This is a genomic window from Corynebacterium sp. 51B (assembly GCF_008930785.1).
GTDB classification, from domain to species: domain Bacteria; phylum Actinomycetota; class Actinomycetes; order Mycobacteriales; family Mycobacteriaceae; genus Corynebacterium; species Corynebacterium megadyptis.
This window is the reverse complement of record NZ_PQMK01000006.1, coordinates 57,672-115,342: the sequence shown is the minus strand read 5'-3', so window position 1 is coordinate 115,342 and position 57,671 is coordinate 57,672. Positions and strand designations below refer to the sequence as shown.

The window sequence follows — 57,671 nt, the reverse complement described above, 5'->3', positions numbered from 1 at the left end:
CATTGTGCCCGTAGGGCGGGTGGCCGATGTCGTGGCAGAGCCCGGCGAGTTCGCAGAGGTCGGGGTCGAGCCCGAGGCCGCTGCCGATACCGCGCGCAATCTGCGCCACCTCTAGGGAGTGCGTCAGCCGAGTACGCGGGGTATCGCCATCGCGGGGCCCAACCACTTGGGTTTTGTCCGCGAGTCGTCGCAGTGCCGCCGAGTGGAGGACGCGCGCCCGGTCGCGCGAGAAGTCGCTGCGCTCGTCGGGGGCGGCCCCAGGGAGCTGAGCGCTTTTGGCCGCTTCGCTCAGGCGGCGTTCATAATCGCTGGCGGAGTAGACGTTCACCCTAGTGACGCTAGTAGAGTTGCTTCATTCGGGCCCGCAGACTTGGCCGATAAAATGAGCCAAGCGTGCGAAAACACCGCTCGACACGTCGCGCCCAGCGCCGACCGGCCACGGTCTCCACCACGAGCACCGCCAGCCCGCCGACCTCATGCAGCAGCCCATAGATGCGCAGCTTCGCCCGCACCCCATGCCCGGTGGCGGCATATCCTTCCCGGCGCGCCACCCACCGTGCCCGCAGCAGATGAGTCCGATCCGTCACCACGATCAGCGGTGTTCGCTTATCGACGCGTGCCCCCACCGCTTCCAAGGAGCTGCGCGTATCGTGGCCTTCCGGCACGTCGACGAGGTCGCGGCGCGGCACCCCGCGCTCCGCGAGATAGTTCGCTCCCGCTTCGGCTTCGCTGAAGCGATCCCCGGGTAAATTGCCGCCGACGATGACGATCCTCTGCACGGTGTGGTCCTGATAGAGCCGGTGGGCGGCGTCGAGGCGCGCGGCGAAGACTTGGGAGGGCACGCCATCGTACTGGGAGGTTCCCAGCACGAGCGCTGTGGGAGACGTGGTCATAGTGGTGCCGAGACTAGCACGGCCCATAGTGCACTACTCTGGCACGTATGAGCACGCGCATAGTTGGTCCCCTGTCCGCCACCATGATTGCCGCCGGTGCTATCGGCCTGCTTGCCGCTGGCCCCAGCGCCCATGCGGAAGCACCGCCAGTGACCATGGTGTCCTCCGCGGATTATCAACAGTTGAGAGACAATTATGTGGGTGATTTTGCGGGGGTGTTCTCCGCCGCGGAGACTACCGCCATTAGCGACGCGCTACGCCAGGGCTTTCAGGATCATGGGCGGCTGCTTTATCTGATTTTCGAGTCTGATTATCAAGGCACCGGCACCGAGCGGGCCGAGCAGTGGTTCCAGCAGATGTCGGGCGATAACGTGGCGATCATCTCGGTGGACGTATCCTCGCGTGCCTATGGCTACCACGGTGGTTCCGAGTGGTCGGAGTCGGAGCTCAAAGACATTGTTAATGCCGGCCTGCCCGCCCTGGGAGACAGTAACTGGGCTGCGGGGGCGCAGACCATGGCTGATACTTATGCCTCCTCTGGTTCTTTGAGCGGCGAGGAGATTGGCTGGCTCGGCGGCGGTGCCGTTGCCGTGGTGGGCGCCGGCGGCGGGCTGTGGTACGCCTCGAAGCGGCGACGCGCGAAGGAACAGCGCCAGCAGATCGAACAGGCCCGGAAGTTCCGCTCCGATGATGTGGATAGCTTCCGCAGCCTCGATACCGAGGTGCTGGCCGAGCTGGCGGAAGAAGAGCTGGTCTCGACCGATGAGTCCATTCGCCGCGCCCAGGAGGAGCTGCGTTTGGCAAAGGCCGAGTTCGGTGAGATCCGCACCCGCCAGTTCACCCAAGCTCTCGAGTCCTCGCAGCGCACCCTGCACGAGGCTTTTGCCATCAAGAGCGCCCTCGATGCCGAGAGTTTCCGCGGTGAGCGGCGCGATGGGCTGGTGCGGATCGTGACCTCCTGCGCGAGCGCCGATGATATTCTCGACGCCCGCTCCGAGGACTTCGCGCGGATGCGCAATGTCTTGCTCAATGCCCCGGAGAATTTGGATCGGCTCACCCAGCGCATCGTGGATTTGCGCACTCGCCTGCCGCGCGCCGAGGAGCAGCTGGACCAGCTGCGTTCCCGCTATAGCGCCAGCACCTTGGGATCGATCACCGACAACGTGGAGATGGCGGAGAAGCACCTCTCCCAGGCCGAGTCCACCCTCGATACCGCCCGCGAGCGCGCCCAGCTACCGGCGGGCGAGCAGTCCGATGTAGTGGATTTGATCACCGGCACCGAAAAGCTTGTGGACCAGGCCGATCAGCTGCTGGCTGGCGTGGAGCACGCCGAAACGAATATCGCCGGCGCGCGTGCCGCCCTGCCGGGGCTGATCGAGGAGGTCCGTGCAGAGCTGCGCGAGACCGAGGATCTCATGCGGCGCAGCCGCAGCACCGGCGTGCGGGTGGATGAGCAGCGTGTCAGCTCCGTTACCCAGCAGGCCGAACAGGCGGTAGCCCAGGCGCAGGAGCAGGGCGAGGCCGATCCCTTGGCCAGCCACGCCACCCTCACCGAGGCCGATGGCGAGCTCGATCTGCTGCTCGAGACCCTGCGCACCTCCTCGCGCGTCGGTGAGGAACTGCTGCGGCGTCTCGACAGCACCTTAGCGTCTGCGGATCGTCTCATTCAGTCCACAGAGGATCTGGTGGCCACCCGTGGCCGAGTTATTGGGGCGCGGCCACGCACCCTGCTGGCCGAGGCTATCCAGCTGCGCTCGCGAGCGCAGCAGCTGCGCAGCACGAATCTGCGGGGCGCGGCCGATATCGCTGTGGAGGCGCATCGCGCCGCTGATCGCGCCTACCGCGCGGTAGAAGACGAGATTTCGAAGTACAACGATCGCCACCGCTCCTCGGACAGTACCTCTGGTGCATTTGTGGCCGGCATGGTGATCAACAGCCTGCTCAGTGGAGGCGGCGGCGGCTTCAGCGGGGGCTCCTTCGGAGGGGGCCCCTTCGGCGGCGGCGGCGGTTCCTTCGGTGGCGGCGGCCGTTTCTAGTAGCGCGGCCGCCTGATCGGCGAATCCACCACCACGCAGGCCCATGTCAGCACCACGGCGTCGATAAGCGGAATCTCTGCGTGGGCTGGGCCGTTTTCTATCTCGACGCGGCCGGACACCCGCGGCCGGGTGAAGGCCGCGATGGCGCCATCGGAGGTGGTGATGGCGCGTTCTTTGCGCCAGACCGAGCAGCGATCCAGCTTGTAGCGCCGATCGCCGCATTCGGCCTCGAGAGAGGTAATGGTAAAGCCTGATTGGCGCACGCACATCATCTCCCCGTCCGCGGCGGTGGCGCGGAAGCTGAAGGAGGTGGTGCCGGGGGTGTATTCCACGAGGAGGCGCTGGCCGTCCACGTAGATCACATCGGAGCGCACGTGGGCGATGAGGAGATCATCGCGGTCGAGCAGCTCGTTTTCATCCCACACCCACACCCACGGCGATTGCCCGGGGGTGGTGGAGACTCGCTGCTCAACCATGATCGTGCGCCCTTTCTATCGGTGCTTAAAGCAGGAACACGGCCAGCGCCAAGATGGTGAGCAACACCAAGGTGGCGATGATGATGGTGGAACGCGACTCGAGACGGTTCTCCAATGCGATGCGCGCCAGCCAGGCGAGGAACACGGCTTCCTCTTGGCTGAGCAGATCATCGGAGGGAAGGTCGCTCAGATCCAGCTCGACGTCGCGAACTCCCGAGTTGAAGCCAGTGAATTGGCCCAGCTTAGTACCGTCGTGATCCTCCACCACCCAGTTATTGGCGGATTCATTGACCACACGCATGGCTCGGCCATTGGCGTCCACGGTGAACGCCTTGGCCTTGGTGAACTTGGTGCCAGCCTCTTCGGGCTTCGCGCTGTAGACGCGGCCGTCCGGGGTGGTGGCAGAGGCGCCGTCATCGGGGGCCACATGGAGGCGCCACGGCTCGCTGCCGCCCACGCTCATGCGCCCAGATACACCCTCTTGGGTGATCACGTCCACGGCCACCACATCGGTGCCTTGACGCAGCTTCATGACGGTGCCGGACTCGCCCTTTTCACGGCGCGACCACTGCAGATTCTCCATGTGTCCTACTCCTTAGCAGCCAATGAGGCGCTGGGCCAGATAGCCCTGCAGCTGGTCGATGGAGACGCGCTCCTGCTCCATGGTGTCGCGCTCACGCACGGTGACTGCGTTGTCCTCGAGCGTGTCGAAGTCCACGGTGACGCAGAAGGGGGTGCCGATCTCGTCGTGACGACGGTAGCGGCGGCCAATAGCACCGGAGACGTCATAGTCGATGGTCCAGTACTTACGCAGCTCATCCGCCACCTTCTCGGCGGTCGGGGTGAGCGTTTCCTTCTTGGACAGGGGCAGCACAGCCACCTTGATCGGAGACAGGCGCGGATCGAGCTTCAGCACGGTGCGCTTATCGACGCCACCCTTGGCATTCGGGGCCTCGTCCTCGGTGTAAGCATCGCAGAGGAAGGCCATGAGGGCGCGGGTGAGGCCGAAGGAGGGCTCGATCACGTAGGGCACATAGCGATCGCCGCTCGCCTGGTCGAAGTAGGACAGGTCCTCGCCGGAGGCGGTGATGTGGCTGGAGAGGTCGAAATCGGTGCGGTTGGCCACGCCCATGAGCTCGCCCCAGGGATTGCCGCTGAAGTCGAATTTGTACTCGAAATCGATGGTGCGATCGGAGTAGTGGGCGCGCTCGTCCTGCGGCACATCGAACTGGCGGATGTTCTCGGGGTTGATGCCCAGATCGATAAACCAGTTCCAGCAGGCATCGACCCACTCGTCGAACTTCTCCGGTGCTTCTTCCGGCTTGACGAAGTACTCGATCTCCATCTGCTCGAACTCGCGGGTACGGAAGATGAAGTTGCCCGGGGTGATCTCGTTGCGGAAGGCCTTACCGACCTGGCCGATACCGAAGGGCGGCTTGAGGCGGGCGGTCGTCATCACGTTTTTGAAGTTGATGAAGATACCCTGGGCGGTTTCGGGGCGCATGTAGTGCAGGCCCTGCTCGTTATCGACGGGGCCGAGGTAGGTCTTCATCAGACCCGAGAAGAGCTGCGGTTCGGTCCACTTGCCGTCTTGGCCGGTCTCGGGATCCTTGACGTCGGCGAGACCATTAGCCGGCGGGTGGCCGTGCTTCGCCTCATAGGCCTCGAGCAAGTGGTCGGCGCGGTAGCGCTTGTGCGTGTGCAGGGACTCCACCAGCGGGTCGGTGAAGGTCTCGACGTGGCCGGAGGCCTCCCACACCTGGCGCGGCAGGATGATCGAGGAGTCCAAGCCCACCACGTCGGCGCGGCCCTGAACGAAGGTGCGCCACCACTGCTTCTTGATGTTTTCCTTCAGTTCCACACCCAGCGGGCCGTAGTCCCAGGCCGAGCGGGTGCCGCCGTAGATCTCACCGCATGGATACACCAGACCTCGGCGTTTGCAGAGATTGACCACGGAATCGACAACAGATTGCTGTGCCACAGGAAGCTCCTCTTTTAGCGTCTACACATGTAAGTCTCAACCATACTATCGCTAGGGGCCACAGCCGCTGTCATGTCCTCGCCCGAGAGACGTCCCTTCCCTGATGTAACCGTTTTCATTTCAATTTCGATAAACCTTAAAGGAAACAGATGACAATACTGTGTCGGGCCCATTGTGGGGCTTACACTAATGCCTGATGATCCCCGTCTCGGCGCTAACAGCCCCGCCGAGTGATTGTTCCCCTGTAACTCGAAGGAGTCAGTTCGATGGCTACCCGTAACGACCCGACCATCCCCAAACTTGGCGTGCGTAGCACCAGGCAGCGTGCAGCTGTGGTGAATGTTCTCCGCGATCTGGACGCCTTCGCCTCTGCGAAAACGATCCACGAAGAGCTCACTCGCCGTAATTACCGAGTGGGCCTGACCACTGTGTACCGCACCCTGCAGTCCTTGGCCGATATTGAGGCCGTGGACGTGCTGAACATGGCCTCCGGGGAGACGCGCTACCGCCATTGCGACACGGAAGGCCATCACCACCACCTGGTCTGCACCGACTGCGGCAAGACCGAGGAAATCGAGGGTGGCCCCGTGGAGGAATGGGCCCAGCAGGCCGCCCAGGCTCATGGTTTCAAGCTCACTGCCCATACCGCCGAGGTCTTCGGCTTCTGCGCCGAGTGCGCCCCGCGCCACTCCACCCCTTAAGCACTAGAACGGGGCGGGCTCGTCCGCCTCGGACTGCACCTCGGTTCCGTAGATCGCCTCATTCTTCTCGCGCCGCACCTGGTGCTTGCGCCGCATCCGCTCCTCCAGCGTCAGCCGGCGCATATCCTTGATCACTCCCTCCGGCACGGAGGTGGCTTCTTCACCGTCCTTGGAGCGCCAGATAGTGTTGCCCTGCGGATCCATCTCGACGGTGTACTCCCCGAGGGTCTTGAGCCGGTGATGCTTGGTGCACAGTGGATGCAGATTCCACGTCGCTGTCGGGCCGCCCCGGTTATATTCCTGGAGGTGGTCCATCTGGCATTTCGATGCCGCCGTGGTACACCCAGGGAAGTTGCAGCAGCCATAGCGGGCGATCACCTCGTGCCGCTGCGACTCCGACGGTTGATAGGAATCAACCTCCGAATCAGAGAGCAACTGGAGCGCGGTCACCTGCTTGAGCAGCTCGTCTGTGGCGTATTCCGATAGCCACCCCTGCTCGGGAGTCCACGCCTGCTTCTCATACCAGTTGGCGTAGACATGAAAGACCACCTTGGTGTTGGTGTTCTGTGTCATCAGATCCACGAGCGCATCCGTCTGCGAAATCCCCCGCTGCGCGGCCACTTGGGCGATCGTTCCCATCACCTGGTGGTAGCGATGATTCTTCAGCTCGATGTCGATATAGCCGGTCTCGCCTTCGGGATTGTCCCAAAAGCTCACTGACTCCTGCTTCGCTCGGCGCGGATCTTTCTCTCCGCTGGAATCCACCCCGAGGGGATCCACCCGCACCAGGATGTCGTTGATGCGCCGGCGTAACCAGTAGCGCCCTTTGAGCTGCTGATTATTGCGCCGCGGCAGCACATCGAGCAGGAAATTCAGCTCAAAGTCCACTCTTTTCTCCGGCGCAATCCCCACTAATGCCGAGGCAAGCGTCAGCAGGTGCGAGTCATTGAAAATTGGCCTGAGACGCAACACCGCCGCGAGTAACGGGAAGTCCCGGAAAAGCTGGGAGAGCTCAAGCAGCGTCACCACGAAATTCTCGGTACACCCTAAAGGCCCAGCGAAGCGCGCCGCGGTATATTCCACCGCATCGCCCGCCCCCGCCCTCTCCGCGAGATAATCGATCAGCTCGAGGCGGCGACGATTCACCTCGAGGGCGCTATACGGTAGTGTCGCCAGCTCGTGACTATAGCGACAGTCTGTATTGTTAATGCGTTCGAACACTGCACCCCATAGCGGATGGGAGCTGTAGATAGTACGGATCTCTGCGGGTAATTGATCTTCTTCTAGCTGCGCAAACATTATTCCCCCTGCACGCTATTTTTCACCTAAACTTTTCCCCCGAGAACTATATTCTCGCATAGGTGTTCGATAGTCAATAGCTGCGCACGAGTTTTTTAGACAGGGCATCGCCCAGCCAGCAGAACAGCCAGCAGCCTAGCTAGGAGATGCTAGTACCGAAGAGCGTGCCCAATAGCCACGTCACGCCTGCCGCGCCGAGACCAATGGCCAGCTGCCGCAGCGCCCGCTTGGCCGGCGGCCCGCCGGAGAGTACGCCCACGATGCCACCGGTGAGCAGCAGGGCGATACCAACGAGCACGGTGCTGATCACCGCAGCCGTGGTGGTGGAGAGAGCAAAGAGGAAAGGCAGGATGGGGATGAGGGCACCGCCGGCAAAGAACGCAAAGCTCGACAGCGCCGCGGTTATCCCTGTACCCACGGAGCTGGTATCGGAGGACGCATCGCTCAATTCGCCCGGGGTCTGAACATCATGTGCGGTGCGGATGCGCTGCAGCACGGCCCGAGCTTTGTCTTCGGCCTCCTGCTGATCGATTCCGCGGGCACGATAGACCAAGGCGAGCTCATTGGCGTCAAAGTCGAGCTGCGGCAGGGCGCGGCGCACCTCGGGGTCGGGGGTGGATGCCTCGAGGAGCTCTTTTTGGGACTGCACCGAGACGTACTCCCCCGCCGCCATCGAGAGGGCACCGGCCAAAAGGCCGGACACACCGGTGAGCAGAATGACGTTCTGCGACACCCCGGATCCCGCGATGCCGAGCACGAGCGCGAGGTTAGAGACGAGACCATCGTTGAGCCCAAAGACCCCGGCGCGGAAGCCGCCGGACATGCGTTCCCGGGAGCGCGCCGCGAGGCCGCGGACGACCTCGGCGTGGATGCGCTCATCGGCCTGCATTTGGCTGGTGGCGTCTTGGTCCTCCTCATAGGGGCTACGCGACTCAGCGTTTTGCATGAGCGCCAGGGTAAAGACCGATCCGAAGTGGCGCGCCATAAAGGCCATAAACCGCGTGGAGAAATCCGGCCGCAGGGGCATGCCCACTTCGTCGCCGAGGAGGGTGTGCCAGTGCTGCTCGTGCCGCGACTCCGCTTGGGCGATGCGCAGCAGGATCTCGCGCTCTTCCCCCGTCTTGCCGCGGGCGAGCTCGCGGTACACGGCCGCCTCGGCGCGTTCATTGGCGAGGTATTGGCGCCAGCGCTTTACTTGCTTGGGGCTGGCAGTACTCAGCAGCCGCGCAGCCTTCTTCCCTCCCGCCTCATGGCTTCCTGCGGACGTCGCTTTGTCTGACATTTCTCTCCCAGCTCACGCTTGCGCCACGTCGCACGCTATATGTTCACGCGCCGCGGCTCATGAAGACGATACGTGGCCGATTACCACGTGATCGCCGGTATCTTAACCCCTCGTGGCGGCGCTGCCAACCGGGGTTGATCATGGGATATGAATGAAATTTTTATTTCACTCCGCCGAATCGGCGATCGCGGCGAGCATATTCTTCCACTGCGGCGAAGAGGTCCTGGGGAGTGAAATCGGGGAAGAGCTTGTCTTGGTAGACCATCTCGGCATACGCGGACTGCCAGAGCAAAAAGTTCGAGGTGCGCTTCTCTCCCGAGGGCCGCAAGAAGAGGTCCACATCGGGCATATCGGGTTCGTCGAGGAACTCGGAGAAGCGCTCTTCGGTGATAGCGCCAGGCGAGAGCGTCCCAGCGCGGGCTTGGCGGGCGATCTCGCGGGCGGCGTCGACGATCTCGGCTCGGCCGCCGTAATTGACGCACATAGCCAAGGTCATGCGGGTGTTGGCGGCGGTAAGCTGCTCGGCTTCTTCTAGTTCGCGGATGACGCTGCGCCACAGCCGCGGTCGGCGGCCTGCCCACCGCACCCGCACGCCCTTCTCGTTGAGCACATCGCGCTGTCGCCGCAGCACATCGCGGTTGAAGCCCATGAGGAAGCGCACCTCGTCCGTGCTGCGTCGCCAGTTCTCGGTGGAGAAGGCGTAGGCGGAGAGATAGTCCACACCCAATGCGAGGCAGGCATCCACCACATCCATGAGCACGGCTTCGCCGCGTTTGTGGCCTTCGGTGCGCTTGAGGCCGCGTTCCTTAGCCCAGCGCCCATTTCCGTCCATGACCAGCGCAATATGGCGCGGAATAAACTCGGCGGGAATGGTCGGCGGGGTAAGTGCAGATGAATTCACTCCCTCATTGTGCCATTAATCCGCCCGCAGGCTGAGCACACCCCGCTCGAGGTGGTATTGCACGTGATCGGTGATCAAGCGGTGCGCTGTATCCACCAGCGCCGCCCATTGCACCGGATCGGCCTGCTGGGCGCGGGCCATGGCATCGTAGCGGCCGTGCGCCATCCACCACATGAGCCGGAGTGCCTCGGTGGGCACGGTGGCGGCACCGGGTGGACGGCATTCGGCGCATACGGCCCCGCCGGAGCCGGGGTCGAAGCCGCGGTGGGGCCCCGGTTTATCGCAGTGAGCGCAGTTAAACATTTCGGGCAACCAGCCGGCGCTGCCCATCGCCTGCAAGAGGAAAATATCGAGGCTGAGCAGCGGAGTGTCATCGTGGCGCAGGGAGTCGAGGGCGGCGGCGGCGAGATCGAAGAGAGCCGCATCGGGCAGATCCACCAGGGAGAGCTTTTCGGCGGTTTCGAGCACGGCGCAGGCCGCGCTATAGCGCTGGTAGTCCTCGATGATGCCCGATGCGTAGTAGTTCACCGTGTCTGCGCCGGTGATGAGCGCCAGGTTCTTGCCTGGGTAGCACTCGACGTCGAGAAGCACGAAGCGCTGGATCCGTGAGCCGAAACGCGAGCGGGCGCGACGCACGCCCTTGGCCACGGCGCGCACCAGACCGTGCTGGCGCGTGAGCAACACGACGATGCGATCGGCTTCGCCGAAATCATAGGTGCGCACCACGAGGGCGCGGTCGCGGAAGCTGCCGCGTCGCACGCGTGAGGACCTCCTCTAAAAACCGAGTCGTCCCAAGGATTTGGGATCCTGCTGCCAGTCTTTGAGCACCTTAATACGCAGGTCGAGATAGATATTATGGCCCAGCAGCTGCATGATCTCTTGGCGGGCGTTGTGCACAATGCGCCCATAGCGGCGATCGGCCTTGCCCATGAGGATCTTCTTCTGCCCGGGCCGCTCCACATAGATCACGGCGTGCACGTTTTTCACCCCGGGGCGTTCGGGATCGTCCAGCACTTCGTCGATCTCCACGGCCACCGAGTGCGGCAATTCCTCTTTCAGCCCGCTGAGGGCGGCCTCGCGGATGAGCTCGGCCATGCGCTTCTCGGTGGAATCGTCGGTGATGTGATCGTCGGGATAGAACTTCGGCCCCTCGGGCAGCAGCCCCACAATCACGTCCATGAGCACATCGAGCTGCTCGCCCGACATGGACGAGACCGGCACGAGTTCCGCCTCAGACCCGAGCAGCTCATGGGCCTGCAGCAACCGCTCGGCGATGGTATCGCGGCTGACCTTATCCACCTTGGTGATCACGCCCAGCAGGGTGGTGTGCGGCGCTACCTTGCGCACGTTCTCCACGATCCACCGATCGCCGGGCCCGATCTTCTCATCGGCGGGAATGGTGATGCCGATGACGTCCACATCGGCGTAGGTCTCGGCCACCATTTCATTGAGGCGCTCACCCAGCAGGGTGCGCGGGCGGTGCAGCCCTGGGGTATCCACGATGACTACCTGCGCGTCCTCGCGGTGCACGAGCCCACGAATGGTGTGACGCGTGGTTTCCGGCTGATCGGCGGTAATGGCCACTTTCTCGCCCACCAGGGCGTTCATCAGCGTGGACTTGCCGGTATTGGGCCTACCCACGAAACTCACAAAGCCGGAGCGGAAACCTTCAGGTGTATCGGTGAACATGCGCTTAAGCATACGCGATCAGCGTTGCGGCTCTTCGTCCTGCTCCGCTGGCTTATCGACGCTGACCACCACGGTGACAATACGCATCCGGCCCTTGCGATCCGTGCCGCCTTCCGCGGTCAGGGTGAGCCCGTGGGTGTGAGTACTAGAGCCGGGCAGGGGCACGCGTCCCAGGCCGAAGGCCATGAGCCCGCCCACGGTGTCCACGTCGAGGTCATCGTCGAACTCGAGATCCTGCTCGAGCTCCTCGGCCACAAACTCCTCGAGCTCGTCGAGGGAGAGCTTGGCGTGCACGCGGTAGCACCGCTCGGAGATCTTCTCGATGGGGGCGATCTCATCGGAGTCGTACTCGTCGGCGATCTCGCCCACGATCTCCTCCAAGATGTCCTCGATGGAGATCAACCCGGCGATGCCGCCGTATTCGTCCACCAACATCGCGATGTGGAAGCGCTGCAGCTGCATCTCCTGCAGCAGCTCGTCGAGGGACTTCGAATCGGGCACGAAGCTGGGCTCGCGCATCAGGTCGGTGACGGCGACGCTGCGGCCGCCATCGGTGGAATAGTAGGTCTGCTGCACGAGGTCCTTGAGATAGACCACGCCCACGATATCGTCCACGTTTTCCCCGATCACGGGGATGCGGGAGTAGCCGGAGCGCACGCACAGCGAGGTGGCCTGGCCAGCATTCTTGTCCTGCTCGATCCACACCATCTCGGGCCGCGGCACCATCACTTGCCGGGCCGTGGTGGAGGTGAGGTCGAAGACGGACTGGATCATCTTGCGCTCGGAGTTTTCCACGATGCCGTTTTCGAGGGCCATGTCCACCATCTCGCGCACCTCCACCTCGGAGGCGAAGGGGCCATCGCGGAAACCATCGCCGGGGGTGAGCTTATTGCCCACCCAGATGAGAATGCGGCTGATCGGGCCCAGCACATAGCCGATGGCGGAGAGCACCACGGCGGAACGCAACGAGACCGTGTAGGGATTCTTGCGCCCCACGGTGCGGGAGAACACGCCCACCACGAGATAGTTGATGAGGCTGAAGCCGAGCACCGCGATCAGCAGCGCCCAGGCCTTACCATCGATCAGATCCACGGTAAACAGGGCGATGAGTACCGCGGCGATGGCGTCGAGAAGCGTGCGCAGCAACACCAGAAGATTGATGTTGTCGGCGCGGCGCTGCAACACTTTCAGGAGGGTTTTGGAACCCTCCTTCTCGCTTTTGACCATCTCCTCGACGCGGGCGGGTGAGATGGAATTGACGGCGGATTCGATGGTGCCGAAGGCCGCGGAGGCGATGGTGGCGACCACCGCCCCGAGGACGAAGATGAGCAATAAGGTGGGTTCCATAAGTTAGGGGCGGGGCTCCGCGATCGGCGGAATGTATCCTTCTGTATCGGTCAGGGTCTCGTCCAACTCGGCGCGATCGGCCGCGCTGGGAAAAGCAGATGCCCCCGAGGGCTTGGCGGGAAACTCGAGTTCGCGCTCGTGGATGTCATCGTACCAGTCGGCCAAAAGCTCATTTTGCAGCGCGAACATCTCCCGTTCCTGCTCGGGCTCGAGGTGATCGAAGCCCATCAGGTGCAGGCAGCCGTGCACGGTGAGCAGCGCCAGTTCGTGGGAAAGATTGTGGCCAGCCTTGGTGGCTTGGCGCTCGGCGAACTCGGGGCAGAGCACGATATCGCCCAGCATCGCCGGGCCGGGGTCGGCGGCGTCGGGGCGCCCACCGGAACCGGGGGTGAGCTCGTCCACGGGGAAGCTCATCACATCGGTGGGGCCTTCGAGATCCAGCCAGCGCACATGCAAATCGGCGATGGTGTCGAGGTCCACGATGTGGATGGATAGCTCTGCGGCTGGGTTGATGTCCATGCGTCGCAAAGCGAAACCGGCGACGTCGATGAGTGCTTCCTCATTGACTCCCGGGTATCCGGACTCATTAAAAATCTCGATGCTCACTGCTGGGCCTTCCGCTTGAGCTGGCGTTCATCATAATCGTCATAGGCGTCCACGATGGCGCCCACGAGCTGGTGGCGCACCACGTCCTCGGCGCCGAGATCGGCGAAGTAGATATCCTCTACCCCGGAGAGGATCTCGCGGATAATGCGCAACCCGGACTTCTGCCCGCCGGGCAGATCCACCTGCGTGATATCGCCGGTGACCACCATCGTGGAGCCGAAGCCGAGGCGGGTAAGAAACATCTTCATCTGCGCCGGCGTGGTGTTCTGGGCCTCGTCGAGGATCACGAACGCATCATTGAGGGTGCGGCCGCGCATATAGGCCAAGGGGGCTACCTCGATCACGCCGGCCTCCATGAGCTTGGTGATGGCCTCGGGGTCCATCATGTCGCGCAGCGCATCATAGAGCGGCCGCAAATAGGGGTCGATCTTGTCATTTAAGGTGCCGGGCAAAAAGCCCAGCTTCTCCCCCGCCTCCACGGCGGGACGGGTAAGAATGATGCGCGAGACAGCCTTGGACTGCAGGGCCTGCACGGCCTTGGCCATGGCCAAATAGGTTTTACCGGAGCCGGCCGGGCCGATACCGAAGACCACGGTGTGCTGATCGATGGCATCCACATAGTCCTGCTGGCCGCGAGTCTTGGGGCGAATCACCTTGCCGCGGCGGGCCACGATCTCCTGGGCCAGGCGGCGATTAACGCCCTCGGGGGCCTCGACGCTCACCATGGTGATGGTGTGCTTAACCGCGTCGCGGGTGATGACATGCCCCCGCCGCGCCATGGCCTGCAGCTCGTTCAGCACGCGGCGCGCCCGAGCCACCACGGGGGCGGGCCCAGTGAGGGTGACCTCGTTGCCGCGCACGAAGAAATCGCAGGCCAGCTGGTTGTCGAGGACCTTGATGTTCTCGTCATTGATCCCGCAGACCGCCTGGGCTAGCTGCGGCTCGATGCTATAGCTCAACGATGCGGTTTCGGTGCGCTCGTAGATTCCCACGTGCTCTCTTTCTTGTCCTTTCCGGAGTGTCCACTGCAGCTTAACGTAGATGCCAGCGCGGAGTGCGTGAACCAATCGCGGCCAATGCCACCAGCCCGGCGCTGGCGGTACGCAGCACCTCGGGGCCAAGCAGCACCGGCTGGGCACCCGCCGCGCGAAAGGCGGCCAGCTCCTCCTCACTGATCCCGCCCTCGGGGCCGACGATGAGCATGATCTCTGGGGCATCAACGGGGGCGGTGCCCAGCGACTCGGTGGCTTCCTCGTGTAGCACATAGGCCAGCCCGCCGGCGGCGCTGAGGGCCTCGATGCGCTGCACAATCTCGGCGGTCTGGTGCAGCTGCTCCACCTCGGGCACGACGGGGCGGCGGGACTGCTTGGCGGCCGCCACCGCGGTGCTCACCCATTTACCGTGCAACTTGGCGCGCTTCTGCGCCGGCCACTTGGCGATACACCTGCTGGCTTGCCAGGGAATGAGGGCATCGACCCCTCCCTGGGTGGCCAGATCCACGGCGAGCTCCGCCCGTTCGGTTTTGGGCAGCGCCTGGACGATGCTCACCCGCGGCCGCGGCGCGGCCACCTCCTCCACCGCGCAGACAGTCAGCTCCACGCGCTGCTTGCTGGGTGGGGCGGCGATCTCGCACCGCAGCACGAGGCCGCGGCCATTGCTCAGCCGCAGCTGCTCGCCCACGCCGAGCCGCATCACGGTGCCGGCATGGGTGGCCTCTTGGCCGCGCAGCTCCACGCGCGCGCCCACCGGCGGGGCCGCCGCGAGCTCGGGGTCCAAAAAGAGCGGAAGGGACACTGCTTTTACCTGCGGAAGCGGCTGCGGACGCGGTCGAAGAAGCCCTCGCCCTCACGGTCCTGGCTATGCACCTTGACCGACTCGGAGGACTGGGCACGCACCTTCTCCAGCAGCTCGCGGGAGGCGTCGTTGAGCTCGGTGGGCACGGTGACGTCGAGGTGCGCCACCATGTCACCGGCGCCCTCGGCGCGCAGCTTCGGCATGCCGGCGCCGTGCATGCGCACGGTCTGGCTGGGCTGGGAGCCGGGCTGGATGTCCACCGTCAGCTCCTCGCCGCGGAGATCGGTGACGGTGAGAGCGGCGCCGAGCGCCGCATCCACCATGGGCACCTTCGCGGTGAAGTGCAGGGTATCGCCATCGCGGGTGAATACCGGGTGCGGGGTAGTGCTGACCTCCACGTAGAGATCGCCAGCCGGCCCGCCACCGTGTCCGACCTCGCCCTGGCCGGCCATGCGGATGCGCATGCCGTCGGCGATGCCCTGCGGAATAGAGACCACGAGATCGCGGCGCTTGCGCACCCGTCCCTCGCCCGAGCACTCCGAGCAGGGATCCTTGATGATCTCGCCGAAGCCCTGGCAGGCGCGGCAGGGGCGGGATGTCATCACATTGCCCAAAATGCTGCGCTGCACCTCTTGGATCTCACCGCTGCCATGACACGTCCCACAGGTCTCGGGCGCGGACTTGGATTCCGAACCGGTGCCTTCGCAGCGATCGCAGAGCACGGCGGTATCGACGGTGATGTCCTTCTTGACGCCGCGGAAGGCCTCCTCCAAGGAGATCTCGGTGCGCAGCAGGGCGTCGTTGCCGGGCTGCACCCGCGAGCGCGGGCCACGGCCGCCCCCGCCGGCGCCACCGAAGAAGGCTTCGAAGATATCGCCGAAGCCGCCACCGGAGAAGCCACCGCCATAGCCGCCCTGGGCGCGCTGCTCCATCGGGTCCCCGCCCATGTCCACGATGCGGCGTTTCTCGGGATCGAGCAGGACCTCTTGGGCCACCGAGATCTCGCGGAACTTCTCCGCTGCCTCCTCGGTATCGTTGACATCTGGGTGGTACTTGCGGGCCAGCTTGCGATACGCCTTTTTAATCTGCGCATCGCTTGCCGACGAGTCCACGCCCAAGATTCCGTAGTAGTCACGAGCCACGAGTCTTAATCTTTCCCCTACGTAGTTGTGTTATTGACAGTGCTCAAACACCGATAGCATAGTCTCCTCACCTACAAGGAGAAACTTCACGGGATTATTCCCCGTGATATTCGTCCGTGAGCACCCGCGACACATAGCTGGCCACGGCCTGCACCTTGGACATGGTGCCGTAATAATCCATATAGGTCGGCCCCATCACCCCCATGCCACCCAAGCGTTCCTCGGTGCCATAGCCGGTGGCCACCAGCGAGGTGTGCTTCAGCTCCGATTCCTCGTGCTCGCCGCCGATGGAGACACGCACGGAGCCGAGATCGTGGGCATTGGAGAGCAGCTTGAGCACCACCACCTGCTCCTCCAGCGCCTCGAGTACCTCGGGGAGCCCCTGGGGAAAGTCGCCGCGGGCGCGGCTGAGATTGGAGGCGCCGGCCAGGATGAGGCGATCGGAGGGCGCCTCGACGAGAGTCTCGATGAGCACGGTGGCGCAGGTGATCACGGGAATACGGATGTCGTGCGGTGCATGGGAGGCGAGATCCGCCAGCGCCACCGAGGCATCGGAGAGGGTGTGATTGCCCAAGGCCCGGTTAAGCGCGTGGCGCAGCTGCGCCACCTGTTCCGGCTCGATCACATCCTCGAGTTCCACATTGCGCTGCTCCACCCGGCCGGTGTCGGTGATGAGCACGAGCAAGAGCCGCACGGGGCTGAGCAGCACCACCTCGCAGTGCTTGACCCGCGAGACCTGCAGCATCGGCATCTGCACCACCGCCGCCTGGCGGGTGAGTTGGGAGAGCAGCTGCACGGCGCGTCGCAGCACATCCTCCAGATCCACCCCTTCCTCTAGGAAGGAGAGGATGGCACGCCGTTCGGGCAGCGAGAGTGGTTTGACGTCATGAATGGAGTCCACGAAGCTGCGATAGGCCTTCTCCGTGGGCACGCGCCCCGAGGAGGCGTGGGGTTGGGTGATAAAACCCTCCGATTCCAGCACCGCCATGTCATTGCGGATGGTGGCCGAGGACACCCCGAGGTTATAGCGCTCCACCAGCGACTTCGACCCCACGGGCTCCTGAGAGCTGATGTAATCGGCAACAATCGCGCGCAGCACACGGACACGCCGCGCATCAGTGGCTGTGGACATGCATCTACCTCCCTCTTAACGCACCAGCCTAGTGCTCCTCCTCCGCGAGCAACAGATCGGCGATAATCCCATCGGCCAAGAGGCGCCCCTGATCACTCAGTCTGAGCCGATGCTTATCGACGCTCAGTAGCTGGCGATCGACGTAACGGTCGATCGTCTCCGCAGCAGCCGGGTCCAGCGCGCTCCGCGCTATCCCCTCGCGCATGCGCAGGCCCAGCATAATCTGCTCGGTGTGGCGGTCGCTAGCACTGAGCTGCTCCGTCTCCTGAATCGGCAACTCGCCGCGGCCGAGCCGCTCATAGTAGCGCCGCGGATGCTTGACGTTATAGAAGCGCTGGTCGCCGATATGCGAGTGCGCCCCAGGCCCGGCACCCCACCAGTCGGCATCGCTCCAGTAGCCAATATTGTGCCGGCACTCCCCGCCCGGGCGAGCCCAATTGGACACCTCATACCAGTCGAGCCCGGCCACTTCGAGGCTGTGGGAGATGAGCTCATAGCGGCGGGCCATCACATCATCGTCGGGTGCCGGCAGCTGCCCGGTGCGCACCAGCCGCCCCATTTTGGTGTTGGGTTCCACGATCAGCGCATAGGCCGAAACATGATCCACCCCAGCGCCCAGGATCGTCTCCAGCGTGAGGCACACATCATCATCCGTTTCGCCCGGGGTGCCGTAGATCATGTCGAGGTTCACATGCTCGAAGCCGGCGGCGTGCGCCTGCTCCGCTGCCGTGGCGGCACGTCCTGGGGTGTGGGTGCGATCGAGGGTCGCCAGCACCGATTCGCTGGCGGATTGCATCCCCAAAGACACGCGGGTGAAACCGCCCGCGCGCAGCTGCTCGAAATAGCGGGCCGAGGTGGATTCCGGATTGGACTCGGTGGTGATCTCCGCATCGGGGGCGAGATCATAGTGCTGGCGGATCATGCCCAGAATGGAAACGAGCTTCTCCGCGCCGAGCAGCGAGGGCGTGCCCCCACCGATAAAGACCGTGTCCACCACACGATGGCTGGTGGCGGCGGCCGAGAGCTCCAGCTCGATGGCGAGGGCCTGGAGATAGGACTCCGGAGAGGAGGCGCTACCAAGCTCGCCCGGGGTGTAGGTATTGAAATCGCAATATCCACAGCGCGTGGCGCAAAAGGGCACGTGAATATACACGCCAAAGGTGCTCATGGCTGCTCTCATGCACCCCGGTCGCTGGCGTGCATGCGACGACGCACCGAGGCCACCACGCCGTCGATCCATGCCCGCTCGGCGAGAAACTCGGGCGGGTGGGAGCCGCGGGCCGCCGCGGCATAGGAGGGGTGGGCGCGGGCGACGGTCTCCAACCAGCCCTCGGCGCAGGCGTGCACCAGCCGGCGGGTGCGGGTGAACATGGTGGCTAGGCTCACGCTCTCAAGGTCTGCGGCGGCGCAGGCAGTCTGGTCCAGCTCCCATTCCACAATTGCGGCGAGCTGCTGGGTGGCCAGTTCGGTGCGCCCCTGCATGGCGTCGCTCAGAGCCGGCACCGACATCGGACTCGATAGCGCGAAAGAGGTGGAGAGCAGGTGGGCGTCGACAAGCTGCGGGCGCGCATAGCGCTCCGTGCGCTTGCTAGATTCCCACACGCCCATGGACCCGGCGCGCAGCCCGCTGATGAGGGCCTGGCGGATGCCGTAGAGCTCCGAGACCACCACGCGGGCGTCGTTGATGGCTTCCACCGCGATCTCGTCGAATTCGAGGAGGCATTCCTCCACGAGCTCGGCGTCCCAGTCGGTGATGGCTTCGGCGATGTGCTCGATGTATTCGGCCACTTCATCGCCGATGTTGTACATCTCTTGAGTGAGCTCTTTGAGGCGCAGCTTGGCGTCAAGTAGCTCCACGTGCTGCTCCTTTACTCGCTGGGACGGGCGGGTTGTCTTCTGCGCGTACGACTTTAAGCCAGTTCTAAGAAAAAAGGGGGATGCCTCGCCGGGTGTGGCCCGATGGAGACATCCGCCCTGGGTAGTCCTGTGGCTAGTTCGTGCGGTAGAGCACGTCGATCTCTTCCGAGAAGCGCCGCACCACCACGTTGCGCTTGACCTTCAAGGTCGGAGTGAGCTCGTTTTCCTCTTCCTTGAGGTCCCGGTCTAGGATGTAGAACTTCTTGATCGCCTCGGCGTGCGAGACCATCATATTGGCGGAGTTGATCGCGTCCTGGATTTCGGCGCGGAGCATGGGATCAAGGGCCACATCCTTCACGGACTTGGAGAGCGGGATATTGCGCTGCGCCTTGAAGTGCTCGAAGGCCTCCGGCTCCAGGGTGATGAGCACGCCGACGAAGGGCTTGCCATCGCCCACCACCAGCGCCTGGGAGATCAGCGGGTGGGAGCGCAGCTGATCCTCCAGCGGGCCGGGCGAGATATTCTTGCCGCCGGCGGTGACAATGAGGTCCTTCTTGCGCCCGGTGATCTCGATGTGGCCGGATTCGTAAATCTCGCCGAGGTCGCCGGTGTTGAACCAGCCATCCTCGTCAAAGGACTCGCGATTGGCCTCCTCATTATTCCAGTAGCCGCGGAAGAGGGTCTGCCCCTTGAACATCACCTCGCCCTCCGAGGACAGCCGTGCGGACACACCGCCGACAGGGCGGCCGACGGTACCGATGATGTTGTCATCAAAGTTCACCGCGGCGGCGGCGGTGAGCTCGGTGAGGCCATAGCCCTCGTACACCGTGACGCCGATGCCGCGGTAGAAGTGCAAGAGATCCCGGTCCATGGCGGCGCCACCGGAGATGCAATAGCGCACCGAATTACCCAGCGCGGCGCGGAGCTTGGAATAGACCAGCTTGTCGTAGGTGGCGTGCCGCCACTGCAGGGTCTTGCTGGGGCCTTCCTCGGTATCGAGGGCCTTGGAGTATTCGCGGGCGGTCTTTTCCGCCTTCTCAAAGATCGCATCCTTGATCGGGCCGGCCTGCTTGGCGTTGAGCGCGGCGCCGTTGCGCACCTTCTCGAACACGCGCGGCACACCCAAGATGAGATGCGGGCGGGAGCGCTGGAACTCCACCGACAAGGTGGAGAAATCGGACCAGTGGCTCTGGGTGGCACCCGAGATGACCACGCCCAAAGACACGGCGCGGGAGAACACGTGGGCCAGCGGCAGGAAGGTGAGCACCCGATTGCCCGGGGTGGCCACCTGGCCGATGGGGTGAGTAAGCAAGGCATAGGCTTCGGCCAGCCAGTTGTGGTGCGTCAGCATGCAGCCCTTGGGGCGGCCGGTGGTGCCGGAGGTATAGACCAAGGAGGCGAGATCCTCGGAGCGGGTATCGGCGATACGCTTCTCCACCTCGGCGTCGTCTACCTCGCGGCCTTCAAACATGATGGTGTCCACGGCGGAGGCATTAATTTCGAGGATGCGGCGCAGCTTCGAGGCCGAGCCGGACAGCCGCGGCACACCATTCTCATCCACCAGCAGGTTACGCATGAGCGCAGTGTGTTCTTGGGATTCGGTAAACGCGAAGACCGCGCCGGAATCCTCAATAATCCACTGCACTTGGCTGAGCGAGGAGGAGCCATAAATCGGCACCGACACGGCCCCGGCCGCCCAAATAGCGAAATCGATGAGCGTCCACTCATAGCGGGTCTCGCAGAGCAGGGCCACGCGATCGCCCTTCTGCACTCCATTGGCAATTAAGCCCTTGGCCACCGCATAGACTTCCTCCGCAAATTCCTGGCCGGTGACATTAACCCATTCAAAGTTCTGCGGCCGGGTAAACATAATGCCGTAAGGGCGCGAGCGGGCGATCTCCAGCATGGCGGTCAGGCATGTGTCGTGCTCGCCGATGCTGTACTTCGCGGGGGTGGAGTACTCATTCACCATGCTTATTGTGGACCTTTCTTTCAACTGGGCGGCAACGCCCCTGCCTATTTTGAAGAAACCTTCATGTTGTAAGCTACCCGCCCCCACTAGCCGAGCGCACATAGCTCGCCAACGATAGCGGGCAATTATTGCACGATCCTCAGCGGTCAATGGCACTATGGTTCCTGTGAGCTCTAGAGACGAACTTCGTAATTTAGCCAGTACCCTGAGTGTTGCGACGCACTACACCGCTAATGACGGTTCCGTGGTGGAGGTCAGCGAGGACACCCTCGTCTCCATCATTGGGGCCTTAGGTTATGAGCTGTCCGCCGACTCCTCTGAGCAGGAGTTAGCGCAGTTACGCGCCCGCGTGGAGGATGCGGAAGCCACGCGCCCCCTGCCGCGCTGCGTGGTGGCCCGGGAAGGGGATCGCCACTTCTTTAATGTGCATGTGCACGATGGCGCCGCAGCCGATGTGCGGATCCTGCTCGAAGAGGGCGGCGAGGTGCGCCCCCGCCAGGAGGATAACTGGACTCCCCCGCGCATCGTCGACGGCTGCGCTTGGGGCGAGGCTACCTTCTCTACCCCCGATGATCTCCCCCTGGGCTGGCATACGCTGCAGCTGCGCTCCGAGGATATCGAGGAAGAGTGCCAGCTGGTGGTCACCCCCACCATGTTGAGCACCACCGCCTCGTTGCGCGAGCAGCCCTGCAGCGGCGTGATGGCGCAGCTCTATTCGGTGCGTTCCGCCGACTCGTGGGGAATCGGCGATTTCCATGATCTGGGCACCCTCGCCGAGGTGCTCGCGGCGCATGCCGACGCCGACTATGTGTTGGTCAATCCGCTGCACGCGGCCGAGCCTTTCCCGCCGGTGGAGGATTCCCCCTATCTGCCCACCACCCGGCGCTTCATGAACCCGATCTATCTGCATATCGAGTCCATTCCTGAGTATCAGGCCCTCGATGCCGAGACCCAGGCCGATATCCAGCAGCTGGCCGCGCCGCTGAAGGAGCTCAACCACTCGGGCGGGCTCATTGATCGCAATCCGATCTACGCCACCAAGCTGCAGGTGCTGCGCGAGCTTTATAACACTCCGCGCTCCCCCGAGCGCGAGCAACAGTTCCGCGAGTATGTGGAGATGGAGGGCCAGGGCCTCATTGACTTCTCCCTGTGGTGCGCCGAACAGGATCTCGCCGCCGAGGCAGAGCATGCCGCACAGAATGGCAACCACGCTCTGAACGAGGAGCCGATGGAGGTGGCCGCCTTCTATGCCTGGGTGCAATGGCTCTGCGATGCCCAGATGCGTCAGGCGCATCGACGCGCCCTCGATGCCGGCATGAGCATCGGCATCATGGCGGATCTCGCCGTCGGGGTGCACCCCGGTGGCGCCGATGCCCACACCCTCGCCGAGGTGCTGGCCCCGCAGGCGTCGGTGGGCGCCCCACCGGACGCCTATAACCAGCAGGGGCAGGACTGGTCCCAGCCGCCGTGGGATCCCTTCAAGTTGGCGGAGTCCGGCTATGCGGCCTGGCGCGATATGCTGCGCACGATTTTGCGCCACAGCGGCGGCATCCGCATCGATCACATTCTGGGCCTATTCCGCCTATGGTGGATCCCCCGCATGCAGGCGCCCACCCAGGGCACCTATGTGCGCTTCGACTACAACGCCTTAGTCGGCATCTTGGTTCTTGAGGCCGAGCGCGCCGGGGCCGTAGTAATCGGCGAGGATCTCGGCACCTTCGAATCCTGGGTACAGGATGTGCTCGCCGAGCGCGGCATCATGGGCACCTCTATTTTGTGGTTCGAGTCCGAGCCCGAAGGCGGCGGCCCGCGCCTGCCCGAGCACTACCGCGAGCTGTGTCTGACCTCGGTCACCACCCACGACCTGCCTCCCACCGCCGGCTATTTGTCCGGCACCCACGTGGAGCTGCGGGATCAGCTGGGATTGTTCAGCCGTTCCAAGGAAGAGGAAAACGCCGAGGATCTGGCGTGGCAAAACGAGGTGCTAGAGCGCGTCCGCGAGCGGGGCTACTTCCGCGGGCACAGCCCCGTCGAGACCTTCCTGGGCGCCGAGCGCGGCGAGCGTGGACCGCTGGTGGATTTGGTGGCCGCCCTGCACCGCTATGTGGCCGCCACCCCCTCGCTTCTCACCTGCACCGCGCTGGTGGACTTGGTAGGCGATAAGGCGGTGCAGAACCAGCCGGGCACCACGAAGGAGCACTACCCCAACTGGTGTGTGCCGCTGCGGAATGCCGCCGGCGAGCCGGTGGTTATCGAGGATCTGGCGGATGCGGAGTTCTTCCGCACCATCGCCGCGGCAGCGTCCCGTTAGATATGGCCGAGTAGCGCCATCACCACGACGAATAGCAGCAGCGCGATGAGTGCGAGCGTGACCCGCGACTTGCCATAGGTACTGCGCGGGCGGCGGCGACGGGGCTTATTCTTCATTCGGTGGTGGGCTCTTTCCAGGCGACGGGTTCTTGGTTCATCACGATCTTAGTACCCCGCGCCGCCGGGCCCGGCCGGACGACCGCGGCGCTGCTGCTGCGGGTAGTGTCCTCGGCGTGCACGCGGGCGTGGATGCGCGAGCCCGCAAGGTCGATCACGCGCAAGAGCACCACCGCCCCGATCCCGCAGAGAACGAGCGTGACGGTGGTGACCACGGGCGCCTGCAGCCACACGGGCAAGGAGACGATCCACTGGCCGAGCTCATTGGTGATCTCAACGTAGATCTCTCGCAGCGCATCCATGGCTATGTAGTTTAGCGGGTCGCTCCCGCCAGGCCGCGCCGCTGCAGGAGCGGCTGGATATCCTTCTCGCGGCCGCGCAGCGTGGTGAAGGCCTCAGTGAAATCGCGGGAGGCGCCGCGCGAGAGCACCAGCTCCCTAAAACGCTGCCCCGCCGCGCGCACCGAGGCGGCATCGACGCCGCTGGGGCTATCTTCGCTGCGCTCGGCATCGACGGCGCCCCCCACCTCCTTGAACCATTCGAAGCCATCGGCGTCGAGCGCCTCCGCCCAAAGGTAGGAGTAGTAGCCCGCCGAGTAGCCACCGGCGAAGATGTGGTTGAAATAGCGGGTCTGATAGCGCGGGGCGAGGTGCTCCACCTCTAGCCCGGCGTCGCTCAGCGCGGCGCGCTCGAACTCGGCGACGGCCTCCGGGGTGGCGGCGATCTTTTCGGCCGCGGCGGCGCTGAGGCTGTGCCAGGCGTAATCGATAATCGCGGCGCCCAGGTATTCGCTGGTGGCGAAGCCCTGGCCGAAGGTGCGGGAGGCGTGGATCGCGGAGACGAGTTCTGCGGGAATGACCTCGCCGGTGACGTGGTGGCGGGCGTAATTATCCAGCACCACCGGCTCCAGCGCCCAGTTCTCGTTGATCTGGGAGGGGAACTCCACATAGTCGCGGGGTACGCTCGTGCCGGAGAAGCTGGGATAGCGCACCTGAGAGAGCAGCCCGTGCAGGCCGTGGCCAAACTCGTGGAAGAGGGTGGTCACTTCGTCCATGCTGAGCAGCGCCTCCGAGCCATCGGCCGGCTTGGTGATGTTCAAGACGTTAATCACCACTGGCTTGGTGCCGAGCAGCTCCGATTGCTCGACGAAGCCGGACATCCACGCCCCGCCGCGCTTGGAGGGGCGGGCATAGTAGTCGGTGAGCAGCAGGCCGATGCCGGTGCCGTCGCTATCGCGCACCTCCCACACCTGCACATCCTCGTGATAGCCGCGCAGGTCCTCGCGCGGGTGCACGGTGATGCCATAGAGGCGCTCGGCGGCGAAGAACACGCCCTTTTCCACCACGCTGCGCAGCGGGAAGTACTCGCGCAGCTGGGACTCGTCGAGGGCGTAGTCCTGCTCGCGCAGCTTATTTTCCCAATAGGGCCAATCGGCGGCGGTGATCTCCTCGCCGCCGGCCACATCCTGGATGCGCTTGTACTCGCCATACGCGTTGGCCGCAGCCGCGGGGGCGAGATCCCGCAGCAGGGTCCACACCGCAGCGGTATCGGGGGCGGTTTCTTCTTCCACCACCAGCTCGGCGTGGCTGCTATAGCCGAGCAGCTCGGCCTTGCGTGCCCGCAGCTGGGCCATGCGCACCGCCACGGGGGTGGTGGATTCCACGCCGCGGGCCAGCGAGGCCTCGTAGACGCGGCGGCGCGACTCCGGTCGCTCGAGCTGCGCCTGCACAGACTGCACGCTCGGCAGGTTCAGGTGCAGCACATAGCTGCCATCCTCTTCGCGCGCCGAGGCAATCGCCGAGGCCGAAAGCCCGGCGAGCTCCTCCTCGGAGTCGAAGCTGACGGCGAGCTTCTGGGTATCGCTGAGCAGTTGCGAGCCGAAACGCTCCGAGAGCGAGGACAGCTCGCGGTTGAGCTCGGCCAGCTCCGCCTTCTTCTCCGCATCGAGGGTGGCGCCGGAGCGGGCAAAAAGCCGCAGATAGTACTCGTGCAGCCGACGAGACTCCTCATCCTCCGGCACCTCGGCGTCGCGTACCAGCTGGTAGAGCTCGGTGTTCTGGATGATGGCGTCGCGGTGGGCTGCCAACTCTGGGGCGAGCTCCGCGGCTAGCTCCAGCATCTCCTCCGTGGAATCGGTATTGCACAGGTTGAAAAAGACCGACTCCACGCGGGCGAGATCGCGCCCCGAGGCCTCGAGCCGCTCTACCACGTCCTCCCAGCCCTCGCTGCGGAGAATCTCGCGGATCTCCTCCTCGTGCCGGCGCATGGCCTCAGTAAACGCGGGGCGAAAGTGCTCGAAACGGATGGCGGCGAAATCGGGCAGCTGATAGTCCAGAGTGGAGGGGGACAGCAGCGGGTTGTGCTCAGTGGTAGATGTCATAGCCGCCAATACTAACGAAGACTATCAATAAGGAGCACGCCGGCGAGGCGGCGTCGATAAGCGACCGCCACTGCTTTTCTTGGGGAAAAGACTCGCCCCTGCGATAGCATGGACAGCCATGAGTGAGAACACGATCACCGTATCGACTCCCGCGGGATCGATACGCGGGCGAGTCTACGAGGACGGGGTGGCCGAATTCTGCGGCATTCCCCACGTGCACTACGAGCAGCCCTTTGACTTCCCCGAGCGGGCCGACGCCGCCACTGAGGTCATCGATGCCACCACCCCACGCCAGCGACCGGTGGGGCTGAGCGTGATCGCCCCCGTGTCCGCGGTGCCGCGAGCGGACCATGGGGTGCCCGCCGATCTCCCAGTGATCGCCTATGTGCACGGCGGGCGCTATGAATCCGACCACTATGACGGCTCGTGGTATCGCTCCCACGCCTTCGCCCACTCGGGGGCCATCGTGGTCTCTATCGGCTATCGCATGCGACTCGAGGGCTTCGCCCAATTCCGCGCCGATGAGAGCTTTGTCTACCGCGGGGTCAGTGATGTGCAGCTGGGGCTCGACTGGATCCAGCGTTGCATCGAATCCTTCGGTGGCGACCCCACCAATGTCACCCTGGTGGGCCAATCCGCCGGCGCCGGCATCGCGCTGTGGCTGGCCCGGCGCGACCACTACACCGGCACCTTTCGCCGGCTGGTGGCGATGTCGCCCGGTTATCCGCCGCAGGATTTCTTCGCCCGCCGCGGCTGGCTGCGCAGCGCCGTCGGCGCCCCGATCACCCAGACCTCGCTGAATAACCTGGCGGCGCGCAAGCCCGGAAAGCTGGCGAAGGGCTATGCCTCGCTGCGGCGGCGCTATTTTTATGGCCCCGCGGTGGGACCCTATCCCTTCATCCCTGGCGAGCTGGCAGATGTGGATATTCTGCTCACCTACACCGAGCACGAGATGTATCTCGAGCCCAGCGCCGTCTGGATGGATGAGCACGCGCCCTGGCTGGCGAAGCTCGGGATACGGCTGCTGGCCGGGCAATTCCTGCTGCATAGCGCCCGCAGCTATCTGCACTGGGCGGATACGCACTACCCGAAGCAGGTGGCGCGCCGCTTCGCCTCCGATTCCTCTATTACCCGCTGGGTGCAGGCCGCGACAGAGCGCGAGTCCGGCTCCACGTGGCTGCTGCAGTTTGCCGGCGATGCCGAGAACGGGACACCGGCGCTGCACTGTGTGGATCTGCTTCTCGCCTTCGACATGCTGGAGCATTCCTCCCCCATGGTCTCCACCTTCGCCGCGGGCGATCCGCAGCGGCTGGCCCCGCGGGCCGGCCAGGTGCACCAGCTGCTGGTGGATTTCGCCCACGGCCAGCGCCCCTCCTGGCCCTGCCATGAGCCCGGCCGTGGCAACCGGGCGGCGCTGTCGCTGTCCTTAAGCGATCCTGACGCGCCGCCGCAGGTGGTCCGCGATCCGCTCTACGGGGTGCGCGTGCACTTCCGGCTGCCGGTGCAGCAGCGCAGAGCGGCCCGGCGCGAGGCCTGGGAATAACCGCGGTGGCCTGCGGATACTAGCCCGCGGGCGGCGGCAGGCTGTGGATAGAAAAACCCCTTATGCACAGCCCTGCCCGCATCCTGGCCTGCGGGCGCCCACGACGGGGCCCGGGCATTTAGTCTGCGGATACATCACTCATCCGCTTTCTAGATACACCCACTTCAGGAGATATCCCATGGCCAGCTCACTCGACACCATCAAAGACAAAATCCAGAAAATCCTCAGCCAGGCCCGCGATCGCGCCGGCACCGAGGAAGGCGATATCTACTTCGCCAAAGCCTTCGAGCTCATGGCGCGCTACGAGCTCGACGAGCGCGACCTCGACACCGAGGATCCCAGCGATACCGTCAGCCATATGCATATCGAGTTCGGCGGCTCCTATACAGATATGCAAAGCACACTCCTCATGGCGATCGCCCGCTCCCTGCATTGCGAGGGCTTCGTCTACTCCACCTACCGCTCGGTGAAAGTCGGCGAGGCTGTGGTCTTTGGCCGCCTCCGGCACCTCGAGCGGGTGTCTACCCTCTACACCCTCATCAACCCGATCATGCTGGTGCGGGCCAGCACCCTCCGCCACGATGCCCACAGCGGCGGCTATTCCTCCACGGTGACGCTGCGCCGCAGTTTCATGCGCGGCTTCATCACCATGATCTCCAGCCGGCTCGCCGAGGCCGAGGAGCAGGCCGCTGAGTCCTCCAGCAGCTATGAGCTGGCGCTTATCGACGACGCCTCCCTGGCACGCGCCGCCCGTGCCGAATTTATCGGCGATGCCTCCTTAAGCACCCGCAGCGCCGAGGGCCGGACCTTCGATCCCCATGCCTACTCCCGCGGCATGGACGAAGCGACGGCCACCGACATCGGCCAGCACCGCATTCGCCGGCGGGCCGCCCTCGAAGCCTAAAGGGGATCCGCTGCCGCGCGCGCCGGGAGTTTTCTCTAATCTGGTCTGTATGGCTGAAGACCCTTTGAAACTCGCACACCAGGAGCCCGCCGCTGAAACGGAAGTGGATGCGGAAGGCTATGTCGTAGAACCCTCCTCCGAGGACTATGCCACCCCGAAAATGGCCGAGAATAGCCTCGAGCCGGGATGGTACAAAGAGGCCGTCTTCTACGAGGTGCTCGTCCGCGCCTTTCATGACTCCACGAATTCCGGCTCCGGTGACCTCCAGGGTCTGATCTCCAAGCTGGATTATTTGGAGTGGCTGGGCGTGGACTGCCTCTGGCTTCCGCCCTTCTATGACTCCCCGCTGCGCGATGGCGGCTACGATATCCGCAACTTCCGCGAGGTGCTGCCCGAGTTCGGCACGGTGGATGATTTCGTGGAGCTGGTGGATAAGGCCCACAAGCGCGGCATCCGCATCATTACTGATTTGGTGATGAACCACACCTCGGACCAGCACCCGTGGTTTGTGGAATCCCGCAAGGACCCAGAAGGGCCCTATGGGGATTTCTATGTGTGGAGCGATTCCGACAAGAAATACGCCGATGCCCGCATCATCTTCGTCGATACCGAGACCTCCAACTGGAGCTGGGATCCGGAGCGCGAGCAGTATTATTGGCACCGCTTCTTCTCCCACCAGCCGGATCTCAACTACGAAAACCCCGAGGTCCAGGAAGCCATGCTGGATGTGCTGCGCTTCTGGCTCGACCTCGGCTTGGACGGATTCCGCCTCGATGCGGTGCCCTATCTCTTCGAGGAAGAGGGCACCAATTGCGAGAACCTGCCCAAAACCCACGACTTCCTCAAGCGCTGCCGCGAGGTCATCGACGAGGAGTATCCGGGCCGGGTGCTGCTCGCGGAGGCCAATCAATGGCCGGCCGATGTGGTGGAGTACTTCGGCGAGCCCGTCGAGGGCGATGAGTGCCATATGGCCTTCCACTTCCCCCTCATGCCGCGCATCTTCATGGCGGTGCGACGCGAGTCTCGTCGCCCCATCTCCGAGATCCTCCAGGACACCCCCTCCATTCCGTCCTCGGCGCAGTGGGGTATCTTCCTGCGCAACCACGACGAGCTGACGCTCGAGATGGTGACGGACGAGGAACGCGCCTTCATGTACGAGCAATTCGCCAAGGAGCCGCGCATGAAGGCGAATGTAGGTATTCGCCGCCGCCTCGCCCCGCTACTCGAGGGCGATCGCAACCAGCTGGAACTCTTCACCGGCCTGCTGCTCTCCCTACCCGGATCCCCAGTGCTCTACTACGGTGATGAGATCGGCATGGGCGATAACATCTGGCTCGGCGACCGCGATGGCGTGCGCACCCCCATGCAGTGGAGCAGCGACCGCAATGGTGGTTTCTCCAAGGCCGATCCGGAGCGGCTCTATCTGCCAGTCATCCAGAACTCCCAATACGGCTACGATGCCCTCAACGTGGAGGCCCAGATGGCCGGGGAGAACTCGCTGCTGCACTGGACCCGCAATCTGATTCAGACCCGCAAGCAGCACTCCGCCTTCGGCTTCGGCGAGTTCACCGAGGTGCCCGCCAAGAACTTCGCCATCCTCAGCTATCTGCTGCGCGATGAGAAGGAAACCTTGCTGTGCGTGAACAATATGTCGCGCCGCCCGCAGGCCGTCTCCCTCGACCTCTCCGAGTTCGCCGGCCGCGTGCCGGTGGAGCTCAGCGGTGGCGAGCACTTCCCCGAGATCACCGAGCAGCCTTGGGTGGTCACCCTGGCCCCGCACGGATTCTTCTGGTTCGAACTCACCGATCCCGACGCTTAGGAGCTGATCATGGATTCCGCACTCGCAACCATGCTGGCCGCCCAGCGCTTCTATGGCGCAAAATCTGAGGCCATCAACGATATTGAGGTGGTGCATACCGCCCCGCTCACCGGCAGCGACGGGGTCAGATGGGTGGTGGCACGGGTGCACCGAGCGAGCGGCTCCGATCTATATCAGTTGCTTCTCGACGAGAACAACGCCGATGTGCTCGCCCAGCCGGCCTATGCGGCCCGCATGGGTGAGCTCATCACCAGCGACTCCCTGCCCGGCGGCGGCGCGGTCCACGCCGTGCCTGGCGCCACCCAGCCGCTGCTGCCGGCTGGGGCACTCGGCCGCGTAATCGAGGGCGAGCAGTCCAATACCTCTATCATCTTCGGCGAGACGGTGATCGTGAAGTTCTTCCGCAAGCTCGCCGGCGGCATCAACCCCGATGTCGAGCTCTTGGCTGGGCTCTCGGAGCATCACTGCGGACATATCGCCCCGCTGCGGGGATATCTCACCCACGAGATCGAGGGCGAGACGATGATCACCGGCATGGTGCAGGACTTTGTGCACCACGCCACCGATGGCTGGGTCGATGCCCTCGCCGCAGTCCGCGAGGGCGCGGACTTCTCTGACTCCGCCCGCAACCTCGGTGTGGCCACCTCCGAGGTGCACCAGCTGCTGGCCCGTCATTTCGGCACGGAGACCATGCCCGGCTCCCAGGTGGCACAGGCCCTCAGTAACCGTTTGGAGGATATGCTGGCTCAGGTGCCCGATCTGGCGCCCTTCGCTGAGAAGGCGCGTGCGGTGTATCAGCGCCTGCAGGATCTCGAGGTGCCAGTGCAGCGGGTCCACGGCGATCTCCACCTGGGACAAACCCTGAAACAGGACGAGAAATATATTCTCATTGACTTCGAGGGCGAGCCCGCCCGGCCGCTGGCGGAACGTCGGCGCATGGACAGCCCGCTGCGGGATCTCGCGGGGCTGATCCGCTCTCTCGACTACGCCGCCAATTTCGAACACGCCGGCACCGCAGAGAGCCGGCAGCTGTGGTCTGATACCGCCACCGCTTCCCTGCTGGATGGCTATCACTTCGATCCGAGCAACCAAGATAACTTCGATATCCTGGATGCTTTCGTGCTCGATAAGGCGCTCTACGAGGTGGCCTATGAGGCCAATAACCGCCCCGACTGGATGTGGCTGCCGCTGGGTGCGGTCCGTTCTATCGCCGGCTAGCTCCGGCCTCTATCAGGGACAGCCCAGTGCCTCGCGGAGCGCGCGGTGGCTGAGCTGGTCCACCATCCAGGGGCTGAAGGCAAAGCCGGTGGCATCCACCGCGGCTGCCAGCTCGGCCGGGGTGGCCCAGCCATAAGAATCGACCTCGGAAGGGACGGGCTGCAGCTGGGAGGTGGCGTCGATACGCGCAATGTAGACGGGGCAGAACTCGTGCTCCACGATGCCGCTGGAATCCACCGCGCGATAAGAATAGGTGGGTAGTACCTGCTCGATCCCGTGCAGCCCCTCAATCCCGAGCTCATAGCGGGCTCGGCGCGCGATCGCCGCCACAGCCTCCTCACCGGGGGCGGGATGCCCACAAAAACTATTGGTCCACACCCCCGGCCACGTGGCCTTGCTCAGCGCCCGGCGGGTGAGCAACACCCTGCCCTGTGCATCCTGGACATAGCAGGAAAAGGCCAGATGATAGGGGGTGTCCGTGCTGTGCACCTCGGACTTCAGTGCGGTGCCGATGGGCTGATTGTGGCTATCAAGCACAACCACGAGTTCGGGGGCGTTCATACTCACCCACCATAGCGGCTAGGCATAGGCGGTCGGGCACATGCACAATAGAGGCCATGGTTTGTCACTTCCTCGATAACGACACGCTGCGCCGGCGAGGCACCCGCAAGTGGAATACCTATGACCCGGCGCTGCTGCCGCTGTGGATCGCCGAATCTGACTTCTCCACCCACCCCGATGTGATCACTGCGCTGCGGCAGGCGGTGGAGCGCGAAGCCTTCGGCTATCCCGTGCAGGTTGAGGGCGTGAAAGAAGGGATGAGCGCCTTCTATCGCCAGCGCTATGGCTGGGCGCCCGAGCCCGACCAAGTGGAAGTCACCGCCGACGTAGTGCGCTCGGTGCAGCTGGCCATTGAGCTGCTCAGCTCACCCGAGGACGCCATCATCGTGCCCGTACCGGCCTATATGCCCTTCCTTGAGCTGCCGCGGATCACCGGCCGCGAGATGCTGTGTATCGACGCAGACCCCCAGCCCAGCCTGGAGCAGATCCGCCAGGCCCACGCCCGCGGCGGCCGGGTACTCATTCTCTGCTCCCCGCATAATCCCCTGGGCGTGATCTATGAACGCGAGTATCTGGTGCAGCTCACCGATCTCGCGGCGGAGCTGGGCATGCTCGTGATCGTGGACGAAATCCACGCCCCCATCTGCTACGAGCGCCCCTATGTGCCGGTGGCCTCGGTGAGCGAGAACGCCCGCCGGGTGTGCGTGACCGCCACCGCCACCTCGAAGGCATGGAATATCGCCGGACTGAAATGCGCCCAAATGTACTTCACCAACCCAGACCACCAGGCAGCCTTTCAGGCGGCCGGGCCGCTGGTCACCGACGGCTATTCCACCCTTGGCCTCGTCGGCGCTGCGGCCGCCTATACCGCCTCCACCGATTATCTCGATGAGCAGCTAGAACTGCTGCGCCGCAACCGCGACTACCTGCTCCACGCCCTACCCGAGGCCCTCCCCGGAATTAAGGCCAGCGCCCCCGAGGCCACCTACCTGATGTGGCTCGACTTCGGCGATACCGCCCTCGCCGCGGGCGAGGAGACGGCCGCCGAGTATCTCGAACACCACTGCCGCGTGGTGCTCAACGATGGCGCCACCTTCGCCCCCGCGGGGCGCTATGCGCACTGCGCCCGATTGAACTTCGCGACCCCACCGGAGAACCTCGAGACCTTCGTGGAACTGCTGCGTCGAGCGCAGTGACGTTGAGCACGCAGCGCATACCGAAGAACGAGTGGTAGGACCAGTACTGCTAGGCTGCTGAGTCGATAGCTCACATTCTGTCTAGAAAGCTCTCTTCCGATGTCTGACTCCGCTCGCTCGGCTGTGCAATCCACGGCAGTGTTCGCCACCCTCACCACGGCGACACTCATGCTGTTCTCGATGTTCTTTGGTGCGGGCAACCTCATTTTCCCGCCTATTCTCGGCGCCCAAGCCGGCACCCACTTCGCCCCCGCCATCCTTGGCTTCCTCGCCGCCGGGGTGGCCCTGCCCGTGGTGTCGATGATCGCGGTGGTGATCTCTGGCGAGGATGTGCTGGACTTATCGCGCCAGGCGGGTCGGTTCTTCGGCGTGATCTTCCCCGTGCTCATCTATCTCTCCATCGGCGCGTTCTACGCCGTGCCCCGCACCGCGGTGGTGAGCTACTCCACCGCCTTCTCCCCCGTATTCGGCGTGGACTCCCGCGCCGCCACCGTGGTCTTTTCCGCGGTGTACTTCGTGGTGGTCTGGCTCATGTGCTACCGCGAGACCGGCCTGATTGATCGCATCGGCAAGTGGCTCACCCCCGTGCTCCTCATTCTGCTGGTGCTCATGGTGGTCATGGCTCTGCGCCAGCTCGAGCCCACTGGAGTGCCTGCCGCCGAGAAGTTCGCCGAGCACCCCGGCCCCACCGGGCTGATCGAAGGCTATCTGACCATGGACTCGGTGGCCGCCCTCGCCTTCGGCATCGTGGTGATCTCTGCGCTGCGCGAAAAGGGCCTGGGCTCCCCCGATGGCATGGGCCTGAAGCGGGGCGCCATCATCGCCGCCGTCGGCGCCGGGGTGCTGCTCGGCGCGGTCTATATCGCCCTTGGCATGGTGGGCCGCGTGGTGCCCAACCCCGAGCAGTACGAGGACGGTGCCGCGATCCTCACCGATATCGCCTATGTGACCATGGGCCAGCCCGGGCGTGTGCTCTTCGGCATGGTGGTGCTGCTGGCATGCATCGGTACCGCCGCCGGACTTATCGGTTCCACCTCCGGGTTCTTCCACCGCCTGCTGCCGGCCGTGAGCTATCAGCAGTGGGTGCTGGTCTTCACCCTCATCTCCTTCGCCGTGTCCACGGTGGGCCTGCAGTCCGTATTGGCGATCGCCGGCCCCATCATCGGCTTCCTCTACCCGCCCGCGATCACCTTGGTGGCCATCACACTGCTGGCGCCGCTGTGGAAGAGCCGCCGGCTGTTCTACACCTTCCGTCTCGGCGTGTGGGGCGCGGTGGTGTGGTCGCTGCTGGCTTCCCTGTCCTCGGTCGGCGTGGCCAGCGAGAGCATTGAGCGTCTCCTCGGCTGGGCACCGATGCATGAGCAACAGCTCGGCTGGGTGCTGCCGGTCCTCGCCCTCATCATCGTGGGGCTCATCCTCGATAGCGTCCTCCCGCCGCGTCGCCCCCTGCCCGCTCCGGTCCGCGAGACAGCGGTACCGGCCTAGGCGATCTTGCCGATCTTATTCACCTCGAGCTGCGGATTATTCTCGCGGAGGCTATCCGCCAGCTCATAGGCGGTGGGCCGGCTGCCGCGGGGCAGGCGCACGCAATAATCACGCAGAATCGCGGGCACCTCATGGGCCAGCTGGTGCGCATCCACCCGCTGCTCGATATGCGCCGGCACCAGCGTCATGTAGGTGGTGATCGCCCCGTCGCGATTCTCCGACCAAATGTCTACGCGGCGCAGCTGATCGCGGTGAAAACTCACCCCCGAGGCGGGGATCGTGATCATGCGTCCCACGATCACTCGCCGCCGGCGGGCGTGAAAAACGAAGCGAATAAACTGCAGCTGCGTGATGACCACCCCCACGATCGGTAGGGCCGCCGCCACCCCATAGAGGGTGCGGAGAGTCTCGTGGGTTTCCGAGGCCCACGCCCCCAGCAGCGCCGCCCCGATCAGTCCAAGAACAAGCACAAACACCACGCACAGCGCGGTGGTTTTCGAGCGCAGGATCGCCCCGCCACTCATCCGCACCGCAATGATGTCTCGGTCTGTGCCGCGTCGTGCCGCTGGTTGTCCTGCCTCAGTCATGGGGCTCATTCTAGGCAGGCGACCACCTGTAGCCGCGCTTCAACCCGCGCCTACACCGATCCCCCGCATTCCTGGGAACGCCGCTCAGCCGACTAGCCTGTGCAAGTATGAATCTCCCCTCTCGCCGCTCGCGGCGCGACCGCACGGGCTTAAGGACCGCCGCGCTCGCCACGGCACTCGCCGTGGGAGTCAGCGGCTGCAGCGCCGGCTCCACCGCAGTGCAGGTGGGCCGCGTGGCTGGGACACACGACATTGTGGTGGCTGCCTCGGCTTCCCCAGTCTCCCTCGACTTCACCACCAACTCCGGCGCGGCCATTCCCGGCGCGCTGATGAGCAACGTGTATGAAACCTTGGTGCGCATCGACGATGACGGCCAGATTGTGCCCTGGCTGGCCACCTCCTGGGAGGTCTCGGAGGATGGGCGCCGCTACACCTTCACCCTGCGCGATGATGTCACCTTTTCCAATGGCGATGCCTTCACCGCCGAGACGGTGAAGTTTTCCATCGACCGCGTCCGCTCCGAGGCGTGGAGCAATGGGTTGAAGAAGAAGATGGACATCGTCGAGTCCGTCGAGGTGCTCAGCCCCACCGACGTCTCGGTGCAGCTGGCGGCGTCGTCGAATCAATGGCTGTGGGATATGGCCACCCTCGTGGGGGCGATGATGACGCCCTCGGCCATGGACACCCTCGCCAGCGCCCCCGTGGGCACGGGCCCCTATGAGGTGGAGAACTTTGCTATCGGCCACTCCATTTCTTTTCGGGCCCGGGATGACTATTGGGGCCCGGCCCCGCAGAACCAGGGCGCCGCGATCCGCTATTTCGCCGATGCGGTGGCGGCCATGAACGCGCTGCGCTCCGGAGACGTGGATGTGGTGTATTCCATGCAATCGCCCGAGCTGCTCCACACCTTCGACCCCACCCGCTATACGGTCGAGGTGGGCACCACCAATGGCGAGGTGCTGTTGTCGATGAACAACAACCGCGCCCCCTTCGATGATGTCCGCGTGCGCCAAGCGGTGATGTATGGCATCGACCGCCAGGCCGTGATCGACACCGCATGGGACGGGCACGGTATCGACACCGGCGGTGCCCCAGTGCCGCCCACGGATCCCTGGTATGAAGCCTCCACCCGCTATCCCTTCGACCCGGAGCGCGCGCGGCAGCTCCTCGCCGAGGCAGGGATCAATGAGAGCAATAACCACGTGGTCTTCTCCGTGCCCTCGCTGCCCTATGCGGTGGCGGCGAGCGAGATCGTGGTCTCACAACTGCGCGATATTGGATTGGATGTGAGCATTCGCTCCACCGAGTTCCCAGCGGTGTGGCTGAACGAGGTGCTCAAGCAGCAGGATTATGACATGTCGCTGGTGATGCACATCGAGCCGCGCGATATTCCGCAGCTTTTTGGCAATCCCGAGTACTATTTGGGCTTTGATTCGCCCGAGGTGCGCGCCCTGCTGGAGAAGGCCGATCGCGGCACTGCCCAGGAGCAAGTGCGCTATATGAAAAAGGCGGTCGATCAGATCATGGCCGAAGCCGGCGCCGATACCCTCTTTAATTTCCCCAATATTGTGGTTACCGACCGCTCGGTCAGCGGCGTGCGCGCCGATCAGATCACCGAGGGCCTCGAGCTGGCCACGATGCACCGCGCCCCTGATGATGGGGAGTCTGGGAAGGAGCGCAGCTAATGTTTCGACTGCTCCTGCGCGCCGGCCTGCGCTTCGTGCTCACCGCGTTCGTGGCCTCCGTGGTGATTTTCGCGCTGCTGCGACTGATCCCCGGCGATCCGGCCGCCATTGCCCTCGGCGTCAATGCCACTGATGAGCTCATTCTCCAGAAGCAGGCGGAGCTCGGCACCGACCGCCCGCTGCTGCTGCAGTATCTGACCTGGATTGGTGGGTTTTTCACCGGCCACTGGGGAGTGTCCATGCAATCGGGTGAGGACATCACCCCCATCGTGTGGGACCGGCTGCAGGTGAGCCTGATCCTCATGGGCTGCTCGATGACGCTGGCGCTCATTATCGCCGTGCCGCTGGGAATGTGGGCCGCTATTCGACGCCACCGCGCGGACGGAGTAGCCATCACCGCACTGAGTCAGGTGGGGGTGGCCGTGCCGAGCTTCCTCGCCGGCATCCTCTTGGTCACGATCGTCTCGGTGCGCTGGGGGCTGCTGCCCGCTAATGGGTGGGTGCCGCCCAATGCCGATCCGGCGGGGTTCATTGCTCGGCTCATCCTGCCCACTATGGCGCTGGCCAGCGTGCAGGCAGCCATCATGACCCGCTATGTGCGCTCCGCCGTGCTCGATGTGCTGCACCAGGATTTCATGCGCACCGCCCTTGCCAAGGGCATGACCGTCTGGCAGGCGATGCGCGCCCATGGGCTGCGCAATGCCGCCCTGCCGGTGGTGACGGTCACCGGGATGCAGATGGCGGCGCTGATCGTGGGCGCGGTCGTGATCGAGCGCGTCTTCGTGCTGCCCGGGGTGGGGAGCTATCTCCTCGACGCGGTCAGCGGCCGAGATCTCACCGCGGTGCAATCCGTGGTGATGGTGCTCGTACTCATCACCCTGCTCACTACCTTTATCGTCGACCTGTCCTATAGCCTTCTCGATCCGCGCATCCGCGCCGGTCGCTAACACCGGGAGGGAAAGAAGAGATGCACACAGAATCTCCGGATGCGGGCGGCGTCCGCACGCGGCAGCGCAAGCGCCCGCCGGCCAGTCTGCTCATCGGCGGCGGCATCGTGGCTGCGGTAGTGCTCACCGCGCTCATCGCGCTGGTGTGGACCCCCTTCGATCCGATCCACGCGGTGCCCGAGGAGCGGCTGCTCGGCCCCAGCGCGCAGCACTGGCTGGGTACTGATCGCTATGGCCGAGACGTGGCGGCACAGCTGATGGCTGGGGCGCATATCACCCTCGCCGTGGGCGTGGTGGCGGTGGGCATCGGCATGCTCTGTGGAGTACCGCTGGGCATTATCGCCGGCATGCGCGGCGGGACGATGGATGCACTGGTGATGCGCGGCGCCGATCTCCTTCTCGCCTTCCCCGCGCTGCTCTTGGCCATCGTGCTCGGCGCGGTCTTTGGCACCTCCACGTGGTCGGCCATGGCGGCCATCGGTATCGCCGCCATCCCTGGTTTTGCCCGCGTCGCCCGCGCCGGAACCCTCAGCGTGCTCTCTCTCGACTTCATCGCCGCCGCCCAGATGTCCCAGGCATCGGGGCGGGCGATCGCGCTGCGGCATGTGCTGCCGAATATCCTCAGCCTCGTGATCGTGCAGGCCTCGGTGGCCTTTGCGCTGGCCATTCTCGCCGAGGCGGCCTTGAGCTTCCTTGGCCTCGGCACCCCACCGCCGGAGCCATCCTGGGGCCGGATGCTGCAATCGGCGCAGGCCTCGCTCTATACCGCGCCGCAGCTCGCGCTGTGGCCAGGGTTGGCGATCGCGCTGACGGTGCTGGGCTTCAACCTGCTCGGCGATGGGCTGCGGGATCTCCTCGATCCCAGGCTGCACTCGACACGAAAGGCCGGCCAATGAGTGACACAGTGCTGGACGTAGACGATCTTCAGGTGCGCACCCGCGATGGGCACCAGCTGCTGCGCGGGGTGAGCTTCAGCATCGCGGCTGGGGAGAAAGTGGGAATCATCGGCGAATCCGGTTCGGGTAAATCGCTGACCGCGTTGAGCATCATGGGGCTGCACTCCCACACGCTGCACACCAGCGGCAGGATCACGCTGCGCGGCGAGCCAGGCAACCTAGTGGACTACTCCCCCGCCCGCTACGCCAGCCTGCGGGGCCGCCGGATATCCATGGTGTTTCAGGAGCCCATGACGGCACTGAATCCGCTCATGAAGATCGGCCCCCAAGTACGCGAGGCCGTGCAGCTGCACCAGCAGGATCTCGATTCCGCCGCCCTGAAGCGGCGCGCCCTGGCGCTGCTGGAGGAGGTGCGCTTGCCCGATCCCGAGGCCCTCTACGAGCGCTATCCGCACCAGCTTTCGGGCGGGCAGCGCCAGCGCGTGCTCATCGCCATCGCCTTGGCGAATGATCCCGAGCTCATCGTCTGCGATGAGCCCACCACCGCGCTCGACGCCACGGTGCAAGCCTCCATTCTGGCCACCCTCAACCGCCTCACTGAGCAGCGCGGTACAGCCGTGTTGTTCATCACCCACGATCTCGGCGTGATGGCGCAGATCTGCGAGCGGGTGCTGGTGATGCGCGAGGGCGAGATCGTGGAACGCGGCACGACCCAGCAGGTATTGCGCGAGCCCGGCGACTACACCCGCGGGCTGGTGGCAGCCTCGGATCTGGCGGCACGCGATTCCCGCGGGCACCTGTACACGGTGGGCAGCGCCGATGAGAGTTATCGCCCGGGCCACGCCTATGCCCAGCCGGAGTTTCCCACCCCGGGCCCGGTGGTGCTGGAGGCACAGCAGATCTCCCAAAGCTATCGCTCCCGCGGCTGGCGCGCCCGCCAGCGCCGCACCACCCAGGCCTTGGAGCCGCTATCGCTGAGCCTGCGCGCCGGCCAGCGCCTCGGGGTGGTGGGCGAATCCGGCTCGGGCAAGTCCACGCTCTTGAAGCTGCTGGCGGGGCTCGAGTCGAGCCGCAGCGGCGAGATCCTCGTCGATGGGCGTGCCGCCACAGCGCGCACGCTGCAGCAGGTGGCGCAGATCGTGTTCCAGGACCCGGCTGCGTCCTTAGATCCGCGGATGCGCGTCGGCGAGAGCATTGCCGAACCGCTGCGGGCCGCGCGCCTCGGTGCGGCGGAGCGGGCCGCGCGGGTGCAGGAGGTGCTGGCCGATGTCGGCCTCGACGCCGAGGTGGCGCGGCGTTATCCTCACGAGTTTTCCGGCGGGCAGCGCCAGCGCATCTCTTTGGCGCGCGCCCTCGCCCCGCGGCCGCGGGTATTGCTGGCCGATGAGCCCGTCTCCGCCCTCGATGTCTCCGCCCGGGCCCAGGTGATCAACCTGCTCACCGAGGTGGTGCGCGAGTATCAGCTGGCGTTGGTGTTCGTCTCCCACGACCTCGGCGTGGTGCAGGCCCTGTGCTCGGAGGTAATGGTGCTCAAACAGGGGCAGCTGATCGAGGAGGGCGCGACCGCCGAGCTTTTCGCCCAGCCCCAGCAGAGCTATACCCGCGCGCTTATCGACGCCGTGCCGCGGCTGAGCCCCTAAGCGCCCAGGAGTTGGCCGGCGAGGGCATAGGCGTGATTGGGCCAGTACTCCCGTGGCCGCGGCCGCGGTGAGGTCTCGTTCTGGTGGAAGCAATCGATCACATCCACCCAGCGCGAGGGCCAGGCGTGCATGCCATCGACCGCGCCCAGTAGCGCGCCGGTGATGGCCGCGTTGGTGTCGGTGTCTCCTCCCCTGCCCACGGTGCGCACCAGCGACTCCTCGGCGCGTAGGACCGAGGCCAGCTCGTGGACCGCGTTACCGAAGGCGATGGTCACCCACCCTTCATGCTCGAGGTACTCGGCCGGCGGGACGTCACGATGCGCCTCCACCAGCGCCGCTACCTCTGGGTAGGATGCGGCCTCGGCCTGCAGAATCTTTAGGGCCTCGGCCCGGTCCGCGCCGGTGGCTATGATGCGGGCGATGGTGAGCACGTACACGCTCTGAATATCCATGCACAGCGGGTTGATGTGGGTGAGCGAACATTCTTGACGCGCCCACTCGGCCAGCCGCTCCGCGCCCTGCGGGTCCTCCTCCAGCACCCGAGCGCCGAAGATCCCGAGCGGGCTGACACGCATAAGGGCGCCATTGGCTTGGGACTCGGGATTCTTGTGGCCGCGGATGAGCGCCGAGGAGCACGTAATGCCGATATCGAAAGGCTCGGATAGTGCCCAGCGTCGATAAGCCGCGGCCACGTCCTCGAGCACGAAGGTGCCGTGCCGCACCAAGGAGGCGGCAAGGGACAAGGCCATCTCGGAATCATCAGTGGGCTGGCCGGCGCTGAGCCCATAGGTGCCCCCATCGGCGAGCTGGCGCACCCCCTTCGGGTAGTGCGCCTGGATCGACTCCGCGGAACGGAACTCGACCAAACTACCGAGAGAATCTCCAATTAATTGCCCATAGAGTGCACCGCGAGCGCGCTCGAGTCGATGTGTTCTCACCATGGCTATAGACCCACCTTCCTCGCACAATCCTTGACTCTTCGCATTCTAGACAGCACCCAGACCCCAGCCCTGTCCTGCTTCGCCCGCGGCATCGACTGCGCAGGTATCGGCTAAAATCTGGGGCATGAGCATCGCTGTCGTAGGTTCTATCAATGCCGATCTCACCGTGCGCGTGACCCGGCACCCCGCCCCTGGAGAAACGCTTCTCGGGCACAGCAGTACGGTCGCCCCAGGCGGCAAAGGCGCCAATCAGGCGGTGGCCGCGGCCCGGATGGGGGCGCAGGTCCATATGATCGGCGCGGTGGGCACGGATTCCTATGCGGAACCGGCCTGTGCCATCATGCGCGAAAGCGGCATGAGTGAGGAGGGCATCACGAGTGTGGACGAGCCCACGGGCCTGGCGGTGATTACTGTCGCCGCGGATGGGGAGAACAGCATCGTGGTGGTGCCGGGGGCGAATGCGGCGATGAGCCCAGAGCTGGTGGATGCCCACGAGGAGCTTATTGCCGCGGCCTCCATCCTGCTGGTGCAGGGCGAGATTCCGGCCGCCGCCATCGAACGGGCCATCGCGGTGGCCACCCGCCATGGAGTGCGGGTGGTGGTGAACCTGGCGCCCGTGATCGAGATGGATCCCGCGGCGCTGCTGCACGCCGATCCGCTCATCGCCAATGAACACGAGGCGGGGCTGATCGCGCAGCTCTATAAGAAACAGGGCCAAGGCAGCCCCGAGGAGCTGGCAACGCAGCTGCGCGAAGCAGGCTTCGCCAGCGTCATCATCACGTTGGGGGCCGCGGGCGCGCTGGTGGCCACGGCGGAAGGAATCCAGCAGGTGCCCTCCCCGCGGGTCGAGGCCGTGGATACCACCGGCTGCGGGGATGCCTGCGCGGGCGCGCTCGTCGCGGCGCTGAATGAGGGCGCGGACCTGATCGAGGCCACGGCCCTCGGCTGCCGTGTCGGTGCCTTCGCCGCGACCCGCGCCGGGGCCCAAACCTCGTATCCGAGCGCCGCGGAGGAGCTGCCCTCCTAGCGCTCTAAAGCGCGGGAGTCGAGCTCCCCGTGCCGGGAGCAGTGCGCCACCCAGCCCATTGGCATGATCTGGACGACCATGCGGCGCCCGCAAATCTGGCAGAAGCGCGGCGGCTCGAGCCCGATCTTGGCGCCGCGGCTCAGCTCCGCGAGGCCCTTCTTATTACGCTCGGCGTTCTCATCCAGCGGCTGCCCCGTATTGGGGTGATAGATCGGTTCCTCGCCGGTGAGAACCGCCATGAGCAGCTCGTCCGAATCAGATCGTCTCATTGAGGGCTCGGATCGGGAGACGCAGCTTGCCCAGCATGTCGAGGTCGGTTTCGGCGGGGCGGCCGAGGGTGGTGAGGTAGTTGCCCACGATCACCGCGTTGATACCGCCCAGCAGGCCCTGCTCGGCGCCGAGATCACCCAGGGTGAGCTCGCGGCCGCCGGCGAAGCGCAGCGTGGTCTTCGGCAGGGCGAGACGGAAGGCACCGATGGCACGCAGGGCCTCATTGGCCTCCATGGGCTCCTTGTCGGCGAAGGGGGTGCCGGGGCGCGGGTCGAGGAAGTTCATGGGCACCTCGGTGGGATCCACCGAGGCCAGGTTCTGGGCGAACTCGGCGCGCTGCTCGCGGGACTCACCAAGGCCCAAGATGCCGCCGGTGCAGACCTCCATGCCCACCTGGCGCACGTTCTTCAGGGTGTCGATGCGCTCATCAAAGGTGTGGGTGGTCACCACCTGCGGGAAGTAGGACTCGCTGGTCTCGAGGTTGTGGTTGTAGCGGTGCACGCCGGCGTCCTTGAGGCGCTGCGCCTGCTCGAGGGTGACCATGCCCACCGAGGCGGCGATCTCGATATCCACCTCGTCCTTGATGGCGTGGGTGGCGTCGATGAGGTCATTCATCAGCCGCTCGTCCGGGCCACGCACCGCGGCAACGATGCAGAATTCGCTAGCGCCGGTCTTGCGGGTCTGCTTGGCGGACTCGATCAGTTCGGGAATATCAATGCGGGCGGCACGAACCGGGCTATTGAACATGGCCGACTGGGAACAGAAGTGGCAATCCTCGGGGCAGCCGCCGGTCTTCAGCGACACAATGCCCTCGACCTCAACTTCGTCGCCGCACCACTTCAGGCGCACCTGGTGGGCCAACTCGAGGAGTTCTTCGATCTTCTCATCTGGCAGATTCAGTACTGCGAGGGTCTCCTCATAGTTCAGTCCCTCGCCGCGCTCGAGCACCTTGGTGCGTGCGTGCTCGAGAATAGTGCTCTCATCAAGGGCGCTACCCTGGGCGTCCTGCGTAGCCGTGGTCATAGCTGTACTCCTGTGTCGTGGGCAATAGTTGTTGCATGAGATGAACATCGTTTAGCAACAGATGTGTCAACGATAACACAAGCACTCGAACACTGTTCACCGCTCCGTGGCGTCGATAAGCCATGCGCACGGGGGTGAGTTCGTGGCCCCGCAGCTAGGTTCACTTCTTAGCAGGCTTTAAGGTAAAAGGCGCATAATTCGCCCTTTCCAGCTTCTTTTCTGAGACAAGGAGAGACGCCACCCGTGGCCACTTCCACCTCCACCGCCGTGCAGCGCACCCATCCTGTCCATCACGTTCCCGCCCCCGGCAAGCTCGCGGCCCTTGGCCTGCAGCACGTGCTGGCCTTCTACGCAGGCGCGGTGATCGTGCCGCTGTTGATCGCCAGCTCGCTGAATCTGGACGCGGAAACCACCATTCACCTCATCAACGCCGATCTGCTCACCTGCGGTATCGCCACCTTGATTCAGGTGGTGGGCATCGGCAAGCACGTCGGTGTGCGCCTGCCTCTGGTGCAGGGCGTGACCACCACCGCGGTGGCGCCGATTATCGCGATCGGCCTCGGCGTCACCGATGGCGAGGGCGGAGTGGAGTCCCTGCCCACCATCTATGGCGCGGTGATCGCCGCCGGCCTCTTCACCTTCTTTGTGGCCCCGCTCTTCGGGCGGCTGCTGCGCTTCTTCCCGCCGGTGGTCACCGGCACCGTGCTGCTGGTGATGGGCACCTCCCTGCTGGCGGTGTCTGCCAATGACTTCACCAACTATGCCGAGGGCACGCCCGATCCTCGCGATCTGAGCTATGCCTTCGCCACCCTGGCCGTGATCGTGCTGGTGCAGCGCTTCTTCTGCGGCTTCTTGGGTACGCTCTCGGTACTCTTCGGTCTGGTGCTGGGCACTGCCGCGGCGCTGCTGCTCGGCGACGCCGATCTATCCAAGGTGAACGACGCCGCCCCGCTGGGCATCACCACCCCCTTCTATTTCGGTATCCCCGAGTTCAATGCCGCCGCGATTGTGTCGCTGCTCATCGTCATGGTGATTACCATGGTGGAAACCACCGGCGATGTCTTCGCCACCGGCGAGATCGTGCGCAAGCGCATCGGCAAACCGGACGTGGAGCGCGCTATCCGCGCCGATGGCCTCTCCACCCTGCTCGGCGGTGTGCTCAACTCCTTCCCCTATACCTGCTTCGCCCAAAATGTCGGCCTGGTGCGCATCACGGGCGTGAAATCACGCTGGGTGGCAGCGTCTGCAGCGGGCTTTATGATTCTGCTGGGCCTGCTGCCCAAGGCTGGGGCGATTGTGGCCTCCATTCCCGCCCCCGTGCTCGGCGGCGCCTCCCTGGCGCTCTTCGCCAATGTGGCCTGGGTGGGCATGCAGACCATCGGCAAGGCCGATTGGAAAGATGACCGCAATGCCGTGATCGTCACCACCGCTCTCGGTTTGGCCATGTTGGTGACCTTCAAACCCGATATTGCCGAGGCCCTGCCCGAGTGGGCGCGTATCTTCGTTTCCTCCGGCATGACCATCGGTGCGATCACCGCCATCGTGCTCAATATCGTGTTCTTCCACCTCGGCGCACAGTCCGGCTCGGATGTGGCCCGCCACGAGGGCCGCCAGGTCTCGCTGGAGACCATCAACGCCATGGAGCGCGAGGAGTTCGTCGCCACCCTGGCCCCGCTCTTCAACGAGGAGCAGTGGCCGCTGCACCGCGCCTGGGAGGCCCGCCCCTTCGAGGATGTGCAGGCCCTGCGCGAGGCCGTGCAGGTGGCGGTGCTCATGGCCGAGCCCGCGGAGCGCAGCCGCTTGATCGCCGACTACCCCGACATGGCCACTCTAGTGCTCAGCAGTACCGACTCTGAGGACGAACGCCTGAACCAGGCCCGCGGCTCGGTGGGGCTTGGCGAAGCCGATGACGTGGAGACCGAACAGCTACAGGTGCTGGCCGAGACCTATCGCGACAAGTTTGGCATGCCCTGGGTGGCGTGCCTGCGCACCGATGACAGCATCGACACCATCATCGCCGATGGCGTGCGCCGACTGGAAAATTCCGAGGCGCAGGAGCTGCGCCGTACCCTCAGCGAAATCGTCGAAATCGCCAATGACCGCTTTGACATGGTGCTTGCCGACGCTAATCCCACGCGTTCCGCTTGGGATCGAAAGTTCACCGACATCGACTAAACCGGCGCATCCCTAGCATGGATACTGACCCTCAGTAGAAGGAGAAGCCCCATGAGCCCGTCTACCCCCGCGCCGCTGACCCCCATCAGCGTCGACCCCGCCGTTCTCACCCCGCGCCCCCACTATCGCGTGCTGCTCAGCGGCAACCCTTCCCCGCACGAGGTGCGCGAGCACCTGCACGAGATCTTTGCTGATCGGCTGCAGACCCGCCTCGAGGAGCATACCGGGCTGGTGTGCGTGCTGGACGGGCAGGTGGAGTACGTACTGAGCGCCCAGAGCGCCGAGGATCCCGCGCCCCACTCCCACGCGGTGCTTGGGCCCCGGACGCCGCTGTCCAGCGCCAGCACCCAGCTCGAGGTGCGGGTGCATTCGGATGTGCAGCCGCTGGTGCGCGCCCGCGAGTCCCTGCGGGAGCTGAACTATATGCACGCCGAACTTGCCGCCGCCCTGGCCGTGCGGGAGGACGCGGTGGCGGTGTGCCACGTGTTTCGCGGCGCCAGCCGCCCCTTCGCGATAGATCCGCAGGTGTTTAGCGAGGCAGTGCGTCACGACGTTGTTTCCGCCTACGTCGTGGATCTGATAGTCACCCGCACCGACGAGGGCGCCCAGGGCATGAGTATCGGCATGGTGGAAGCGGGCCACCCGGAGCTGCAGCTGCACTCGAGCGCTCACCCCAGCGAGGTGTATAACCAGCTGGCCGATGTGTGCCAGTGGGCGCTGGCCCATCAGACCATCGCCGCCGGCGATAGCGTGACGGTGGACGGCCAGTGCTACCGCGCCGTGGACGCCGAGTGGGCGGCGGGGCATCGACCAGCGCTGGAGCTACATCTCGAGTAGCCCAAAAACGGGGGACGTGGCCCTAAACGCGGCTACAGCCCGAGTACAGTGTGATCTATGTCAAACTCCTATTTCACCCGCACGAGTGCCACCGAGTTCGTCGCCACGGAACTCACCGCCGGCGCGTGGAATCCCCAAGAGATTCACATAGCGCCCGCCCTGGGGCTACTCACCCACATCCTGCAGGAGGATTTCGCCGCCCGCCGCCCCGGCGAGACCCTGGATCTCTCCCGCATCAGCTTTGACATTCTTGGCACCGCCCCCATCGGCGAGGTGCGGGTGGATACCGAGGTGATCCGCCCCGGCCGCACCATCGAGTTGGTGCAGGCGCGGCTGATCATCGCCGAGCGTCCCGTGGTGATCGCCCGCGGCTGGTTCTCCGCTGCCTTCGATACCGGCAGCATCGAATCCGCCACAGTAGAGCGCATGCCCTCCCGCTACGCCATCCCCAGCTGGAACTTCCTCGAGGCCTGGGAAGGGGCCTTTGTCGATAGCGTGGACGCCCACCGCGCGGTGCTCAGCCCCGGCCACGCCCAGGGCTGGCTCTCCTCCCGCACTCCCCTGCTGGAGGGAGTGGAGGTCTCGCCGCTGGTAAAGCTGATGACGGTGATGGACATCGTCAACGGTCTTGTGCTCAAGCACAACCCGAAAGAGGTGGCCTATCCCAATATTGATCTCAGCGTCCACCTCTTCCGCGCCCCGGAGGGGCACTGGTTTGGGGCGGACACCACCATGAGCATCGGGCCTGCTGGGCACGGACTCACCCACACCCATTTGCATGATGAAAAAGGTCCGATTGGGGTGTTGTCACAGACGCTGACAGTGCGGCCTTAAAATGCTTGGCTATGACTTCATCTACGACGCCCGCATCTGGGCAGGCGGCGGAGACAACAGCCTCCGCCGCCGCTACTCACTCCGGTGGCCCCATGCCACAACGCTCGCTGTTTCCCATCTTCGGTGCCGTGTTCGTCGCGGTATTCCTGCTCTCTAATATCACCGCCACCAAGGGCGTGACCATCGGCCCGCTGGTGACCGACGGCGCCTTCTTCCTCTTCCCCCTCGCATATGTAATTGGCGATGTACTCACCGAGTGCTACGGCTTTAAAAACGCCCGCCGGATGATCTTCACCGGCTTCGGCACCGCCGTGCTGGCCATTGTCACCTTCTACATCGCCATCTGGCTGCCGGCGGCCGACTTCTACGACAACGACGAGGCCTTCGCCACGGTTCTGGGATTGGTACCGCAGATTGTTGTCGCCTCCCTTGCCGGCTATCTCGTGGGCCAGCTGCTCAACTCCTATGTGCTGGCCACCATGAAAAAGCACAGCGGGCAGAAGCGGCTCTGGTCGCGCCTGCTCGGCTCCACCGTGGTGGGCGAGCTGGCCGATACCATCATTTTCTGCGCCATCGCCGCCTCCGTCATTGGCATCACCACCTGGGGCGATGCCCTCAACTACACCATTGTCGGCTTCCTGTGGAAGACCGCCATCGAGATCGTGGTCATGCCCATCACCTATGCCGTGATCGCTTGGGTCCGCAAAACCGACCCCACCAGCTGGTAGCCAGCATCCCACCGCGAAAAAACTAAGGGTGCGGGGACAGAGCCTCTGCTCTGGCCTCGCACCCTTCGACGTCGCTAGGGGGACGCTACTTTCCCTCGTCGGTGGACAGCGCCGCCACGAAGGCCTCCTGCGGCACCGACACCGAACCGATATTCTTCATGCGCTTCTTACCGGCCTTCTGCTTCTCCAGCAGCTTGCGCTTACGCGAAATATCGCCGCCATAGCACTTCGAGAGCACGTCCTTGCGCAGCGCCCGAATATTTTCACGCGCAATCACCTTCGAGCCGATCGCCGCCTGCACCGGCACCTCGAACTGCTGGCGCGGGATCAGCTCCTTGAGCTTCACCGTCATCTTATTGCCATAGGTGCGGGCGTGATCGCGGTGCACGATGGCACTGAAGGCATCCACTGGCTCACCCTGGAGCAGAATATCCACCTTCACCAGATCTGCTTCTTGCTCGCCGGCTTCCTCATAGTTGAGGGAGGCATAGCCCTTGGTGCGGGACTTGAGGGTATCGAAGAAATCGAAGATGATCTCACCCAGCGGCATCGTATAGCGCAGCTCGACGCGGTCCTCGGAAAGATAGTCCATCCCGCCGAGCTGGCCGCGCTTGGACTGGCACAACTCCATGGTGGGGCCGACGAAATCGGCGGGGATGATAATCGTGGTTTTCACGATCGGCTCCCACACCTCCCGCAGCTTGCCCGAAGGCCAATCCGAGGGGTTGTAGACGATGGATTCCTCCCCTGCCTCATCGACCACGCGATAGTTCACGCTCGGCGCGGTGGAAATCAAGTCCAGGTCGAATTCGCGCTCGAGGCGATCGCGGGTGATCTCCATGTGCAGCAGGCCGAGGAAGCCGCAGCGGAAGCCGAAGCCCAGCGCCACCGAAGTCTCCGGCTCATAGGTCAACGAGGCGTCGTTGAGCTGCAACTTCTCTAGGGCATCGCGCAGGTCCGGGTATTGCTCCTGCGAGATCGGGAACAGGCCGGAATACACCATCGGCTTGGGCTCTTGGTAGCCCCGCAGCGGCTTCTCAGCACCCCCAGTGGCCCAGGTGACGGTATCACCCACCTTGGATTGACGCACATCCTTCACGCCCGTGATCAGATAGCCCACCTCGCCCGGGCCGAGGCCCTGGCACTTCTTCGCCGTCGGGCTCATCACGCCGATCTCGAGGGTTTCGTGGGTGGCGCCAGTAGACATCATCTTCAGCTTCTGTCGTGGCTCGAGGCGGCCATCAAAGACACGAATATAGGTGACCACACCGCGGTAGGTGTCATAGACCGAATCGAAAATCATGGCGCGCGCCGGCGCGGAATCCGGCATCTCGCTGGCGGGGGCGGGCACTAGCTCGCACACCCTATCCAGCAGGGCCTCGACGCCCTCGCCGGTCTTGCCGGAGACCCGCAGTACCTCCTCGGGTTCGCAACCAATGATGTGGGCGATTTCGAAGGCATACTTTTCCGGGTCGGCGGCGGGAAGGTCGATCTTGTTGAGCACAGGGATGATCTCAAGATCGTTTTCCATCGCCAGATAGAGATTCGCCAAGGTTTGGGCTTCGATGCCCTGGGCGGCGTCGACAAGCAAAATAGCGCCCTCACAGGCCTCCAGGGCGCGGGAAACCTCATAGGTGAAGTCCACGTGGCCCGGGGTGTCGATCATCTGCAGCACAATATTCTCGCCGGCATGCGCGCCGGAGCGCGGCACCCACGGCAAGCGCACGTTCTGCGCCTTGATGGTGATACCGCGCTCGCGCTCAATATCCATATTGTCGAGGTACTGATCACGCATATCGCGCGCATCCACCACGCCCGTCAGCTGCAGAATACGATCCGCCAGCGTGGACTTACCGTGGTCAATGTGCGCGATGATGCAGAAATTACGGATCTGCGCCGGATCCGTAAACGTAGTTTCCGCACAATTGATAGCCATATCTCAACCTTCCCTGTTTTAGCCCCTCATACCCTACCCGAGCCGTATCGACGCCCACGGCAACGGCGTATAAACTGGGCAAGCATGGGTGACAGACTCGGCGCCATCGCCTCCTCGCTGCGGGATTCGGTGTGCTATGTCGCGGAACAATTCCAGCCCCCTAGCGATGAAGACCTCGACGATACCCTCGCCACGGTACGGGAACGCCTCGGAATATCCGGCACCGAAACCAACGAAGATCTGCGCCGCCTGCGCGCCGCCACCTCCGTACTGGTGCACGACAGCCGCGTGCTCTCCCGCAATATCTACTACGCAGCAGACATGGACGGCCAAGCCGAGCCGGGCGAAGTGGTGTGGGTGTGGCTGCGCACCGAACCCACCTCTGAGCCAGAAGACCGCGCCCTCGTGGTGGTGGGACGCACCCGACAAACCATTTTAGGGCTCCTCATCTCCTCCAACCCCGAACACCAAAACGATCCCTCGTGGCTCGATATCGGCTCGGGCAACTGGGATCTCGCCGGCGAGCAGTCTTGGGTGCGCATCGACCGCGTCATCGAAGCCTCCGAGCTCGGAATCCGGCGCCAAGGGGCGATTCTGCCGCGGCGGCGCTTCGGAAAAATCGCCCACCGCCTGCGCTCCGAGTTCGGCTGGAGTTAGCAACTGTTTGGTCGGGCCTTCATCGCCCTGCTAGAGTGTGTCGAGTTGTTCATTTTCGCGCGCGCGGTGCCAGCAGGCAGTATGCCCCGTGGCCGCCGCCGAGCCAGAGTGGCGCATTAGGTGTTCAGTACCTTGAGTTCACCTCCCTGCCCCACGCGCCCGCCCAGAATGGTGCGGGCACGGCTTATACCAGCGCGAACGTGGCTGACAGTGACCATACCGTTTCCGCCAACGATAAAGAGGTTCTAGACCATGGCAAACATCAAGTCTCAGAAGAAGCGCATCCTGACCAACGAGAAGGCTCGTCTGCGCAACAAGTCCGTGCGCTCCGCCGTGCGCACCGAGATCCGCAAGTTCCGCGCCGCCGTCGAGTCCGGCGACAAGGCTGCCGCTGAGGCCCAGCTGCGCGCTGCTTCCCGCAAGCTGGACAAGGCCGTGTCCAAGGGCGTATTCCACCGCAACAACGCTGCGAACAAGAAGTCCAATATGGCTCGCGCCTTCAACAAGATGGAGGGCTAAGTAGTCTTCTGCCTTACCGCGCCACCAGCACTCGCTGGCCCGGCGCGGTTTTTTCATGCCCGCCCACTTTTTGGTCTTGGGGGTGCTGAGCGTGGAGGGGTCCTAGCGGGCCAATTCTGCGATGCGACGCACCGCGAATTCCACGGCGTAATTGGGCTCGAGGCCTTGGCCCTTGACCGCGGCATCGAGCTCGGCCACCACGATGACGGCCTCGCTGACATTGCGGCTGCTCCAGCGGCGGGCAGCCGCGGCCACCTTTTCCACCTTCCACGGCGGCAGGCCCACCACGCGGGCCAGTTCATTGCCGTTGATGCGCCCCCGCACCGAGTACAGCCGAGCGATAGCGCCCACCGAGTTGGCCAATGCCGCGGAGATCAGCACCGGCGACACGCCCAGCTGCAGGGCACGGCGAGTAGAAGCCACCGCCCGCTCCACGCGGCCAGCGCAGGCCAAATCCGCGATATCGAAGCCCGAGACTTCCGCCACCCCGGAGTAGAAGGCGCGCACCGCTTGTAGGGTGACATCGCCATTGGTGTCAGAGACCAACTGGCTCACGGCGCTGGCAAGCTCGCGAAGATCCGAGCCCACGCCCTCCAACACGGCTGTAACCACATCTGGGGTGGGACGCACCCCATGCGAGCGGAACTCTTTGTTGACGAAGCTCGGCAGCTCATTGCGCTTGACCTTATGGGCCTCGTGCACGGTGGCGATCTTCGCCAGCTTGGTGGCCATCTTTTTCTGCCGTCCACCGCCAGAATGCACAACGATCAGCGTGATGCCCTCCGCCGGGTCCACGGCCGCCTCGAGCAGCAGCTTGGCGGCCTCCTCCCCTGCCTCATGGGCATGGGTGAATACCACCACCCGCTCTTCAGCGAAGAGGGAGGGACTGAGCAGCTCAATGAGCTCGCTCGTCGTCACCTCACCCGCGCGCAGCTTGGTCACCGGCACTGGGTGGCCGGCCTGCTCAGACACGGCGTGGGTAACCGCGCGCTGGGCGCGCTCGGCGAGGAACTCCTCCTCGCCCAGAACGAGGTGCAGGGCTGGTACAGACACGCCCTCCATCATGCCACGCGCCGCCGCGCGGGCAGCAACACGAGAAACCAACAACAGGCGAGAACCACCCCCACCATGAAAATCACTACCTACATAGCCACAAACCTGAAGTAATCGCGGCAAACCACGTCCACGCGCATACGAGCTAAGTGGCCACGCATACTGCGGGTATCGATTGGAAATGAACGTTGCAATCTCCGATGTAGCCGCACAGAACAAAGCACACGCAGGCATGGGATCAACCAGAGAAGCTCCGAACACCGGTACGTAGAGAAGGCGTATGGTCGCGGTGATTGACTCGCGTGAACATGGACACGTCCTAAGGCGGGCCGTAGCCAGCAGATAGAGCCTAGTGAATAATCAGCTCGTCACGGTTAAGAGTGTCGAGGTTTTTCCTCGGCGGATAGAGCCGCATCTATGTCTTCTACCGCCCATTCGAGTACTTCTGAAAACGGCACCCGCCGCACTCAAGGCTGAAGCGCAAACGAAGTATCACTACGACCACGGACTCGTTAACGCAGGAGCGGTCAAGTTTCCACCTAAGACGCTCTGGAAAAACTACTCAACTGGATCGGGACATCGCTAGATAAGTGGTATTCAGATCTAGGTCGGTAATTGATGGCGCCCATATGCATCCCGACCACAGTAAGAAAGAGTCTTCAGTGCCCAGCAACCGATTCCTGTCACAGGCGCACAAGCTACAGCGGACAAATCAGCACCGCTGCCAAGGCACAACCGCTTCAGGAAACGATGCTTCATGCATGCTTTCAACGAGGTGACAGCTGATCACAATCGTGACAGATGGACACATAGCGCTGCGATGCCCCTCACGCTCCACAATGGGTCACATTTTTTGGTGACCTCGGCAAACTCGACTGGATTGCTAGGTAAACACAGGAGCTTGCATCCACTCCCGCGCGTGCGGGAAAAACATCTTCGGCCTGCTGGACCTTTTTCGATAGTTCGGTCCACTCCCGCGCGTGCGGGAAAAACTATGCGGTCGAATCGCAGGCCGTCGCCGCACAAGGTCCACTCCCGCGCGTGCGGGAAAAACCCAATAGAGGGTTTGCATCCGCTGCGAGCAACGGGTCCACTCCCGCGCGTGCGGGAAAAACTTCTTCTGAAAGTCATCTTTGTTCAGGTCAGACGGTCCACTCCCGCGCGTGCGGGAAAAACTCGACGTGGACGGCGCCCCAGAGGGTATCCACAGGTCCACTCCCGCGCGTGCGGGAAAAACGTGTCCTTTTTCGGCGAGGCTTGTGGCGAGTAGGGTCCACTCCCGCGCGTGCGGGAAAACGTACCGCGTACTCGTAGCTCATGCTGGCGATGGGGTCCACTCCCGCGCGTGCGGGAAAAACCGCGATATACCTGCGCCATCGTTCACCACTTCCGGTCCACTCCCGCGCGTGCGGGAAAAACCTGAGCTGTCCGGAAAACTGGTCGTACACCTGAGGTCCACTCCCGCGCGTGCGGGAAAAACGGCGAAGAGACCGGTATTCCCGGCAATCCGGGCGGTCCACTCCCGCGCGTGCGGGAAAAACGCGCGGATGGTGCGGCGCAGATGGCTAAGGCTGGGTCCACTCCCGCGCGTGCGGGAAAAACGCCTTCAAGGGGACAAAAGAGCAGCTCAGGGACGGTCCACTCCCGCGCGTGCGGGAAAAACGTCGAGGAAAACGCCGACGCGGTCTATGGCGCATGGTCCACTCCCGCGCGTGCGGGAAAAACTCGACACGGCGGCGGAACGCGTCCATGTCGAAAGGTCCACTCCCGCGCGTGCGGGAAAAACCAGGAAGCCGTATTCGTATTCCTCATAGTCGAGGGTCCACTCCCGCGCGTGCGGGAAAAACTAGCTGGGAAAATAGCACACATTGCATGCCCAGGGTCCACTCCCGCGCGTGCGGGAAAAACCCGGCCATCTTGCACCCTCAAGATGGCTCGGGAGGTCCACTCCCGCGCGTGCGGGAAAAACGCATCATCCCCGCCCCCTAGCCGGTGCTCCACAGGTCCACTCCCGCGCGTGCGGGAAAAACCCCCACTGATCTACGGCCGTCGCTATCGGGCAGGGTCCACTCCCGCGCGTGCGGGAAAAACAAAAACACGCGCTTGAATCTCTTGGGCTTGCTCGGTCCACTCCCGCGCGTGCGGGAAAAACACACCGCAGGTATTCCTATCGACGATCTAGCTAGGTCCACTCCCGCGCGTGCGGGAAAAACTTCCTTGGAGGCCCATCTATCTCAAGCGTAAGCGGTCCACTCCCGCGCGTGCGGGAAAAACTCCGCATCGGGCTTCACGCCCAGCCGCTCACGGGGTCCACTCCCGCGCGTGCGGGAAAAACATATCGTCCGGACCGATCGCGCCTCTATCCCACGGTCCACTCCCGCGCGTGCGGGAAAAACAAGGCATCGCCCTCTACGCCTATCGCATGAATGGGTCCACTCCCGCGCGTGCGGGAAAAACCCAGTACGAGCCGGTCCCCACGGCCTCGATCGCGGTCCACTCCCGCGCGTGCGGGAAAAACCACACTACGGGCCGGATGGCGCGCCCTCTAGCCGGTCCACTCCCGCGCGTGCGGGAAAAACTCCCTCCCGCGTGTGTGTGGGAGGGGCAGCATCGGTCCACTCCCGCGCGTGCGGGAAAAACATGAAGCGCCCTCTTGAAGATGAAGAGCGTGAGGGTCCACTCCCGCGCGTGCGGGAAAAACCTATCTGGCGATACCGTATACCTCGATGAGGCAGGTCCACTCCCGCGCGTGCGGGAAAAACACGGGGGCTACGGTGAATCCGAAATTGCCCGGAGGTCCACTCCCGCGCGTGCGGGAAAAACGCAGCGGCGTGACGTTTCAAGACAACGGGACAAGGTCCACTCCCGCGCGTGCGGGAAAAACTGGAAACTACGTAATCCACCAGTTCATCGACAGGGTCCACTCCCGCGCGTGCGGGAAAAACACTCTGCGAACAGCAGGTTTAGCGAGCAAACACGGCGTATAGATTCAACTTCTATTCGCCTTGAACGAACTAAACTACGATCGGTGGAGCAACAGTCTTAAATTTCCCGCGCGTCACCTCCTCCGCCAACAGACCAGAACCACGGTGTCTCCTCGATAGAACCTCTAGAGTCCATAAACTTACTGGATATGTCGGGCGCGGAAGAAACCTCTTTCGGCCTTTGAGATGCGCCACTCCGTGTTGGGCCAAGGGACGCCCTGACACGGCTATGCCCACGGCAATAGGTAAGTATTCTTCTACTCTTACCGTGTCGGGCGCTGTATCCGAGAGCCGGTCGAGAATATGGTCAGATGCTCCAAGCTCTGGGGAGGTCTGCCATCCTTTACTAGCGTGAAGCATCATCTCAACGCTGACAGGCGGGGCGTCCTGGATACGTTTGAATACGATGCCATTGGCGGCAAGCCACCCTCCAGATAGCTCTGTCTTACCGCCATCTAAAAGCGGCATGTTCGCTGAAAACAGATGCTTACTTACCTTGCTCAAAACCCGGTTTCCCTTGGCTGCGTTGTGGGCACATCTAACTCCATTCCTCAGGTCTGGGATGATGCACCGATGGTTTTTGGTAGTAAGCAGTCCGCTAGTCGCCGAGCAGATGTTCTCTTCCCACCGTTCAAGATCTGGCACAAAAGCCTCGGTGAACCAAGCTGCAATTGCGGGTAGGTCGGATTCTGAAACCCCGTGCAAACGAGGAGCGGCTAGGCCTTCGGGCCAGCTCAATGAGACTTGGCGTCCAGTCACTTCTTCCGCCGCGCAGGCGATTCCGACCGTCGCGTACCATGCGCCAACGCGACTACCTCCGAGTCCGGTTAGGTCAACGAAGGGCTGGGCAGGATCGTCAATATCGTGGGAGGCCTTGTCCAGCAGCGCATCGTCTATCGTCACCGGCCCCAGAGCATGGGGATCCGGTTCCGCAGATGCTTTCCAGTCCGCCAACCGGACCATTGTCTCGGCCCAGGCTAGGAACCACGGATTGTCGCCGCACAAGTCGAGGTAATCGGCCGTTCCACGGTAGCCGTGATGGGACTCAACAAGGTGCGCCACTAGGGGGTTCTCTGGACAGTAGGCGGCGACAATGCGAGCACCATGGGCAGCATGATCGACTGGGTTAGCGATGTCGCGGGGAAGAGGATTCCGACCGGTGGATTTTGCTAATGGACAATCCCCTGATTGTGCCCCTAGGTATGCCTGAAATGAGGGGTGAGCCTTTCCGAGGTCATGCAGCCCCGCGGCTTGGACGACTGTTTCCTTCAGCTGCGAGGACTCCGCTTTCGAGGGCGCAATGAACTGCTCGGCCAGCCCCGATGTCTGACGGCAATGATCGACGAGTGTCAGAATCCCCGATGAGGTTTCGCGCCGTTTTTGTTGTTCGCGCGGCCGAGAGACCACAAACTTATCGCTAACGCAGACTACCCAACGGTCCAAATATCGTCCAATCTGCTGCGGCGTCATCTCCGCGCATTCTTCGGGAAGTGGAATGATCTCAACCTCCCCAGTGGATGCATGAACATCCTCGACTTGGGCATCACTGACCCACACTCCCCTATCTGAGAGATATCCCCCTAGGCTGGTATGCAAAACGACCGTTGATCCAGGAGCTATATCCCATAAGGACTGGGGTATGCACCATCCCTCCGCCTTCCGGATCCGTATCTTCTCCAGTCGCTCACGTGTCGTGGTGGTGGGCTCACGCTTGGCTCGCTTGTAGCCGTTGTCAGCATCATCAGTATCGGCCATCTCTCCGTTCCAATGGCCTGCGGCAAGTCCTCGGGCGAGGTGAATCGAAAGTTCAAGCTGCTCACCGCGTGTCGGAGGAGCTGCCTCTAGGATTTCTTCATCAAGTACATCTCTCCACAACACAGCAACAGGAGCTGTCTCCTCCTCTTGGTCTAGGCCACGCAGCCAAAGAGACGTGGCGTGCGGAGCGGGAGCGACGAGCATCAGGGCTGCGTACTCTGCGTCCATCTGTCCCATACGTACTGGCTCCGGCCAAGCGGAGTTGTCACCCAGAACAGCTTCCTTCAAGGAAGGGATACCGCCTAAGGAGAAGTCGGCGCCATTAGGTAGCGCCCGCAAGCCACTACAGACGTTGGCTAAGATTTCCTCACCGTAGACCGCTTGGCTTCCTTTGTCTGGGTTATTCTTCGGCACTACAAGGATCCCCTGCGGGTGGGCTGAACCTCCATAACGGTTGAGTCGACCCATGCGCTGCACGAGCGAGGGCCACGCAGACACCTGGGTGACAAGTAGATCAACCTCAAAATCAACACCCG

Annotated in this window: 49 protein-coding genes and 1 CRISPR repeat array (2 of these 50 cut by a window edge); of the genes, 20 read left to right on the top strand and 29 right to left on the bottom strand. The window is 63.9% G+C overall.

Annotated elements, in window-relative coordinates; all coding sequences use genetic code 11:
- Window positions 1-328 carry the 5' portion of a deoxyguanosinetriphosphate triphosphohydrolase gene (locus GBB14_RS08230; protein WP_151529177.1) on the bottom strand. Its footprint begins 935 nt before the window's first position, so only the first 328 of its 1,263 coding nucleotides appear in the window; the start codon lies at window positions 326-328; its stop codon lies beyond the left edge, outside the window.
- 10 nt (window positions 329-338) lie between these two features.
- Window positions 339-893, bottom strand: a complete 555-nt coding sequence (locus tag GBB14_RS08225) for a YdcF family protein (RefSeq protein ID WP_192796120.1) — start codon at window positions 891-893, stop codon at window positions 339-341.
- Between the two features lie 47 nt (window positions 894-940).
- On the opposite strand from GBB14_RS08225, the gene GBB14_RS08220 reads away from it, so the two are divergent.
- Window positions 941-2,929 (top strand): TPM domain-containing protein, encoded by a 1,989-nt coding sequence (locus GBB14_RS08220; protein WP_151529175.1) that lies wholly within the window; start codon window positions 941-943, stop codon window positions 2,927-2,929.
- On the opposite strand, the gene GBB14_RS08215 is transcribed toward GBB14_RS08220, so the two are convergent.
- Genes GBB14_RS08215 through GBB14_RS08205 form a run of 3 tightly spaced genes read right to left on the bottom strand, consistent with a single transcriptional unit; the run spans window position 2,926 to window position 5,386 of the window.
- A complete protein-coding gene (locus GBB14_RS08215) occupies window positions 2,926-3,405 on the bottom strand; it encodes a hypothetical protein (protein ID WP_151529174.1) in 480 nt (159 codons plus the stop codon). The two genes, GBB14_RS08220 and GBB14_RS08215, sit on opposite strands and share 4 nt — an antisense overlap.
- A 25-nt stretch (window positions 3,406-3,430) precedes the next feature.
- Window positions 3,431-3,988 carry a hypothetical protein gene (locus GBB14_RS08210; RefSeq protein WP_151529173.1) on the bottom strand — a complete coding sequence of 186 codons (558 nt, stop codon included), beginning with the start codon at window positions 3,986-3,988 and terminating at the stop codon, window positions 3,431-3,433.
- 12 nt (window positions 3,989-4,000) lie between these two features.
- Window positions 4,001-5,386 carry a glycine--tRNA ligase gene (locus GBB14_RS08205; RefSeq protein ID WP_151529172.1) on the bottom strand — a complete coding sequence of 462 codons (1,386 nt, stop codon included), beginning with the start codon at window positions 5,384-5,386 and terminating at the stop codon, window positions 4,001-4,003.
- 266 nt (window positions 5,387-5,652) lie between these two features.
- Between GBB14_RS08205 and GBB14_RS08200 the strand changes: the two genes are divergently transcribed.
- Window positions 5,653-6,087 carry a Fur family transcriptional regulator gene (locus GBB14_RS08200; protein ID WP_151529171.1) on the top strand — a complete coding sequence of 145 codons (435 nt, stop codon included), beginning with the start codon at window positions 5,653-5,655 and terminating at the stop codon, window positions 6,085-6,087.
- Window positions 6,088-6,090: 3 nt separating this feature from the next.
- Here GBB14_RS08200 and GBB14_RS08195 read toward each other — a convergent pair whose 3' ends face one another.
- From GBB14_RS08195 to GBB14_RS08130, 14 genes are all read right to left on the bottom strand, one after another.
- Entirely contained in the window at window positions 6,091-7,386 is a 1,296-nt protein-coding gene (locus GBB14_RS08195) for an HNH endonuclease signature motif containing protein (RefSeq protein ID WP_151529170.1), read from the bottom strand.
- Between the two features lie 139 nt (window positions 7,387-7,525).
- A complete protein-coding gene (locus GBB14_RS08190) occupies window positions 7,526-8,605 on the bottom strand; it encodes a VIT1/CCC1 transporter family protein (protein ID WP_225976654.1) in 1,080 nt (359 codons plus the stop codon).
- A 223-nt stretch (window positions 8,606-8,828) separates the two neighbouring features.
- On the bottom strand, window positions 8,829-9,569 hold the full coding sequence (locus tag GBB14_RS08185; protein WP_151529168.1) for an isoprenyl transferase: 741 nt from the start codon (window positions 9,567-9,569) through the stop codon (window positions 8,829-8,831).
- Between the two features lie 15 nt (window positions 9,570-9,584).
- Window positions 9,585-10,328, bottom strand: coding sequence for a DNA repair protein RecO (recO, locus tag GBB14_RS08180; RefSeq protein ID WP_151529167.1), 744 nt, complete (start codon window positions 10,326-10,328; stop codon window positions 9,585-9,587).
- A gap of 15 nt (window positions 10,329-10,343) precedes the next feature.
- A complete protein-coding gene (gene era / locus GBB14_RS08175) occupies window positions 10,344-11,258 on the bottom strand; it encodes a GTPase Era (RefSeq protein ID WP_151529261.1) in 915 nt (304 codons plus the stop codon).
- An 18-nt stretch (window positions 11,259-11,276) separates the two neighbouring features.
- Complete coding sequence (locus tag GBB14_RS08170) at window positions 11,277-12,605, bottom strand: hemolysin family protein (RefSeq protein ID WP_151529166.1); 1,329 nt, start codon at window positions 12,603-12,605, stop codon at window positions 11,277-11,279.
- A gap of 3 nt (window positions 12,606-12,608) precedes the next feature.
- Window positions 12,609-13,211, bottom strand: a complete 603-nt coding sequence (ybeY, locus tag GBB14_RS08165; RefSeq protein WP_151529165.1) for an rRNA maturation RNase YbeY — start codon at window positions 13,209-13,211, stop codon at window positions 12,609-12,611.
- On the bottom strand, window positions 13,208-14,203 hold the full coding sequence (locus tag GBB14_RS08160; RefSeq protein ID WP_151529164.1) for a PhoH family protein: 996 nt from the start codon (window positions 14,201-14,203) through the stop codon (window positions 13,208-13,210). The genes ybeY and GBB14_RS08160 overlap by 4 nt, the downstream gene beginning before the upstream one ends.
- 40 nt (window positions 14,204-14,243) lie before the next feature.
- On the bottom strand, window positions 14,244-15,005 hold the full coding sequence (locus tag GBB14_RS08155; RefSeq protein WP_151529163.1) for a 16S rRNA (uracil(1498)-N(3))-methyltransferase: 762 nt from the start codon (window positions 15,003-15,005) through the stop codon (window positions 14,244-14,246).
- A 5-nt stretch (window positions 15,006-15,010) separates the two neighbouring features.
- Window positions 15,011-16,147, bottom strand: coding sequence for a molecular chaperone DnaJ (dnaJ, locus tag GBB14_RS08150; protein ID WP_151529162.1), 1,137 nt, complete (start codon window positions 16,145-16,147; stop codon window positions 15,011-15,013).
- 94 nt (window positions 16,148-16,241) lie between these two features.
- A complete protein-coding gene (gene hrcA / locus GBB14_RS08145) occupies window positions 16,242-17,279 on the bottom strand; it encodes a heat-inducible transcriptional repressor HrcA (protein ID WP_151529161.1) in 1,038 nt (345 codons plus the stop codon).
- A gap of 28 nt (window positions 17,280-17,307) precedes the next feature.
- Window positions 17,308-18,447, bottom strand: a complete 1,140-nt coding sequence (hemW, locus tag GBB14_RS08140) for a radical SAM family heme chaperone HemW (protein ID WP_225976651.1) — start codon at window positions 18,445-18,447, stop codon at window positions 17,308-17,310.
- Window positions 18,448-18,455: 8 nt separating this feature from the next.
- Window positions 18,456-19,136 carry a hypothetical protein gene (locus tag GBB14_RS08135; RefSeq protein WP_151529159.1) on the bottom strand — a complete coding sequence of 227 codons (681 nt, stop codon included), beginning with the start codon at window positions 19,134-19,136 and terminating at the stop codon, window positions 18,456-18,458.
- Window positions 19,137-19,269: 133 nt separating this feature from the next.
- Window positions 19,270-21,108, bottom strand: coding sequence for a long-chain fatty acid--CoA ligase (locus GBB14_RS08130; RefSeq protein ID WP_151529158.1), 1,839 nt, complete (start codon window positions 21,106-21,108; stop codon window positions 19,270-19,272).
- A 166-nt stretch (window positions 21,109-21,274) separates the two neighbouring features.
- Here GBB14_RS08130 and malQ point away from each other — a divergent pair, with 166 nt between their 5' ends.
- Window positions 21,275-23,419, top strand: a complete 2,145-nt coding sequence (gene malQ, locus GBB14_RS08125) for a 4-alpha-glucanotransferase (protein WP_151529157.1) — start codon at window positions 21,275-21,277, stop codon at window positions 23,417-23,419.
- Window positions 23,420-23,531: 112 nt separating this feature from the next.
- Here malQ and GBB14_RS08120 read toward each other — a convergent pair whose 3' ends face one another.
- Both GBB14_RS08120 and GBB14_RS08115 read right to left on the bottom strand, forming a co-directional pair.
- Entirely contained in the window at window positions 23,532-23,837 is a 306-nt protein-coding gene (locus GBB14_RS08120; protein WP_151529156.1) for a hypothetical protein, read from the bottom strand.
- Between the two features lie 11 nt (window positions 23,838-23,848).
- Entirely contained in the window at window positions 23,849-25,915 is a 2,067-nt protein-coding gene (locus GBB14_RS08115) for a M3 family metallopeptidase (RefSeq protein ID WP_151529155.1), read from the bottom strand.
- Between the two features lie 118 nt (window positions 25,916-26,033).
- On the opposite strand from GBB14_RS08115, the gene GBB14_RS08110 reads away from it, so the two are divergent.
- From GBB14_RS08110 to GBB14_RS08095, 4 genes are all read left to right on the top strand, one after another.
- A complete protein-coding gene (locus GBB14_RS08110; RefSeq protein ID WP_151529154.1) occupies window positions 26,034-27,458 on the top strand; it encodes a carboxylesterase family protein in 1,425 nt (474 codons plus the stop codon).
- A 178-nt stretch (window positions 27,459-27,636) separates the two neighbouring features.
- Window positions 27,637-28,362, top strand: coding sequence for a DUF2786 domain-containing protein (locus GBB14_RS08105; protein ID WP_151529153.1), 726 nt, complete (start codon window positions 27,637-27,639; stop codon window positions 28,360-28,362).
- Window positions 28,363-28,411: 49 nt separating this feature from the next.
- Window positions 28,412-30,181 (top strand): maltose alpha-D-glucosyltransferase, encoded by a 1,770-nt coding sequence (gene treS, locus GBB14_RS08100; RefSeq protein ID WP_151529152.1) that lies wholly within the window; start codon window positions 28,412-28,414, stop codon window positions 30,179-30,181.
- A gap of 9 nt (window positions 30,182-30,190) precedes the next feature.
- The gene (locus GBB14_RS08095; protein ID WP_151529151.1) at window positions 30,191-31,399 is read left to right on the top strand and encodes a phosphotransferase; all 1,209 of its coding nucleotides are present in this window, start codon (window positions 30,191-30,193) and stop codon (window positions 31,397-31,399) included.
- Window positions 31,400-31,411: 12 nt separating this feature from the next.
- Here the strand turns inward: GBB14_RS08095 and idi are convergent, their stop codons facing one another.
- Complete coding sequence (gene idi, locus GBB14_RS08090) at window positions 31,412-31,960, bottom strand: isopentenyl-diphosphate Delta-isomerase (RefSeq protein WP_151529150.1); 549 nt, start codon at window positions 31,958-31,960, stop codon at window positions 31,412-31,414.
- Between the two features lie 56 nt (window positions 31,961-32,016).
- On the opposite strand from idi, the gene GBB14_RS08085 reads away from it, so the two are divergent.
- A complete protein-coding gene (locus GBB14_RS08085) occupies window positions 32,017-33,156 on the top strand; it encodes a MalY/PatB family protein (protein ID WP_151529149.1) in 1,140 nt (379 codons plus the stop codon).
- 99 nt (window positions 33,157-33,255) lie between these two features.
- Entirely contained in the window at window positions 33,256-34,641 is a 1,386-nt protein-coding gene (brnQ, locus tag GBB14_RS08080; protein WP_225976652.1) for a branched-chain amino acid transport system II carrier protein, read from the top strand.
- Here brnQ and GBB14_RS08075 read toward each other — a convergent pair.
- The gene (locus tag GBB14_RS08075; RefSeq protein WP_151529148.1) at window positions 34,638-35,228 is read right to left on the bottom strand and encodes a hypothetical protein; all 591 of its coding nucleotides are present in this window, start codon (window positions 35,226-35,228) and stop codon (window positions 34,638-34,640) included. The genes brnQ and GBB14_RS08075 overlap by 4 nt on opposite strands.
- 107 nt (window positions 35,229-35,335) lie before the next feature.
- Here GBB14_RS08075 and GBB14_RS08070 point away from each other — a divergent pair, with 107 nt between their 5' ends.
- From GBB14_RS08070 to GBB14_RS08055, 4 genes are read left to right on the top strand one after another with little or no spacing between them, the layout of a single operon-like run.
- On the top strand, window positions 35,336-36,913 hold the full coding sequence (locus GBB14_RS08070; RefSeq protein ID WP_151529147.1) for an ABC transporter substrate-binding protein: 1,578 nt from the start codon (window positions 35,336-35,338) through the stop codon (window positions 36,911-36,913).
- The gene (locus GBB14_RS08065) at window positions 36,913-37,860 is read left to right on the top strand and encodes an ABC transporter permease (protein WP_151529146.1); all 948 of its coding nucleotides are present in this window, start codon (window positions 36,913-36,915) and stop codon (window positions 37,858-37,860) included. Before GBB14_RS08070 ends, GBB14_RS08065 begins: the two co-directional genes overlap by 1 nt.
- A gap of 20 nt (window positions 37,861-37,880) precedes the next feature.
- Window positions 37,881-38,756, top strand: coding sequence for an ABC transporter permease (locus GBB14_RS08060; RefSeq protein WP_151529145.1), 876 nt, complete (start codon window positions 37,881-37,883; stop codon window positions 38,754-38,756).
- A complete protein-coding gene (locus tag GBB14_RS08055) occupies window positions 38,753-40,396 on the top strand; it encodes an ABC transporter ATP-binding protein (RefSeq protein ID WP_151529144.1) in 1,644 nt (547 codons plus the stop codon). Before GBB14_RS08060 ends, GBB14_RS08055 begins: the two co-directional genes overlap by 4 nt.
- Here the strand turns inward: GBB14_RS08055 and GBB14_RS08050 are convergent.
- Window positions 40,393-41,337, bottom strand: coding sequence for an ADP-ribosylglycohydrolase family protein (locus tag GBB14_RS08050; protein WP_151529143.1), 945 nt, complete (start codon window positions 41,335-41,337; stop codon window positions 40,393-40,395). The two genes, GBB14_RS08055 and GBB14_RS08050, sit on opposite strands and share 4 nt — an antisense overlap.
- A gap of 124 nt (window positions 41,338-41,461) precedes the next feature.
- Here GBB14_RS08050 and GBB14_RS08045 point away from each other — a divergent pair, with 124 nt between their 5' ends.
- Window positions 41,462-42,364 (top strand): ribokinase, encoded by a 903-nt coding sequence (locus tag GBB14_RS08045; RefSeq protein WP_151529142.1) that lies wholly within the window; start codon window positions 41,462-41,464, stop codon window positions 42,362-42,364.
- Here the strand turns inward: GBB14_RS08045 and GBB14_RS08040 are convergent.
- Both GBB14_RS08040 and bioB read right to left on the bottom strand, forming a co-directional pair.
- Complete coding sequence (locus tag GBB14_RS08040) at window positions 42,361-42,633, bottom strand: hypothetical protein (RefSeq protein WP_151529141.1); 273 nt, start codon at window positions 42,631-42,633, stop codon at window positions 42,361-42,363. The two genes, GBB14_RS08045 and GBB14_RS08040, sit on opposite strands and share 4 nt — an antisense overlap.
- Window positions 42,620-43,657, bottom strand: a complete 1,038-nt coding sequence (bioB, locus tag GBB14_RS08035) for a biotin synthase BioB (RefSeq protein ID WP_151529140.1) — start codon at window positions 43,655-43,657, stop codon at window positions 42,620-42,622. Before bioB ends, GBB14_RS08040 begins: the two co-directional genes overlap by 14 nt.
- A gap of 243 nt (window positions 43,658-43,900) precedes the next feature.
- Here bioB and GBB14_RS08030 point away from each other — a divergent pair, with 243 nt between their 5' ends.
- From GBB14_RS08030 to GBB14_RS08015, 4 genes are read left to right on the top strand one after another with little or no spacing between them, the layout of a single operon-like run.
- Window positions 43,901-45,832, top strand: coding sequence for a solute carrier family 23 protein (locus tag GBB14_RS08030; protein WP_151529139.1), 1,932 nt, complete (start codon window positions 43,901-43,903; stop codon window positions 45,830-45,832).
- A 51-nt stretch (window positions 45,833-45,883) separates the two neighbouring features.
- Complete coding sequence (locus GBB14_RS08025; RefSeq protein WP_151529138.1) at window positions 45,884-46,669, top strand: hypothetical protein; 786 nt, start codon at window positions 45,884-45,886, stop codon at window positions 46,667-46,669.
- A gap of 57 nt (window positions 46,670-46,726) precedes the next feature.
- Window positions 46,727-47,503 carry a thioesterase family protein gene (locus tag GBB14_RS08020; RefSeq protein WP_151529137.1) on the top strand — a complete coding sequence of 259 codons (777 nt, stop codon included), beginning with the start codon at window positions 46,727-46,729 and terminating at the stop codon, window positions 47,501-47,503.
- 11 nt (window positions 47,504-47,514) lie between these two features.
- Window positions 47,515-48,231 (top strand): queuosine precursor transporter, encoded by a 717-nt coding sequence (locus GBB14_RS08015; protein ID WP_151529136.1) that lies wholly within the window; start codon window positions 47,515-47,517, stop codon window positions 48,229-48,231.
- A gap of 85 nt (window positions 48,232-48,316) precedes the next feature.
- Here the strand turns inward: GBB14_RS08015 and lepA are convergent, their stop codons facing one another.
- Window positions 48,317-50,167, bottom strand: a complete 1,851-nt coding sequence (gene lepA / locus GBB14_RS08010; RefSeq protein ID WP_151529135.1) for a translation elongation factor 4 — start codon at window positions 50,165-50,167, stop codon at window positions 48,317-48,319.
- A gap of 84 nt (window positions 50,168-50,251) precedes the next feature.
- On the opposite strand from lepA, the gene GBB14_RS08005 reads away from it, so the two are divergent.
- Window positions 50,252-50,824, top strand: coding sequence for a type II toxin-antitoxin system PemK/MazF family toxin (locus GBB14_RS08005; RefSeq protein WP_151529134.1), 573 nt, complete (start codon window positions 50,252-50,254; stop codon window positions 50,822-50,824).
- A gap of 252 nt (window positions 50,825-51,076) precedes the next feature.
- Window positions 51,077-51,343 carry a 30S ribosomal protein S20 gene (gene rpsT, locus GBB14_RS08000; RefSeq protein ID WP_077940495.1) on the top strand — a complete coding sequence of 89 codons (267 nt, stop codon included), beginning with the start codon at window positions 51,077-51,079 and terminating at the stop codon, window positions 51,341-51,343.
- A gap of 102 nt (window positions 51,344-51,445) precedes the next feature.
- Here rpsT and holA read toward each other — a convergent pair whose 3' ends face one another.
- Window positions 51,446-52,405 carry a DNA polymerase III subunit delta gene (gene holA, locus GBB14_RS07995; protein WP_255441649.1) on the bottom strand — a complete coding sequence of 320 codons (960 nt, stop codon included), beginning with the start codon at window positions 52,403-52,405 and terminating at the stop codon, window positions 51,446-51,448.
- Window positions 52,406-53,300: 895 nt separating this feature from the next.
- A CRISPR array of direct repeats spans window positions 53,301-55,341; the repeat unit is 28 nt; unit sequence GGTCCACTCCCGCGCGTGCGGGAAAAAC.
- Window positions 55,342-55,410: 69 nt separating this feature from the next.
- Window positions 55,411-57,671, bottom strand: the 3' portion of a protein-coding gene (locus GBB14_RS07990; RefSeq protein WP_192796119.1) for an HD domain-containing protein. Its footprint extends 913 nt past the window's final position; the window shows 2,261 of its 3,174 coding nt (coding positions 914-3,174); the start codon falls outside the window, past its right edge; it ends in the stop codon at window positions 55,411-55,413.

Coding starts and splice junctions, on each gene's coding strand:
- GBB14_RS08055 (WP_151529144.1), top strand. CDS start 38,753: ATGAGTGACACAGTGCTGGACGTAGACGATCTTCAGGTGCGCACCCGC.
- idi (WP_151529150.1), bottom strand. CDS start 31,960: ATGAACGCCCCCGAACTCGTGGTTGTGCTTGATAGCCACAATCAGCCC.
- lepA (WP_151529135.1), bottom strand. CDS start 50,167: ATGGCTATCAATTGTGCGGAAACTACGTTTACGGATCCGGCGCAGATC.
- GBB14_RS08075 (WP_151529148.1), bottom strand. CDS start 35,228: ATGACTGAGGCAGGACAACCAGCGGCACGACGCGGCACAGACCGAGAC.
- GBB14_RS08225 (WP_192796120.1), bottom strand. CDS start 893: ATGACCACGTCTCCCACAGCGCTCGTGCTGGGAACCTCCCAGTACGAT.
- GBB14_RS08070 (WP_151529147.1), top strand. CDS start 35,336: ATGAATCTCCCCTCTCGCCGCTCGCGGCGCGACCGCACGGGCTTAAGG.
- GBB14_RS08040 (WP_151529141.1), bottom strand. CDS start 42,633: ATGAGACGATCTGATTCGGACGAGCTGCTCATGGCGGTTCTCACCGGC.
- GBB14_RS08095 (WP_151529151.1), top strand. CDS start 30,191: ATGGATTCCGCACTCGCAACCATGCTGGCCGCCCAGCGCTTCTATGGC.
- GBB14_RS08115 (WP_151529155.1), bottom strand. CDS start 25,915: ATGACATCTACCACTGAGCACAACCCGCTGCTGTCCCCCTCCACTCTG.
- GBB14_RS08105 (WP_151529153.1), top strand. CDS start 27,637: ATGGCCAGCTCACTCGACACCATCAAAGACAAAATCCAGAAAATCCTC.
- treS (WP_151529152.1), top strand. CDS start 28,412: ATGGCTGAAGACCCTTTGAAACTCGCACACCAGGAGCCCGCCGCTGAA.
- GBB14_RS08015 (WP_151529136.1), top strand. CDS start 47,515: ATGACTTCATCTACGACGCCCGCATCTGGGCAGGCGGCGGAGACAACA.
- GBB14_RS08025 (WP_151529138.1), top strand. CDS start 45,884: ATGAGCCCGTCTACCCCCGCGCCGCTGACCCCCATCAGCGTCGACCCC.
- GBB14_RS08045 (WP_151529142.1), top strand. CDS start 41,462: ATGAGCATCGCTGTCGTAGGTTCTATCAATGCCGATCTCACCGTGCGC.
- rpsT (WP_077940495.1), top strand. CDS start 51,077: ATGGCAAACATCAAGTCTCAGAAGAAGCGCATCCTGACCAACGAGAAG.
- GBB14_RS08195 (WP_151529170.1), bottom strand. CDS start 7,386: ATGTTTGCGCAGCTAGAAGAAGATCAATTACCCGCAGAGATCCGTACT.
- GBB14_RS08005 (WP_151529134.1), top strand. CDS start 50,252: ATGGGTGACAGACTCGGCGCCATCGCCTCCTCGCTGCGGGATTCGGTG.
- GBB14_RS08020 (WP_151529137.1), top strand. CDS start 46,727: ATGTCAAACTCCTATTTCACCCGCACGAGTGCCACCGAGTTCGTCGCC.
- GBB14_RS08130 (WP_151529158.1), bottom strand. CDS start 21,108: ATGGTGAATGAGTACTCCACCCCCGCGAAGTACAGCATCGGCGAGCAC.
- GBB14_RS08065 (WP_151529146.1), top strand. CDS start 36,913: ATGTTTCGACTGCTCCTGCGCGCCGGCCTGCGCTTCGTGCTCACCGCG.
- GBB14_RS08050 (WP_151529143.1), bottom strand. CDS start 41,337: ATGGTGAGAACACATCGACTCGAGCGCGCTCGCGGTGCACTCTATGGG.
- hrcA (WP_151529161.1), bottom strand. CDS start 17,279: ATGTCCACAGCCACTGATGCGCGGCGTGTCCGTGTGCTGCGCGCGATT.
- GBB14_RS08060 (WP_151529145.1), top strand. CDS start 37,881: ATGCACACAGAATCTCCGGATGCGGGCGGCGTCCGCACGCGGCAGCGC.
- GBB14_RS08110 (WP_151529154.1), top strand. CDS start 26,034: ATGAGTGAGAACACGATCACCGTATCGACTCCCGCGGGATCGATACGC.
- GBB14_RS08200 (WP_151529171.1), top strand. CDS start 5,653: ATGGCTACCCGTAACGACCCGACCATCCCCAAACTTGGCGTGCGTAGC.
- GBB14_RS08220 (WP_151529175.1), top strand. CDS start 941: ATGAGCACGCGCATAGTTGGTCCCCTGTCCGCCACCATGATTGCCGCC.
- brnQ (WP_225976652.1), top strand. CDS start 33,256: ATGTCTGACTCCGCTCGCTCGGCTGTGCAATCCACGGCAGTGTTCGCC.
- bioB (WP_151529140.1), bottom strand. CDS start 43,657: ATGACCACGGCTACGCAGGACGCCCAGGGTAGCGCCCTTGATGAGAGC.
- GBB14_RS08120 (WP_151529156.1), bottom strand. CDS start 23,837: ATGGATGCGCTGCGAGAGATCTACGTTGAGATCACCAATGAGCTCGGC.
- holA (WP_255441649.1), bottom strand. CDS start 52,405: ATGGAGGGCGTGTCTGTACCAGCCCTGCACCTCGTTCTGGGCGAGGAG.
- GBB14_RS08085 (WP_151529149.1), top strand. CDS start 32,017: ATGGTTTGTCACTTCCTCGATAACGACACGCTGCGCCGGCGAGGCACC.
- GBB14_RS08210 (WP_151529173.1), bottom strand. CDS start 3,988: ATGGAGAATCTGCAGTGGTCGCGCCGTGAAAAGGGCGAGTCCGGCACC.
- GBB14_RS08215 (WP_151529174.1), bottom strand. CDS start 3,405: ATGGTTGAGCAGCGAGTCTCCACCACCCCCGGGCAATCGCCGTGGGTG.
- hemW (WP_225976651.1), bottom strand. CDS start 18,447: ATGAGCACCTTTGGCGTGTATATTCACGTGCCCTTTTGCGCCACGCGC.
- era (WP_151529261.1), bottom strand. CDS start 11,258: ATGTTCACCGATACACCTGAAGGTTTCCGCTCCGGCTTTGTGAGTTTC.
- GBB14_RS08170 (WP_151529166.1), bottom strand. CDS start 12,605: ATGGAACCCACCTTATTGCTCATCTTCGTCCTCGGGGCGGTGGTCGCC.